Genomic DNA, 56,438 nt, shown 5'->3' on the forward strand with positions numbered 1-56,438 from the left:
GCGAGCTGATCGGCACCCAGCCCTGGCCGAGCAGGTCTGCCGCACGCACCGCGATCTTCGAGTGATCGAGAGACCCCGTTGCCCGGTTGGGTGAATGCGTCTGGTCTCCGCCTCGGTGGGTGGCTGAGGGGTGGAGCCTGAGGTCGGGGGCTCGGGTCGCGAGCCCGCCTCGATCTCGGGACGGAGGGGTTGGGTGTCGATGCGGGCGGACTCGGGTCGGGAGGTGCCTGAGGGAACGCGAGTGGTGGCCTGGGCAGCGTTTCCCAAGGGGTGTCTGGCGATGCGGGTGCGGGACGCGCTCGGTCCGCTGTTCGACGACGTGGGAGACGATCCAGATACCGGAGGCTGTACGGGCGGCCGTCCTCGTACGTATGCCAGGCGGGGTGATCGGTCGCCAGGCCATTGCTCATCAAGATCTCTGCGCGGTGTGCGGTCGTGCTCGCCGTAGCCTCTCGCGCCTCAGCGGACGACGTGCCGAGACCACGGAACGAAGGGTGTCAGCGCAGGCCGGCCAGTTGTCCGGTGGGGGCATCAGCTCGTCGGCCGCGTGCGAGAGCTTCCTGCGGCGCCGGCCGCGTACGAACAGGGTGACCGTGTGCGGCACCATCACGGCCTGGTGCACCATCGACTCACCGAGCGTGCAGGCACTGCCGGGCCCCTCGACGGTGACGACGGCCGGCTCCAGGTCAGCACCGGTGAACGCCCCCGCCCCGCTGTCGGCGCGGCACCGCACGACGTGGGCGTAGCCACCAGAAAGAATGCGGGTGGCGAAGGCGTAACGGTGATCGTGTGGGGCGAGCTGGTTGCCGCGCCGCTGGTGAAGGCGAGGTCCGGCCGACTGACCATGGACTGATCGCGTTCGGACACCGACTCGGTGGTAGCGAGCAACCGCACTGTGGCCGCGGAACCCCCGCGTTGCGCACAGGACGCCCGGGTGCGGTGTATCGCGGAGATCGTCGAGCGAGGGGTCGGCAGAAGCAGAATTCGCGATTCGGCACGATCTTGCTTAGGTTCCCTTTAAGCTCCCTGGAAGGCGGATATCCACCAACTTGACGTGTTTCCTTCGAGGTTGGGCAGCAGACCCTTCTGAACGATGAGAGCAGGGGATGACACAGACAAGTGAACAACGCAACGGCACCGCGCGCGGGCCGGGGCGGCGGCGGTCAGGGGTGCTCGGTCATCGTGCCCTTGGCGGCGTTGCGGCGCTCGTCTTAGGTATCGGCAGTTGCTCGCTGGTGGCGGCCCCGGCGGCGTACCCGCAGGCGGGGGACGGATCGGTGACGGTCCGGGTGATCCGGGCCGTGGACACCAGCGGCACGTGGACGCCCGCGCTGGAACCGGGCATCGCGGGCGTCACGGTGACCCTCACCGACGACGCCGGAACCAGCATCGACGGGGTCACCGCGGCGGACGGCACGGTGACGCTGGCGCCGGCCGCGAGCAAGGCGACGGGCGGCAAGTACCGGGTGCAGGTGGTGAACCCGAAGCCGGGCGTGCTGTTCCCGGCCTTCGCCTCGCGGCAGGGGTTGGACGGCGCACCGACCCAGCTGAGCAGCAACGAGGAGTTCGTCGACCTCTCCGGCGGGAAGAACGTCTCCTACACCACCGGGCTGTGGAACCCGGGTGACTACTGCCAGAAGAACGCGCCGTTGGTGGCGACATGCCAGCCGACCAGTAACGAGGGCGGGGGCAAGCGCACGCTGGTCTCCTTCCCGTACAGCGCGCGCGGCCAGGAGGGCTCCAGCGGCGGCAACACCGCGACGACCCTCGCCACCAACGCCGACACCGGCACGCTGTACGGCATCGCCTGGAACAGGGCCGACAAGCGGGTCTTCTCCTCCGCACTGGCCAAGCGCGGCACCGACTACGGCTCGGGCGGACCGGGGGCGGTCTACGTCACCGACCCCGCGCAGAACAAGACGACGCTCTTCACCACCGTGCCGAACGCGGGCAGCACCGCGCACGGGCCGGGGACGGACGACGCCTTCCTCGACGTGCCCGGCAAGGAGAGCCTGGGCGGTATCGCGATCACCGACGACGGCAAGGACCTCTTCGTCGTCAACCTGAACGACCGCAAGCTCTACCGCTACGACGCCTCCGCGGCGACGGCCTCGGCGCCGAAGGCGTCCTACTCCATCCCGGACCCGGGCTGCCCGGCTGCGGGGGACTGGCGCCCGTTCGGCCTGGGCGTGCAGGACGCCACCGGCTACGTCGGCGGGGTGTGCTCCGGCCAGTCCACCGGCAAGCTCGCGGACATGCGCGCCGTGGTCCTGCCGTTCGACCTCACCACCGGGGCGTTCCGCAAGTCGGTGCTGGACCAGCCGCTGGACTACCCGCGCCAGTCGACGGTCGGCGCGGGGCCGTGCCCCGGCGCGGGCTGGTTCCCGTGGACCAGCACGTACCCGACCACGCAGAACGGCAATGCCTGCGGCACGAGCACCATCGCCAACCCCGAACCGGAGTTGGGGAAGATCCTCTTCGAGACCGACGGCTCGATGCTGCTCGCCTTCCGCGACCGCTTCGCCGACCGCGGTCCTGGCGCCCCCGCACCGGGCTCCGTCGCCAACGTCATGTCCGGCGGTGACCTCGACAAGGCCTGCCTGTCGAACGGCATGTACGTGATGGACACCAACGACGGCTGCGGGCTCTCCCCTCGGGGCACCCGTTTCTTCGACACCACCTGGGGTGGCCACCGCAACACGGCGTTCGCCGGGATGGCGCTCTCCAAGGTCGAGAGCACCATCGCGGTCTCCTCCTTCGACTCCAACCACCAGGCACTCGGCTACGGCACGTCGTTCCTCGAACGCAAGGACGGCACGCAGGACCCGCAGTTCGGTCTGCGCCTCACCCCGGCGAACACCAACGCACCGTTCGGCAAGGGCGCCTCGATGGGCGACCTGGAGGTGCTCTGCGACCAGGCGCCGCTGCAGATCGGCAACCGGGTCTGGTACGACCCGCAGCGCACCGGCATCCAGGATCCGGGCCAGGTGCCGGTGGCGGGGGTGACGATCCACCTGTACGACAAATCAGGCAACCTGGTCGGCACGACGAAGACGACGGCGCGGGGTGAGTACTACTTCGACGACTCCGACGTCACCGGCGGGCTCAAGCCGAAGACCGACTACATCATCAAGCTCGACAACCCGGCCGACTACGCCAAGGGCGGTCCGCTCTACGAGTGGGTGCCGACCGACGCGAACGTCGGGACCAACCACTTCATCGACTCCAAGGGGACCGTGCCGCCCGGTACGGCGTACCCGGTGAAGGCGCTGACCACCGGCGGTCCCGGCGAGAACAACCACACCTACGACTTCGGCTTCCGGCAGCAGGAGGGCGTGCTGCGCGTGCTCAAGCACGGCCGGCACGACAACCCGCTGGCCGGGGCCAGGTTCCAGCTGTGGAAGGAGACGAACGGCACCGACGGCCTGCAGACCGACGGGTCGAAGCGGGACACCAAGGTCGGCGCTCCCTGCACGACCGGCGCCGACGGCATCTGCCAGGGCAGCGGCACGGTGGGAACGTACTACTGGCAGGAGGTCAGCCCGCCGGCCGGCTACGCCGTACCGGCCGTGCCGGTGTTCGGGCCGCTGGTGCTGACCTCCGACAACCTCGGCACCGGAGTCTCGGTGACGGCGGTCAACCAACCGCTGGCCGCCCCGACCCCCAGCCCCACGCCGGCGCCAAGTGCGTCGTCGGCACCGCCGCCGCCGAAGCCGCCGGCAGCGGGCGCACCGGGTGCACAGCCTCCGGCGGGCTCTCCGCCGGGCTCGCAACTGGCCTCCACCGGTGTGGGTCAGGAGCTTCCGCTGGTCCTGGTCGGCTGCGCGGTGCTCATCGCGGGTGGCACGGGGCTGGTCGTGATGGTCCGCAGGCGCAGGGACCAGCACCAGTAGTCCTCCTTCCGCGACGGCCGGCGCCCGGCGTGCCGGCCGTCGCAGAGGGCCGGATCGGGCGGGTTCGCGGACCGGTGGTCCGCGAACCCGTCCGACTGCGTGACCGATCGACGAGAGAGACCGATGAGAGAAGGCGACCGCATGGCTCGGACGACGAAGACCGACGGCCGTACGCCGCGTCGGACTCGCTGGCTCAGAACACTGGTCGCGATCGCGGTGTGCGGCACCGCGGTGGGCGGCGTGGCCGCCTACCGGAGCCTGACCGGCAGCAGCGCCGAGCGGCCGGTCACGATGGACGAGGCGTCAAGGCTGGCGCTGTCGCGGCTGAACCTGTACCAGGCCAGCCCGGTGTCAGTGACCCTGACGGCCGACGAGGGTGGCGGCGTGGTGCTGCGGGTCAGCGGCGTGGTGGACTACCGGACCCACCACGGCGTGGGGAGCTACCAGACCACCGGGTCCACCGGATCGTCCGCGTCCTCCGCCGCACCGCTCGACCACGGCCTGATCGTCTGGGACAGCGACGGCCTGGGCCTGGCCCCCGCGTTGGACGGCAGCCCGTCGTGGCAGCAGGCCGAGCACATCCCGCGCTCGGGCTGGTCCCCACGCTCCTACACGGCCGATCCCCTGGACGCCGGGCTCCAGTTGCTGATCGGGCTGGGCGCCGACCGGCCGGACAACCAGATGCTGCTCGCCCAGTCCGGTGCCCGCTGGCTGGGCCGCGACCGGATCGCCGGCCGCGACTACGACCGGATCGCCGGGCCGCGCGCCAAGGGCACCGCGCCCGGCACCGGTCCCGACGGCGGGCGGTCGCCGCTGACCTACTGGGTGGACGACAGCGGCGGTCTGCGGCGGGTGACGATGCGGATGCCGGGCCTGGGAACACCGACCACCCTGGAGTTCGCCGGGCGCGACGGCAGCGCCAAGCTCCCCGAGGCGCCGTGGGCCACCGGCTGACCGCCGCCCGCCGGTTAGATGTCGTTTCGACTCGCCGCCTACCCGCGGCGTTTCCACGGCCGCTTCATTCGGATCGGCCGCGAGGCGTTGCGGTGCCTGCTCACCCGTCGCGGCGTCACCTTCCGATCGGACAAAGAGGGGGAAGCGGTCCGGCTCCTTCTCGGCGAACCGTCGGACCGCCGGAAGGTGGCCCCTCACCCGGGCCGCACGGCGCGGGGCGGCAGGCCCTAGTCTGATCTCCGTGAGGGAAACAGGCGCTCGGAAGGACGATCGGCGATGACGCCCCTGAGCACCGGGGACCCGGAGTCCATCGGCGGGTACACCCTTCTCGGTCGGCTCGGGGCGGGCGGCATGGGAGTCGTCTATCTGGGAGTCTCCGCCTCGGGACGGCAGGTCGCGGTCAAGCTCGCGCACGGGCCCCATGCCCAGGAAGAGGAGTTCCGGACGCGCTTCCGGCAGGAGGTCGCGGCAGCGCGCCGGGTGAGCGGTGCCTTCACCGCGCCTGTCGTGGACGCCGACCCGGACGCCGACCGGCCGTGGATGGCAACGCTCTACGTGCCGGGGCTCAATCTGGCCGAAGTCGTGGAGCGGGACGGCCCGCTGAACCTGCGGGAACTGCGCGCGCTAGGGCTCGGGCTCACCGAGGCGCTGCGCGACATCCACCGGGCGGGTCTGGTGCACCGGGACCTCAAACCGCGCAACGTCCTGATGACCGAGGACGGGCCGCGCGTCATCGACTTCGGCATCTCGCGCGCCGCCGACAACCAGAACCTCACCACGACCGGGCGGATGATCGGCACTCCACCCTTCATGTCGCCGGAACAACTGGCTTCTCCCCGAGACGTCACCCCGGCCTCGGACGTGTTCTCACTGGGGTCACTGCTGGTGTTCGCGGCCGTCGGCACGGGACCGTTCGACGCCGACAGCCCGTACATCACCGGGTACCAGGTGGTGTACGGGACGCCGGACCTCGACGGGGTCCCCGAAGCGCTCCTGGGCATTGTCGAGCGCTGCCTGGACAAGGACCCTGCCGCACGGCCGGACCTGACGGACCTGCACCGCATGCTCAAGGCGCTGCCGGAGTCCGAGGGCACCGAGTCCGCGACGACCGAGCGGTCCGCTGCGGTACCCCGCCGCCCCGCTTCCCGGAGCGCGGCCACCGCCCGCGCGGGCGCCGCGACCGGCACCGGAACCCGCAGGCGCCGCCGGGCGCGGATGCTGCTCACCGGCCTCGGCGCGGCGCTGGCCGTCACGGGGCTGGTCGCCGGGGTGGAGGTCTTCGCGTCGGGTCCGGACACCACCGCCGTCTCCAGGACCGCCCGGGTCGCGTCACTGCCCGACGGCTGGCGGCCGTGGCGCACGGAGCTGCGGGACGACGTGAAGGGTGTCCCGCTCGACTACGACAGGCCCGGATGCGCGCAGGAGGAGAACGCCCTGTTCTGTGGCGGTACGGGTTTCACGGTCGCCAGGATCGACGCGGCCTCCGGCCGCACCGTGTGGCGGACCGGCACCCGCCCTCAGGGGGTACAGCCGATCGGCGTTCGCGACGGTCTGGTCTATGTGTACGAGGATCCGGATGACACGACCAGGCGCGTGGTGGCCCTGGACGCCGCTACCGGGCACCGGCGGTGGCAGCGTGACATCAACAAGTCCGAGGACGCGGTCCTTTACGACGGCGGGCTGCTGACCCTGTCTCCCGATTACTCGTCGTTCGTGGCCTACGGGCCTTCCGGCCGGGAACTGTGGCGGGCGCCCTCGCTGGACGAGTACTGCACTCCGTCGGCGCTGGGAGGCGCCCCCTACGCGCTGTGCTCGAAGGGCACCGAGCCCGGCCAGGCTCCGGTCGAGCTGATGAAGCCGGAACCCGGCAACCTGACCGCAACCGCCACACTGCCCGAGAAGGCGGAAGCGCTCGGCGCTGTCGGCGGGCAGCCGTTGTTCCTCGCCCCCCAGACCTCGAAGGACGTGTACGAAGCCGGGTACGAACGGCCGTACAACGCGCTGCTTCGGGTGGTCCCGGAAACCAGGCAGGTCAGGCGGATACCACTGGCACATCCGCTGACCGGCGCGGCCACCCTTGTGGACGGCGTCGTCTACTTCGTCCGGTCCGACGGATCGGTCACCGCGGTGTCGGCGGACAGCGGCAGACAACTGTGGCAGAAGGTCACGGACATGGAGAGTCTGTCCGCGCCCGCCGTCTCGGCGACATACAGGCGGGTCTATTTCTCCAACCGCTTCGGCCGTCTGCTGGCACTGGACAGCCGCACCGGAGCGGTGGTCTGGCGCACCTCCGCGCTGGACGACCCCGGGGACAAGACGCAGGCCTATCCGCCGCGAGTACTGCTCGTCAAGGACGCGATCGTGGCGACGGCCGGCAACACGGCCTTCTCCCGGCGCCCGGACGGGCCCAGTTGACCGCTGGAGGCCATGTGTCCTGTGGCCCCCGCGGGAACCCGGGAGCCAATGGGCTCCGACCGGCTGTGCGGGTGCGGGAGACCGCCGGCGGCGTGGTGAAAGACCGGCACGACGCGGCATGGAGAGACGCCCCCCTGAGTCCGGCACCCGGGAACCGGGTGCCGGCGTCTCCGTCTCTCCTTGCCGTCCCCCGTCGGCACAGTCATGTTCACGCACGCGGCCGCCGCGGCGCGTTGCCTGCTTCCGGCTCCGCTTCTGATCTCGACGTCGACGGCGTCGACGAACAGGACCGGGCAGACGCGGTCGATGGGACGGTTCTGCCGTTCTGCCATGCCGTCCATGACCTTGTCGGTGATGGTGGAGATGGTCCGCTTGGACACCTCAGCCCCACGGACCTCGGCGAGATGAGCGGAGATCTCCCCGTGGGTGAGGCCCTCACCTCTACCGGGCCGACGTCGGTCAGCAGCCGCGACAGCCCGCCCTCGCCCGTCGGTTGCAGACCCTCGCTCCGGGGCCGGTCAACCAGCATCGCCACGAGCTGCTCGTCCGACACCGCACTCGGCGGTGCCTGAGCCACCTGCTCAGCCCGCTCGTTCTCCACGGCGGTCTCCGTCATCAGACGCGTCTCCTTGAGCATCAGATCCGCCGTTGATCAGGCACTCCCCTGCCCCGCCGGCCGAGGACGAGGCGACCGACCGGAGTGGGCACCACCTGCACGTCGGTGAAGCCGCCAGTCCGCAGTTCCGCGGCCAGGTCCTCCGCACTCACGACGGGCGGGACCCCGCGGCAGTCGGCGACGAGCGCGTCGAGGAATGAACACAGGTCGTCCGCCGGTGGGGCGAGTTCCTGCACGAGGAGCAGACCGCCTGGGGCGAGTGCGCGGCGGATGGCGGCCAGGGTGGTCTCACGGGTGTGCTGCGGAAAGAACGCCTGTGCCCAGTAGCAGACACTGTAGACGGCTTCGTCGTCGAGCTCTTGGGCGTCGGTGTGCCGGATCTCCAGACGGGAGTCGACGCCGGCGTCCTCTGCTCGTTCCCGCAGTTCCTTGACGACGTCGCCGGCCCGCTCGACGCCGACCGCGCGCAGCGCCGGGTATGCCGTCAGAGTGCTGAGCAGGGCCCCGCCGACCCCGCTGCCGACATCCAGGAGAGGGCCGCCCGCGGCTAGTCGGTCGCGGTAGTCCGGCACCTCCGCGTAAGCCATCCCGAACAGGGCTCGCGACGCGTCGGAGGGCAGCATGCCCCAGTCCCGGGCGACGACAAGGGCGTCCTCCCGCCAGTCGTACCGGATGCTCGATGACAACGCTGAGCGGACTCGGTCCCCTGCCGCGCCGACGGCGTCCAGCGCGATGTCCGTCCGTATCCCGGAGGGCCCGGCCTGGAGTGCGGCGAACCCTTCGGCCAACACGAAGGCGGCGGGTGCCGCCGCCTCAGCCTCACGGACCACTCCGGCGGCAAGGAACACCTCGACGACGCGGCGGGCGCGCTCGGTGGAAATGCCGTCGATACCGGCGAGGTGCTCGACGGTGACGGGTCGGGTCAGCGCCTCCAGCCATCCTGTCGCAGCCGCCGCACGCAGTAGGTCGAGCACCTGGGCGCCCTCCGCCCACTGCCGAAGGCGGGCGCGGGCGTCGAGGGCCGCATGCAGGGCCTCGAACTCTGACTTGGTGTGACCCACGATGATCCTTTCGTTCGTTCTGGTCGACGGCCTGTTTCCGGGCACGACGTCTTCGTTGTTCTTCCTCGCGGTGCGGAAGATGGTGATCAAGCCGCCGGGGCCCTTACCCGGGGCCGGCGGCGCCGGAGAATCCGGCGCCGCCACACGGGTGCTGCGGGGCTCGGGGCCGTCATCTGCGTCAGCCTGCCGCACATGTCACCACGGGAGCACGCCGGTGCGGTCGGTCACGGTGCCGGTGGGGGTGTCAGGCCCCAGGACGGCGACGCGCACCGCTGCCTCGGCACCCTCCTCGACACTCTGCCCGAGGCGGCCGGTGAACTCGGTCGCGGTCTGGCCAGGGTCCACCGCGTTGAAGCGGACATGGGGATCGTCTTGGCGTACTGCATGGTCAGCATGGTGACCGCGCTCTCCGAGGAGCCGGATACCGCGACTCGATACGCTCCGGGTCCTGGTCAGCGTGAACGCCCCGAGGCCGCTGGTGATGCTGATGACGGACGGGGCGGTCGCCGTGCGCAGGAGACGAGCCGGCGCGCCACCTCGTGTCCGAGTCCCTGGTTGGCGCCGGTGATCAATGTGGTGGGGCGGCCGGTCCCACCTAGTGGGCGGGGCGGAACGGACGCAGCAGACGGATGCCGTCCTCGATGGATCCGTCGATCAGTTCGAGCATCTGGGGGACGAGTTCCTGCATCCGGGGCGCGGCGAGGTGGGAGTCGAGGTGGGCGCGCGTTTCCCAGCGCTCGTAGATGACGAACGAGCCGGGCTGCCCCTCGACTTCGTGGGCCTCGTAGTCGATGTTGCCCGGGTCGTCGCGGGAGGGGGTGACGGCTGCGGTGATGAACGCCTTGAGGTCGGCCTCTCTGCCGGCCTTCGCCTTCGCGTCCCAGATGACGGTCACGTAGCCGTTCGATGTCGCGGTCATGTTGATCCCTGTTTCTCTTGTGTGCTGAAGAGCTGACTGCCGGTACGAGGCCGGTGTCAGCGGTTGACGAAGTCGAGGAGGTCGGCGTTCACGGTGCCCATGCCGTGCGACAGGTCTGGGTAGACCTTCGGCACCGCGTCCCCGACCAGCGTGGCGGTCAGCTCGGCGGATTGGGCGACCGGGACGATCTGACCGTCGTCGCCACGCATATGAGCGTGGGCACGCCATCGCTTGGAGGCCGTCGGTGAAGCACCGGGCTCGGACAGTTCACCGCCAGCCGCTGCTCGTATCCGTCTGCTGACTCGCTTCGGGTGGTGCCGTTCCACGTGATGCCCACGCCCGCGTCGTCGACCAGCGCATCGAGGCGGTCGTGCCGTGCCGCCACCTCGGCCGCGGGTCGTCGGGTCTCGGCCGGAGCGGACACGTCGGCGATATACTGCTCGGCCCCGGGACGCTGCTCGATCAGCGCCAGTCGCTGCGGGTCACGACCACGCGGAAGCAACTGGTGCCCGGAGTCCGTAAGCTCCTCGGCCAGAGCGAGGCCGATCAGTGAGCGGACTGGGTGTGATCCTGCTCCACATACACCTTGAGGGCCTGGAACTCCTCAATCGCGCGCGGGCCGCACAGGTAGCCGTAACCGCTGCCCTTGACGCCGCCCTCCTCGAAGTCCTCGCTGATGGCTCCCCAGGTGTTGATCCACACGGTGCCGGTGCGGATGCGCCGGGCGACCCGGCGGGCCTTCATCGAGTCCGAGCTGAACACCGAGGCGGCCAGACCGTAGATGGTGGCGTTCGCCTTGGTCACGGCGTCGTCCTCGTCGTCGAAGATCTCGAACGTCTGGACGGGACCGAAGACTTCCTCCTGCACGATCCGGACGTCGGTGCGGTCCACCTCGATCAGGCTCGGCCGGTAGAACGCACCGGCGGCCAATGGACCGTCGGTGACCACACCGCCTCGCAGCAGTACCGTGCCATACGAGGTGGCCTCCTCGACGATCGCGTCCACCCGCTGGGCTGAGGCCCGGTCGATCACCGGGCCGAGCTGGGCCTTCTCGTCGTCGCCCGAGCCGAGCCGCACCTGCGCGAGCGCGCTGGTGAGCCGAGTGCGCACCTGGTCGGCGATGTCCCGGTGGACCAGTACGCGGGAACCGGTGCAGCAGAACTGCCCGTTCATCAGCACCAGCGACTGCACCACGGTCGGGATCACCATGTCCAGATCGGCGTCGGGGAAGATCACCATCGGAGCCTTGCCGCCCAGTTCCAGACCGAGCCGCTTGAGCGTGGTGGCGGCCGCGGTCGCGATCCGGCGCCCGACCGGCGTACTGCCGGTGTAGTTGATCACGGCGACCTTGTCCGAGGTGACCAGGAACGGGGCCCCGGTGTTGCCGGACTCGGTGAACACGTTGACCACGCCCGCCGGGATTTCCGGAACCGAGGCCAGAACCTGTGCGAAAAGCTCATTGGTCAGCGCCGTCTGGGCCGGAAGTTTGACCACGGCGGTGCAGCCGGCGGCCAGCGCCGGGCCCAGTGCCCGCACGGTCAGCATGACGGGGGAGTTCCAGGGAGAAATGATCCCGGCGACACCGAGTGGCTCGGGCACCGAGTGGGTGTACTGGCCGGGCGCCGTCTCGGCGGCGCGCCCGGCGTTCTGGGTGCGCGCAGTCGCCGCCGCGTACCGCAGCCACCCGACCGCACCGCTGACCTCCCACGTGGTCTCGCCCAGCAGCTTGCCGTTCTCCCGGGACAACATGGCCGCGACCTCGGGTACCCGGGCCTCAAGGGCGTCGGCCAGCCGGCTGAGTGCGGTCGCCCGAAGCGAGGGAGTGCGCGCCCATTCGGTGGTCGCGAAGGCGGCGTCGGCGGCGTCCACGGCGGCCGAGGCCTCTGCCTCGCCGCCGTCGTAGAAGGAGCCGACGACGGTGCCGTCGGCCGGGTTGATCGATTCCAGAACCGAGCCGGAGCCGGTCCACTGTCCGTTGATCCAGTGCTGCGCAATGGTGTTCATGACGTCGATCCTGCAATCGCACCGAGCGTGCAGGAAGGCACAGATCTTCGTCGTACCACCAGTACTACCCTGAGACGCGTTTGAGCGTCGCGCACGTCGGCACACACGGCACCGGCGTCCCAGGAGGCCCGGCACAGCAGGTGCCGCGGCAGGCCGGGCGACCGACGGTTCGTGCAGGTAGCCGTGGTGGGCGATCTCGTGTCCGGCCGCGACGACGGCCCGCACGGTGCCGGGGTGGCGGCGCGCGGTCCAGCCGGGCACGAAGAACGTGGCGCGAGCGTCCGCGATCGGCAGGAACAGGACCGACGGCGCCCCGTGGCACGACGGCGCGATCGCCCGTGACATGGTTGCTGTCATGACAGTTGGCGCGCCGGGCAGCGAGGTCGTACTCGAGACGAGTCGCCTGCTGCTCAGACCTTGGCGGGTAGCCGAGGCTGTCGCCCAGCGTGAACTGTGGACGGAACGTGATCCACGAGTGCCGCCGCACCGGCGAATCGACGCGGACGGACACCCCACGGTCGCGGAGATCGAGGATTCGATCCGCACCGACAAGGTGGGGTCGACCGGGTTGCTGGCCGTCGAACGGAAGGGCTTTCGTGACGTCATCGGCTACTGCGGCCTGGTCGACAGCGGGCGAGGGGCGGTAGGGGAACCGGAACTGGCATTCGAGCTGCTGCGCCGAAGTCAGCGTCAGGGATACGCGACCGAGGCGTCGTTGGCGGTTCTGGACTGGGCGAGATCGTCTGGGTACGAACGTCTCTGGGCCACGGTCTGGGACTGGAACACCGCTTCTCGCCGAGTGCTGGCCAAGGTCGGGTTCGCCGAGACCGGTCGGAAGGAAGTGGACGCGGTGCACGGGACCACTCTGTTGACCACGAGACGGCTCTGACACACCCGACGTCTGGCCTTGCGGACGGCTCCGTGTGGTGCCGTCAGGCGGCAGGTGTCCCCGTTCCGTCGGCTGAAGCGGATGCGGCACATGCTCCACGCCGGCGCGCTGGGGACGGGGAATCACGGTGGAAGGCGGGGCCGGTCTCGCTGTGTCCGGTGGTCGAAGCGGACTGTCGTAGGGATGGCGCCCTCCGCCTTGGGGGCTGACCGGGGAGCCCCGGGATGCCGGAGTGGGTGCTTGATCAGGACGTGGAGGCCTTGACCACCGGGCATTGGAAGCAGCGCGCTCTGTCGGTGCTCGACATCGCCGTCGGCCATCTCGCCGGCGGGCGGGTGGAGTCCGCGCTCGCGCTCGCCTCCCGCACGCTTGAGATCGGCCTTCAGTACCGGTCCGGCCGGATCGTGGAACGCGCCCGCGGTGCGCGCCGTAGCCTCACCTTCGGGTCACCGCCCAAGGTGGTGCGGGACTTCGACGAGCGCCTCCACGGCGTCGATCTGCAGAAGGGATGACCACGGCATGAGGGTAGGCATCACCGGCCACCGCGGACTGAGCACGCAGGTCGAGAAGCAGGTACGGGCGCTCCTGGCCGACCAGATTCGGCAGTACGACCCGGCCGAACTCGTCGGCGTCTCCTGCGTCGCCGACGGCCCCGACTCCTGGTTCGCCGAAACCGTCCTCCAGCACGGCGGCCGTCTCAAGGTGATCATCCCGGCCGCCGAGTACCGCCAGGGTCTGCCCGACTGGCACCACCCCGTCTATGACCGGCTCATCGCCCGCGCCGCCGAGATCCGCCACACCGGCCTGGTCGAATCGACCTCCGAGGCCCATCAGGCCGGATCCGAGATCCTCGTCGGCCTGGTGGATGAGCTGATCGCCGTGTGGGACGGGAATCCCGCGCGCGGGTACGGGGGCACTGCGGATGTGGTGGCGTACGCCGAACGGACCGGCGTCCCGGTGCGGGTGCTGTGGCCCGAGGGCGCCGGCCGATGACAGCAGCGGGCTTGCGCCCTCCAGGCACCGCGGCGCGCGAGCGGGCCGACCAGCTGATCGCCTGGGTGCCCGAGGAGTAGCCAGTCGATACCGCCAGCGGACGGCCTTGACGACGTCGGCGCCGGTGAACATCGCCAGCCACATTCCCGTGATCACTGCTCCACCGGGAGGCGCCATGGTCATGATTGCTCTGCCTCCTGCCGGGAGTGCTCATGCTCATGCTGTTCGGGCTGGACGCCTTGGAGAACTCCTTGTTCCCCGGGCACACGGAACGATCCCAAGCCGACGCAGAAGAACTCCCGAAGTCCCTTTGACGGCTCATCGCAGTAGAGGGGGTAGTCGGGGTCTGCCGGTCTTCGAGGTCGCCGGCACGGGTTTCAGGCTCGGCTGCACTCCATCCGGGCGCGACGAGAACGTGCCCCGCGGTACGAGCTATGCGCCCTCGTTGTCCCCGCGCAGGGAATGGATCATGCTCTGCAGGATCCGGAACGCGGCTGACTGCTCGGTCTCGGTCAGGCCGGCCAGCATTCTGGCCTCGACGGACCTGACGGCTGCGCTCGCCTTCTCGAGGCTTCGTCGGCCGCGAGGCGTGAGCCGCGCGGGAAGCGCCTTCCCGACGGGTGCCTCGGCGGGCCTGGTCACGTAGCCGTCTCGTTCCAGGGCCTGGAGCAGCACGTTCATCGTCTGCCGTGTCACGAACGCGCCCCGCGCGAGCTCGGAGTTCGACAAGCCCGGTCGCTGCGCCAGCAGTTCGAGGCAGGAGTAGTGCGTCACGCTCATCCCGAGCGGCCGCAGCACTTCCTCCATGGCCGCGCGGAGGGCGCTCGACGCTTCTTTGAGCAGGTAGCCCAGTGACGTCTCCAGGTCGACGCCGACACGTTCTTGACTCATGTCAGCATTCTGACATAGGTTGCCGCATGTCAGAAAACTGACATGGAAAGAAGGAGCGTCATCATGCCCGCCACCGGCCCCGACTTCATCTCGCTCCAAGTGCGCGACCTCGACGCTTCGCAGGCGTTCTACGAGCAGTACCTGGGCTTCGTCCGCTCGCCGGCCGGACCTGCGCACGCCGTCGTCTTCGAGACGAAGCCGATCGCGTTCGCACTCCGCGACGTCATCCCCGGCACCGACCTCGCATCCGTCGCTCACCCCGGCATCGGTACCGCGCTCTGGTTCCACGCCACCGACGTCCAGGCCATCCACGACGCGCTCGTCACCGACGGTCACACCATCGTCTCCGCACCGATCGACGGCCCCTTCGGCCGGACCTTCACCTTCGCCGACCCCGACGGCTACCAGGTCACGCTCCACGACCGCGCTTGATCGACCCAACGCCACCGGACGATCATCGGCGGTTGCGCCCTGGTCAGTCCGGGCACCATCCGGCTGCCCGCCACCGGCGGGCGGGGCTGGGACCACAGCGCCGAGCCCCCACCGCCCTTGTGGGGGGACCGGCTCACCCCACGCCGGACCCGTGCCCAACGGCCGGGCCCGCGGGGTGCCCTGGATGCCGATCGTCGGGCACAGCGCCGCGTTACCACCCTGCGCCGCCTGGGTGATGTCCGCGCAGCTGCCGGGCTTGGTCGGGCCGCAGAAGAGCACGCGGCCGTCCCCGTCCGTGACGACCATGGTCTTGACCGCGTTCCGCTTGTTCCTGCCGGAGAGGAACCTTTCCCGGTCCTTGCGTCCGACCGCCGGCCGGCGGACCCGGATCTCGGGGCCGTCGATGATCCCGGTCTTCCCGTCGGCTCCGAGGTGTTCGACGACCTCGGCCAGGGTCCGCAGCCGCACGCCCTGTACTGAGGGTGCACCCTCGCCCGGCGAGCAGGGGCCGCACCTCTGTGACGGCCCGAGTGATGGTGGAGCGGTCGACACCGAACCAGCAGGCAAGCACGTCGTGCGTGGCGGCGTGCCGGAGGTGTACGAGCGTGGCCAGGAGCCGGCCGACGAACACCGACCGGTGCTTCGCACCCCCGCCCACAGCACGCTTCCGCGGCCGGGACGCGAGGCAGTCGGCGCCCGGCTGCTCGCCGGTGTGGCCGTCGGGGCAGACCGGGGCGGTCACGACGCGACACCCGGGGCCGCGGGCGACGAGCGCCACGCGTTCCTCGCGTAGGGGCGCGGTGACGACGCCCGGCCTGCCGATGTGATGGCCGACGGCCGGCGGGAATGGACCACCGCTCGGTGGCGTTGACACGCCTGTGTGACATGACCGCATCAACAGATGCGGAGGTGTCGGACGGAAGGAGTCCCCTCATGGCAAGCGGCACCGTACGCCCCGTCGTCAGACTCAAGTCGACGGCCGGTACCGGCTTCACCTACGTGACCCGCAAGAACCGGTCCAGCAATCCCGGCCGGCTGGTCCTGCGCAAGTACGACCCGGTGGCCGGCGCACACGTCCTGTTCCGCGAAGAACGCTGACCCCCCACCTCCGCCGGTCCCGGCGAGAACCCGCAAGGAGACACCACCCATGAGATCCGACATCCACCCCGTCACCCGTCCCGTCGTCTTCCGCGACCGCGCGGCCGGACTCAGCCTGCTCACCCGTTCCACCCTCGACGCCCGCGAGACGGTCGAGTGGGAGGACGGGAACACCTACCCGGTCGTCGACGTGGACGTCTCGTCGGCGAGCCACCCGTTCTACACCGGTACCCCGCGGGTCATGGACACCGCGGGCCGCGTAGAACGCTTCCAACGGCGCTACGGCACTGACACCGTTCGGCGCTGACGCCCGAAGGGACTGTCATGAAGGTACGCACGTCGGTGCGTTCGATGAAGACCAAGCCCGGCGCTCAGGTGGTGCGTCGCAGAGGGGTGACCTACGTGATCAACAAGAAGCACCCCCGGTTCAAGGCCAGGCAGAACTGACGACCGGCCGCTCGGCAGAGCATGGGCCCGGCACCGCGCCCGCGGTGCCGGGCCGCCGTCTTCCCATGCCCGGAACCCTCTCGTGCTCATTCGTGCGCGCGGGCTTCCCTCCGCGGCCCAAGCCGCTGCCGGGATGAACCCTCCGGCGCTCGATGACATCGATGAGACCTGCGATCACCGGCGAGTCGGACCGACCGACCACACGCCCGACGGAACGCCGCCGGCCCGGGACCCCGGTACCGGAGTCCGAGCAGGGGGCACATGTGCAGACGGCATCGAGGCGGCCCACGCGCCTCCGCACGCCAACGGACATGGCGGAGGCAGTGGGGGTGGGTTCGTCATGGCCCCAGCGGCGGGATCTGCGGGCCACAGCGATTCATGCCGAACCGACGACGGCGGCGTCCAGGGGGACGTCGGGGGCGATGTGGGCGCCGAGGACCTCGCGATACAGGGCGACCTCGGCCAGCAGGGAGCGGCGGACGCTGTCGGCCCGGCGGAAGCCGTGCCCCTCGCCCTCGAAGAGCAGGAAGCGGTGCCACACGCCGCGTTCCGCGAGATTCTCGACGATGCGCGTGGCCTGGTCCGGGCGGCAGATGAAATCGTCCGCGCCCTGGAGCATCACCAGCGGCACGGTGATGCGGTGTGCGTTCGCGGCGGGTGAGACCTTGTCGAACCGGGCCTGGTCCCGCGGGAGCACGCCGATCAGGGTGTCCACGTAGCGGGACTCGAAATCGTGGGTCTGCTCGGCCCGCCACCGTGCCGGTTCGCTGATCGGGTAGAGGACCGTGCCCGCGCAGAAGACGTCGGTATGGACCAGACAGGCCAGGCTGGTCCAGCCGCCGGCCGAGCCGCCGCGCACAGCCGTACGGGCCGGGTCGGCCAGACCCTCGGCGGCCAGCGCGCGGGCGACGGTGACGCAGTCGTCGACGTCCACCACGCCCCATTGCCCGCGCAGCCGGTCGCGGTAGGCCCTGCCGTAGCCGGTGGAACCGCCGTAGTCGACGTCCGCGACGGTGAAGCCGCGACTGGTGAAGAAGGAGTACTCCAGGTCGGCGGTGACGCCGGTGGAACTCGTCGGGCCGCCGTGCACCTGCACCAGCAGGGGTGGCCGTTCGCCCTCCGGTGCGGTGGCCGTGGGATGGGTGGGCCGGTGCAGCACGAAGTGGACGGGGCGGCCCTGCGCGTCGTACACGGTGCGGCGCTCGGGCAGAGGCTGCCAAGCAGCCAGCGGATCCCGGGGCTCGGGCCTGACACGTCGTGCCGGACCGGACCCGGGCGCCAGCGGTACCGACAGCAGGGCCGAACCGAGGGCAGGATCGGCGGCCCGGACCAGGACGCGTTCGCCGTCCGACCAGAGGTCGCCCTGGAAGCTGCTCCAGTTGTCGGCGAGTTCCCTCGGTTCGCCGTCCCTCGGCGACCAACACGACATCCGTTGGGGGCCGTTGCCGTGGGTGAGTACCACGCCGTGCGGCGTGACGGCGAACCAGCTCGCGCCGACCCGCCAGATGGGCCCGGCGCAATCCTCCTGGAGCGGAAGGACGTTGACGACCGCGGTGGCCGCCGGCCGGCCGGCGGCAAGGTCGACGCGGTGCAGGTTCCACCAGCCGTCCGGGTCTGCCATCGCGTAGAGAGTGTCGGGGCCCGCCCATGCGGCCTGGGAGACGGAGACCTCGGTGCCGTCGTGGCTGCCGCCGAGCAGACGCACGGGCTCGCCCGCGACGCCGTCGTGCAGGTTGGCGACCATCAGCTCGGAGCTGTCCCAGGGCATATGCGGATGATCCCAGCCAATCCAGGCGAGACGCCGGCCGTCCGGTGAGGGACGGTGCCCGCAGAGGAAGTGGTGCGAGCGGGCCACCACGCGCAGCGCGCCGGGGTCGTGGGCGGCGGCACCGGACAGCGGTACGGCGACGATCTCGCGTACGGTGCGGACGGCCGGGTCGGCGTCGTGCGGTCCGGTGGCGACGCGGGTGGTCTCCCGCACGCACCACACCTCGGTCCCGTCCGGGCCGGTCACCGGGTCGGCCCAGCAGGTCTCCCGGTCGGGCGGGTCGGCCGGGGTGAGCGGGGTGGGCACGGGGAACACGTCGTCCTCGGCGATCCCGAGACGGGGCACCTCGGCGCGGTACAGCCGCTGGTCGCGGTGGTCGGTGAAGACCACCAGGTGGCTGTCGGCAGCGGAGGCCGCGGGGCGTACCCAGTACGGCTTGCCGCCGTAGCCCAGGGAGCGGTTGCGCACGGAGACACCGGGAGCGAGCACGGGGACGGGCTTCTCGTGGCCGGGGGCGTTGCGCAGCAGCCGTACGGTGGCGGTGGCCGGGTCGGAGGCGCACCACCAGTTCTCGTCGCCGGCTCCGCAGGGCCAGGAGGTGGATCCGGAGGCGTCGGCGACCGCTTCGGCGGTGATCGGTGACGGCCAGGTTCCGTAGGGCAGGTGAGGCGCGGTGGGCATGGTGACTCCGGGTTGAGGGGGAGTTGGGCGGGAGTGCGGGCGGTGGCCGGCGCGGGCTCGGGTGCGGGCTGTCGCCGCCCGGGTGGACGGTCCCGGGGTCTGCGCGTCGGCGATGAGGGCCTTCGCGGGAATCGCGCAGGCATGCCGTGAACGGCAGGTGTTCCCGCATCCGGCTTGAGGCGGCCGGCCGGCCTCGGCGGGCTGGTCCCGCCGGCGTCACCCTGCCGTCAGCTGCACCGGTTCGCCGTGGGCGTCGCGGCGGCGCAGGTCGGCCGGGGTCTCCCGGCGGACCATGAGGCGGGCGCGGCCGTCCCGCACGGCGACGACGGCGGGCCGCGGCTGGGCGTTGTAGTTACTGGCCATCGCGTGGTGGTAAGCGCCGGTGGCCGGGACGGCCAGCAGGTCTCCTGCGGTCACGCCGGCCGGCAGGGCGATGTCGGGCACGACCACGTCCCCGCTCTCGCAGTGGCGGCCGACGACCACGGCGTGCACCGGCTCGCCCTCGGGCGGACGGTTGGCGGTCCACGCGGTGTAGCGGGCGAGGTAGAGGGAGGGGCGCAGGGCGTCGCTCATGCCGCCGTCGACGGAGACGAACCGGCGGCGCAGGCCGTCCTTGACGGCGCCGACACGGTAGAGCGTCACCCCGGCGGTGCCGATCATCGACCGGCCGGGCTCGACGGCGAGCCGTATCGGTGAGCCGGGCAGCGCCCGCTCCACGCCCGCTCGCAGGGCAGCCGTGAACACGGCTGGTTCCAGGCGGGGTTGGCCCGGCAGGTAGGGGATACCGGCGCCGCCGCCGAGGTCGATCTCCGCCACCGTGATGCCGTGCCGCTCGGCAAGCAGGGCAACGAAAGCGGCGACCCGTTCGGCGGCGAGGGTCAGCCCGTCGGTGGCGGTGATCTGCGAGCCGATGTGGGAATGCACTCCTGCGAGGCGCAGCGAGGGGCGTGCCGCGACGGCGAGCACGGCCTGCTCGGCGTGGCCGCCGCGCACGGGGAAGCCGAACTTGACGTCGTCGCCACCGGTGGCCATGTAGTCGTGGGTCTCGGCGGCGACGCCGGGGGCGATCCGGACATAGACGTCCTGGACCCGGTCGGCGGCGGCCGCCGCGTCCGCCAGCCGGTCGATCTCCTCCAGGCAGTCGACGACCACCAGGCCGACGCCGTGGGTCACGGCCGCCTCCAGTTCGGCGACCGACTTGTTGTTGCCGTGGAAGACGATCCGGGCGGCGTCGAAGCCGGTGTCCAGGGCGAGTTGGAGTTCGCCGCCGCTGCACACGTCCAGGTGGAGCCCCGCGGAGTCGACCCAGCGGACCATCTCAGCGCACAGGAACGCCTTGGAGGCGTAGTGCACGCGGTCCGCACCGGATTCGCGCCAGAGCCGGGCCCGGTGACGGAAGTCGGCCTCGTCCACCACGTACAGCGCCGTGCCGCATGCCTCGGCCAGGTCCTCCAGGGCGACACCCCCGACGTGCAGACGGCCCTCCACGGTGCGGGCGGTGAGCGGCCACACCTCCGGGGCTCTTTCGGGTGAGGCGGCCACGGCCAGTGCGTCGGGCAGCGGGGTCCCCGCGCGCGGAGCGGGCAGGGAGGGAGCGGTGGACACGGGGCTACTCCTCGGTGAGGACGACGAGCATCAGCAGGTCGTCGCTGGCGTCGGTGAAGTGGTGTTCGTCGGTGGCGGTGAAGTGGCAGCTGTCCGTGGGGCGCAGCAGCCGTACGACGCCCCCCACCGCCACCCGGCAGGAGCCGGCGAGGACGAGCACGAACTCCTCGCCGGGGTGGGCGGTCGGGTGGTCGTGATCGCCGAGGTCGGCGTGGAGCAACCGGGCGCCGACGCGACTCGCGCCCGGGGCCGTCAGGTCCCAGATGCCGTGGTGGCCGTCGGCTCGGGCGAGCAGCGGGGCCGGGGCGAACCGTGGTGGGAAGTGCGGAACCGCGGCGGCGGAACCCGGCCGGGTGCCGCCGAGGAGTTCGGCGGGTGTGGCACCGAGGGCGTCGGCGATCTGGCAGAGGGTGCGGACGGTGGGGTTGGCCGCGCCCGACTCCATCTGCGAGACGTAGGCCGGTGAGACGCCGGCCCGTGCGGCCACCGCGCTGAGGGTGAGGCCGGCGGCCCGGCGCACACGGGCGACGGAGGCCGCGAGCACGTCCCCGGTGTCGACGCTGTCGGGTGGCGTGGCGCGGCCGGATCCGGTGGAGTCGGCCTTTCCTCCGCCTCGGCCCTGTTCGGCGTCCTGCTGTCCGGAATCATCCGGGGAGCGACGCGGGATCCGTTCCGGGCTGGGGAAGTCGGCCGAAGAGTTTTCCGACCCTGTGACTCTTGACGAGGTCATGCGGTGACAGTAAGACTCACCCATCGCTTAGATCAAGCAATCTGACACCGCCGTTTAACTGTCAGCAGAGACGCGGCTCAACACCGGGACTCCCGGATGTGGGCTGCCCTGGATGGGAGGGGTGAGCAGTGACCGGTCCTCTGGCGCCGACGCCGACTCTCGAGCTGCTGCGTGCGGCGGCCGAGCTGTGCGGGCCCGTCGCACAGCGCTTGTTCGCGGTGCTGGCGGAGGACTACCCGGCCTCGTTGGAACGCCGTCCGGGTCAGTTGTTGCGCGCGGCCGACGCGACCGCCGCGGACCTGGACGGACTTCTGGCGGCGGCCGGGGTCGCCTCCACCGACGACCTGCGTCTGCTGGCGGCCCGGGAAGTCGGTCTGCGGCTGGCCGAGCCGGATCTGCGGTTCACCAGCCGCGAGCCTCAGTCCGAGCCGCGCGAGCGGTCGGCGCTCCGCCGGATGATCACCGCGGAGGAGGACAACCTGCACCGCACGCTGACGGATCTCCAGGCCAACGGGGCTCTGGAGGTGGCGGCAGCGGCCCTGTTGCGGGCGCGGCGGCGGTGGGTGCTGGGCGACCTGAAGTCGGCCGGGTACGCCTCGCTGCTGACCAGCGACCTCACCAGCAGCATGCGGGACGTGTTCCTGGTACAGCCGGCGACGGGCGCGGCGGTCAACGCCATCAGCGACGCGCACGCGGACGACGCCCTGGTCGTGTTCAGCTTCCGCAACTACAGCCGCCTGACGGTGGACGTGGCCCGGGAGTTCCACGCGCTGGGCGCCTCGGTGATCGCGCTGACCGACAGCTACACCAGCCCGGTTTGCTCCTTCGCCTCGCACGTCCTGGCGGTGGACACGCGCAGCGAGTCGCCGCACCACTCGCCGACGGCGGTGACGGCGGCGGCCCATGTGCTGGCGGCCCTGGCCGCCGCCGGTGCCAAGGGTGCCGCCCGGCGCAGCCGGCGCCGGGCGGAGGTCTTCCGCTCCCTGGGCAGCTACGGCCTCGGCCGACCGGCGGCCGACCCGGGTGCGGGGACCTCAGGGGCCGTCGGTGGTACCCCCGACACGGGCCCCCCGGACACCCCTGACTCCCTCGCCTCCCCCGCTTCCCCCGCTTCCCCCCGCGACGGGCACCCACCCGCGCGGTGACCGTCCCCTGCCCGTCCCCGTCCCACTCGTTCCCCCGCCTCCGCGCCTTCGTCTCGCGGAGCCATCGGCGGCAGAAGGTTCACCCTCGGCCTCTGCCACCTGGAAGGCACCTGGTCCCCTCCTCATGAACGATTCCTCTCACCGTCAGGACGGCGCCGCTCTCTCCACCGCCGAGGACGCCGCCCTGACCTCCGAAGTCACCGAGCTGTGCGCCCGGTTGATCCGTTTCGACACCAGCAACTACGGCGCAGGCAGCTCCCGCGGTGAGCGGGAGGCGGCCGAGTGGGCCGCCGAACTGCTCTCCGACTCCGGTTACGAGCCGGTCGTGCTGGAGTCGGCCCCGCGCCGGGCCAGCACGGTGGTCCGTATCCCCGGCGAAAACCGCGACGCCCCCGCGCTGCTCGTCCACGGCCATCTGGACGTGGTCCCGGCCGAACCCGCCGACTGGAGCTTCGACCCGTTCTGCGGGGACATACGCGACGGAGTGGTCCTGGGCCGGGGCGCGTTGGACATGAAGGACATGGACGCGATGATGCTGGCGGTCGCCCGCTCGTGGGCGCGCCGGGGCGTGCGTCCGCCGCGCGATGTCGTGATGGCCTTCGTTGCCGACGAGGAGGACACCGGCGAGCTGGGCGCGGGCTTCCTCGTCGACCGGCATCCGGACCTCTTCGAGGGGGTGGCCACCGCGATCGGCGAGTCCGGCGGCTACTCGCTTCACCTGCCGGACACCTCCCGGCTCTACCCGATCGCCGTCGGCGAGCGCGGCAGCGCCTGGATGGACCTGACCGCGCGCGGCGCGGCCGGCCACGGTTCCCGTCCCGGTCCGGACAACGCTGTCGCGACCCTGGCGGGGGCGCTGGCCGCGCTCGCCGCACACCGCTGGCCGATCAGGATCGTGCCGGCGGTGGCCGCCCTGCTGGAGGGGCTCTGCGCCCACTTGGGCATCACGGTCGACCCGGCCGACCCCGTGTCGCTGGCACAGTTGGGCGAGGCGGCGAAGCTGGTCGAGGCCACCGTCGCCAACACGCTCAACCCGACCATGCTCAAGGCGGGGTACAAGCACAACGTCATCCCGAGCGAGGCGACGGCGGGCGTGGACGGCCGTATCCTGCCCGGCGCGGAGGAGGACTTCTTCGCCACTGTGGACGCGCTGCTCGGCGAGAACGTCTCCCGTTCCTTCCACAGCTTCGCCGCCCCGGTCTTCGCCGACCACGAGTCGCGCGAGTTCGCGGCGATGGCGGCGGCGCTGCGCCGGGCCGACCCCGAGGCACTGGTCCTGCCCTTCATCATGTCCGGCGGCACCGACGCCAAGGCGTTCGCCCGGCTCGGCATCCAGTGCTACGGCTTCGGCCCCGGCCTCACCCCGCCCGGCTTCGACGCGTGGCAGTACGTGCACGGCGTCGACGAGCAGGTCCTGGTGAGCAGCCTGGAGTTCGGGGTGCGGGTGCTGGAGGACTTCCTGCGCAGTGACCCGCTCGCCGCCTCCCCGGGCCGGTGACCGGGCCCCGTACCACCTGAACCGCCCGGCCGCTCTTCCCACCACCTCCCCACCGACCAGCATCCCGCACCCCCCGCACACCACCCGCACACCCCAATAGATGCACTATGCATTGATTGGCATGCCCGCACGGTTCGTACCGGGTCCCGCAGCGCGGCGGCACTCGTATCTCGCTCCATTCCCCTAGCGGCCCCGGCCGCCGGCACATCCTGGAGAAGTTCACGATGACCACGTCCACCCCCTTGCGCAGAACCGGCCGCAAGGCTGCCGCACTGACCGCCTCCCTGCTGCTCGGCACCGCCGCGGGCCTCGTCGCAGCGCCGGCCGCCTCGGCCGACGACGGCGGCGGGACGCTGCGGATGCCGATCACGGGCATCGGCATCGACTCCCTCAACCCGTTCCTCGCCTACTTCGCGGGCAGCCTGGACGTGTTCTCGGGCATCTACCCCGCCCTGGACAGGGTGGAGCAGGACGGCACCGTCAAGCCGTATCTCGCCGACTCCTGGACGACCTCCAGCGACAAACTCACCTGGACCTTCAAGATCCACAAGGGTCTGAAGTGGAGCGACGGAAAGCCGATCACGGCCGAGGACGCCGCCTGGACGTTCAACCTGATCATGAAGAACTCCACCGCGGCCACCGCCAACGGCTCGCTGGTCGGCAACTTCGCCTCGGTCAGCGCACCGGACGCCACCACTCTGGTCGTCAAGACCAAGAAGCCGCAGGCCACGATGCTTTCGGTCAGCATCCCGGTGTCGGGCATCCCGATCGTGCCGAAGCACATATGGGAATCGCACGTCAAGGATCTGAAGAACTACAAGAACGACAGCTTCCCGATCGTCGGGTACGGCCCGTGGACGCTGACGGACTACAAGCCCGAGCAGTACGTCAAGTTCGACGCGAACAAGGACTTCCTGCTGGGCGCACCCAAGTACGCCCACATGATCCAGCAGGCGTTCAAGAACACGGACGCCGCCGTGGCCGCGCTCCGATCGGGTCAGCTCGACTACGTCAGCGGGCTCAACCCCACCCAGTACCAGGCGCTCAGGAGCCAGTCCGGGGTGAAGGCGTTCGAGCAGGTCGGCAACCGCTGGAACGGTATCGAGGTGAACGGGGGCGCTCGCACCCGCGACGGCAAGAAGATCGGTACCGGCCACCCGGCGCTCGGCGATGTCAAGGTCCGTGAGGCGCTGGCGCTCGCCATCGACCGGGCCACGATCGTGAAGAGGGTCCGCGACGGCCTGGCGCAGGTCGGCGCCAGCTACCTGCCACCGTCCCTCCCGCAGTACGCCTGGCAGCCCTCCGGCTCCGAGAAGTTCGGCTACGACCCGGCCAAGGCCGACTCCGTGCTCGACGCGGCGGGTTACAAGAAGGGCTCCGACGGGATCCGGGTCGACCCGAAGTCCAAGCGCAAGCTGGAGTTCCGCCTCGGCATCCACTCCGACGACGACGCGGACGCCAAGGTCTCCACGTACCTCGCGGGCTGGTTCAAGGAGATCGGGGTCAAGGTCGACATCCAGTCGATGAGCTCCTCCAAGCTCAACGCCGATCTGGCCAAGGGCGACTGGGACATCCTGATGGACTCCTGGTCGACCGGACCGGACCCGACGTACCTGCTGGGCATCCAGACCTGCGCGGCGCTGCCCGACAGCAAGGGCGAAGGCGGCAGCACGGACTCGTTCTTCTGCGACAAGGACTACGACGACCTGTTCCTGCGTCAGCAGAGTGCCTTCGACGACAAGCAGCGCGCCGATCTGCTCCGGCGGATGCAGGCGATCCTGTACAAGGCCAACGAGAACATCATGATCTACAACGCCAACGGCCTCGCCGCGTACCGCACCGACCGGGTGAACGGCATCGTGGCGGGCAAGGCGGACTCCACCGGCGCCTTCCCCGCGCAGAACTCCTTCGACCAGTACCTGGACGCGACCCCGGCGAAGGCCTCGTCCTCCTCCTCCGGCAGCGGCTCCGGCACCGTGATCGGCGTGTCCGTGACCGTGGTCGTCGTCCTGGCCGCCGGCGGTGTGTTCCTGGCGCGTCGCCGCTCCTCCTCCGACGACCGCGAGTAGACCGTGGCAGACACCATCGACGTCATCGGCGCCGTCGCGGCCAAGCCCGCCGGCGCCCCGGAGGGCGGCCGCCCAAAGGGCTCCGGGTTCGCGCGTTACCTGGTCACGAAGCTGGTGGCCGCGGCGATCAGCTTCCTGGTCACGCTCGTCATCGGCTTCGTCCTGTTCAGCCTGATGCCGGCCGACCCCGTCCAGTCCATCACCCGAGGCCGTCCCACCAGCGACGCGCAGATGGCCCGGCTGCGCCATCAGCTCGGCCTCGACCAGTCGGTGCCGGAGCGCTTCTTCCATTTCGTGACCGACACCCTGACCGGGCACCTCGGCACCTCCTGGGAGTTCCAGCAGCCGGTCAGCTCGCTCATCGGCGACCGGCTGTGGCCGACCCTGCTGCTGATGGGCACCGCCACCGTGATCTCGGTGCTGCTGGGCCTCTGGCTGGGCGTCAGGTCCGGCTGGCGGCACGGCAGTTGGCTGGACCGTATCGTCACCGGCGCATCGCTGACACTGTGGTCGGTGCCCACCTTCTGGCTCGGCATGATCCTGCTGATCACGTTCAGCGTGGGCATCGGCCCCTTCCCCGGCTTCCTGCCGGCGGGCGGCATGAGCGACCCGGCGATCACCGGTGGCCTGGACCACGTCGTCGACGTGGCCAAGCACCTGGTCCTGCCCTGCCTGACCATGGTCCTGGTCGTCTTCGCCCAGTACGTGTCCGTCATGCGCTCGTCGATCATCGACGAGTTGGGCAGTCCCTACCTGCTCACCGCACGGGCCAAGGGACTGCGCGACGACGACGTACGGCGCAGGCACGCCGTGCCCAACGCCCTGTTGCCCTCGGTCACCATGATCTTCATGCATCTGGGCACGGTGCTCGGCGGTGCCATCACCGTGGAGACCGTCTACTCCTGGCCGGGCCTGGGCCAGCTCAGCTATCAGGCTCTCAAGGTGCCCGATCTGCCCCTGCTCCAGGGCACGTTCATCGTCTTCAGCGCGTCGGTGATCCTCATGAACCTCCTCGCCGACGTGGTATACCGCTTCCTCGACCCCCGGGTGCGTGCCCAGTGACCCACCACGAACCCCTCACCAAGGCGGACCCGCCGGTCGCCGCGCCACCGGTCGCACCGGTCACGTCGAAGCCGCGCCACAACGGATTCACCGGCTTCATCAGGTCCTTCCTGCGCATCCGCTCCGGCGTGGCAGGACTCGGCATCCTGGTCGTGTTCGCCCTGCTCGCCCTGTGCGCGCCGTTGTTCATCTCCCACAACGACCTCGACGTCATCAAGGTGGACGGGCCCTCGCTGCACTCCCCCACCGACGGCTACCCGCTCGGCACCGACCAGGAGGGGCGCTCCATCCTGCTGCTGGTCATCTGGGGAGCCCGCTCCTCGCTGTCCATCGGTCTGATGGCGACCGTGCTGACGGTGGTGCTCGGCAGCGCGGTCGGCCTGATCGCCGGGCACTACGGCGGCTGGATCGGCAAGGCGCTGATGCACCTCACCGACTGGTTCATCGCGCTGCCCGGCCTGCCCCTCGCCATCTCGCTGTCGGCAGTGATCGGGCAGGGCACCGCCTCCATCACCATCGCCATCGCGATCACCAGTTGGTCGTCCACGGCCCGGCTGGTGCGGGCGCAGACCCTCGCCGTGGAGGCGAAGCCGTTCATCGAGCGGGCCAGGGCACTGGGCGCGGGTGGGCCGCAGGTGATGCTCCGGCACGTCCTGCCGAACGTCACCCCGCTGATCCTGGTCTCCTCCACGCTGACCGTGGCCTCGGCGATCCTGTCGGAGGCGACCCTGACCTTCCTCGGCCTGGGCGATCCGACCGGCATCTCCTGGGGCGCGATGCTGAACTCGGCGCTGAGCGGCGGCGCCGTCACCTCCGGCGCCTGGTGGTACCTGTACCCGCCGGGCATCGCCATCCTGATCGTCGTCCTCGGCTTCACCCTGACCGGCCGCGCCGTGGAGACGATTCTCAATCCGAGGTCGGTGAAGACACGTTGAAGGCGATGCTGGAGGTCAGGAACCTCAAGGTCACCTACCGCGGCGGCGGGCGCGCGGTGCCCGCCGTGCGCGGGGTGGACCTCACGCTGGACGCCGGGCAGACGCTCGGCCTGGCCGGCGAGTCCGGCTCGGGCAAGTCCACCCTGGCGATGAGCCTGCTGCGGCTGCTGCCGTCCGCCGCCGAGGTCACCGGCCAGGTGCTGTACCAGGGCGAGGATCTGCTCACCGCCCGGTGGAGCCGGCTGCGGGCGGTCCGCTGGGCGGAGGCATCCGTCGTCTTCCAGGGCGCGATGACCGCCCTCAACCCCGTGCACACCATCGGCGACCAGCTCGCCGAGCCGATCCTGCTGCACGGCCGCAGGGCCGGCGAAGAGGGCGGCCGGATCTCCGGCAGGCAGGCCCACGCCCGTGCGGCCGAGCTGCTGGAGTCGGTGGGCGTACCGGCGCGCCGGATGCGCAGCTATCCGCACGAGTTCTCCGGCGGGCAGCGCCAGCGCATCATGATCGCGATGGCGCTGGCGTGCCGTCCGAACCTGATCATCGCGGACGAGCCGACCACGGCACTGGACGTGATGGTGCAGGCCCAGATCCTGGACCTGCTGTCGGACCTGGTGCGGGACGAGGGCATCGGCGTCATCATGATCAGCCACGACCTGTCCGTCCTCGGCCAGATGTGCGACCGGCTCGCGGTGATGTACGCCGGTGAGCTGGTGGAGTCCGGACCCTCCCGGCAAGTCCTGGACGATCCGAGGCACCCTTACACCCGGGCGCTGTCCCGCGCCTTCCCCACCATCGGTGACCCTGCCTCCCGCAGGGCGCCGGCCGGGCTGCCCGGCGACCCGCCCGACCTGGCCGCGCTCGGCTCGGGTTGCCCGTTCGCGGCCCGCTGCCCCGACGCGCACGAGGTCTGCGACAGCACCCCGGTCGAGCTGCGACCGGCCGGTCCCGGCCGGCAGTCGGCGTGCCTGCGGGTGCTGCCCGGTTTCCCGAACGTCTCCACGGCCTCGGACATGCCCGGACCGTCCGCGGAAGGAGCCCGCTCATGACCGTCACCACCACCGGCGCGGTCACCGCACCCACCCCGGCCACGGCGCCCGCGCTGGAGGTCCGCGACCTGCACATCACCTACCCGCCCCGAGCCGGCCGCAGCCCCGCCAGGGCGGTGGACGGCGTCGACCTCCATCTGCGCCGCGGCGAGATCCTCGCCCTGATCGGCGAGTCCGGCTGCGGCAAGTCCACCCTGGCACGCGCCCTGACCGGGCTGGTCAAGCCCACGTCCGGCGAGGTCCTGTGCGACGGCGTGCCGCTGCGCTACACGAGCGGCGCGCTGAAGGCGCACCGCCGCAAGGTCCAGTTCGTCCTCCAGGACCCCGGTGGCGCTCTGAACCCGCGCCAGAACGTGTTCGACGCGATCGCCGAGGGTCCCCGGCTGCACCGGCTGAAGGACGGCCTCGAACAGCGCGTGCACTCTGCCCTGTCCAAGGCCGGGCTGCGCCCTCCGGAGCAGTTCCTGTCGCGCTTTCCGCACGAGTTGTCCGGCGGTCAGCAGCAGCGCGTGGTGATCGCGGGCGCGCTGGCGCTGGAGCCCTCGGTGATCGTCGCCGACGAACCGGTGGCCTCGCTGGACGCCTCCGTACGCGGCGAGATCCTCAAGCTCGTCCTCGACCTGCGCCGCGACCTCGGCCTGTCCTCCCTGGTGGTCAGTCACGACCTGGGTCTGGCCTGGAACATCGCCGACCGGGTGGCCGTGATGTACCTGGGCCGCATCGTCGAGGTGGGCACCGTCGAGGAGGTCCTGCTCGCGCCGACGCATCCGTACACCAAGGCGCTGCTGTCGGTGGTGTCCGCGGAGGGCGGGCGCGGTGGGCGGCCCCAGCTGCTCCAGGGCGAGCCGCCGGACCCGACGGCCGTGCCCGGAGGCTGCCGGTTCCACCCGCGCTGCCCGGTGTGGGCCGGTCTCGACACAGCGGGCCGCGCGGAGGCGGGCTGCGACCGGCGGACGCTGCCGGTCCTCCCCGCACAGGCGCCGGCGGGCGGTCAGGCCGCCTGTCACCTCGCGAGCGCGTCGTGAACCCGACGGCTGCACCGACGTCCGGGGCCGGTACCCGGCAGGACGCGCCGCTGGTCGTACGTGACGTGGACGGCCCGCTGGAGATGGCCGACTGCGTCGCGCTGTACGAGCGGGTCATGGGGCTGCGTCCCGACGACGGCAGCCTCAACCCGCGCCTGCTGACCGCCCTTCAGGAAAACAGCGGCCTGGTCGTCGGCGCCTATCTCGGCGCGGAGCTGGTGGGGTTCACCTACAGCTTCCTCGCCCGCGAGCGGGGCACCGACGGGCAGGGCCCACGCCTGTACCAGTACTCGCAGCTCGCGGTGGTGGCGCACGAGCGACAAGGCCTCGGCATCGGACGGCTGCTGAAGCTCGGCCAGCGCGAACGCTGCCTGGCCGCGGGAACGACGCTGATCCGCTGGGCGTACGACCCGATGCAGACCCGCAACGCCCACTTCAACCTGGACGTGCTCGGTGCGGTGGTGGACGCGTTGAAGCCCGCGATGTACGGCACCTCGGGCTTCGGCGCCGCCACCGGCGAGTCCACCGACCGCTTCATCGCCTCCTGGCACCTGGACGCCCCGGCACGGCCCGCCGCGCCCGCTCCCTGTCGGCCGCCGGGCGGTTGGACCGTCGGCCAGGTGTACGACGACGGCGACGACCGGATCGTGGTCCTGCCCGACGACTGGTACCGGCTGCGCGCCGAGAGCGGCCCGGAGCGCGCCGCCCGGCTGCGTGGCCGCCTCACCCGCACGTTCGCCCGGCTGCTCGCCGACCGCACGGCCGTCTCCTGCGTACGGCTGCCGGACGGTCTCGCCGCATACCGCTTCATCCCCCGTGCCGCCGCACCCGGCACGGCCCCCCGCCCCTGACCCGGGCCCCGCACGGTAGGACGACCCCACACATGACCGTCACCCTTGCCGAGATCGAGCTGGCGCTGGTCCGGCTCGATCTCGTCCATCCCTTCGAGACCAGTTCGCACCGCAAGTCGTACCTGGAGCACATCGTCGTCCGCGCGACCGCCGAGGACGGCAGCGTCGGCTGGGGCGAGTGCGCCTCGCCGACCGACCCGTACTACTGCGGCGAGTCCACCTGGAGCTGCTGGCAGGTGCTGGGCGAGTACCTCGCCCCGATGCTGCTCGGACGGCCCTGGAACCACCCCGAGGACGCTGCCCGGCTGACCGCCAAGGTGAGCGGCAACCACTTCGCCCGCGCCGGACTCGACATGGCCTGCTGGGACCTGTACGGGCAGCGGCGGGCCGAGCCCCTCGCGGAGCTGCTCGGCGCCCACGCCGACGCGGTCCCGGCCGGTGTCAGCCTCGGCATCGAGCCGACGATCGACGCGCTCCTCGCGCAGGTCTCCCGGCAAGTCGCCGACGGCTACCGCCGGATCAAGCTGAAGATCCGCCCCGGCTGGGACCTCGAACCGGTCCGCGCCGTCCAGGACGCCTTCCCCGGCGTCACCCTCCAGGTCGACGCCAACACCGCCTACCAGCCCGAACAGGAGGCGGTGCTCGCGGAGTTGGACGGGCGCGGCCTGCTGATGATCGAGCAGCCGTACGCCGCCTCCGACCTGCTCTCCCACGCCCGGCTCGCCGCCCGTCTGGACACCCCGGTCTGCCTCGACGAGTCGATCACCACCCCGGACGTGCTGCGCACCGCGCTGCACCTGGCCGCGGCCGACATCGTCAACATCAAGGTGTCCCGGCTCGGCGGACTCGGCCCGGCGAAGACGGTGCACGACCTGTGCTTGAACGCCGGGGTGCCGGTGTGGTGCGGGGGGATGCACGAGTTCGGGATCGGCAGGGCCGCCAACCTGGCGCTCGCCGGATTGCCCGGCTTCACCCTGCCCTCGGACGTCTCCGGCTCCGACAAGTACTACCAGCAGGACATCGTCACGCCGCCCATCCGCGCCGTGGACGGCATGGTCGCCGTGCCCCGCTCCCGGCCGGGCATCGGCCTCGACGTGGACCTCGACCAGCTGAGGCAGTACACCACGCGCACCTGGACCATCCGCCCCCGCGCCCGTCTCGCCACCCCTGAGGAGAAAGCAGCATGAAGATCCTGATCTCGGCCGACATGGAGGGCGTCACCGGCGTCACCTTCCCCGACGACTGCGAGCCCGGTCACGCCCGTTGGGAGTACAACCGGCAGTTCCTCACCGCCGACGTCAACGCCGCGATCGCCGGCTTCGCCGCCGCCGGCGCCACCGAGATCCTCGTCAACGAGGCGCACGCCGACCAGCGCAACCTGCTCCTCGACCGGCTCGACAAGCGGGCCACGCTGCTGATCGGCACGCACAAGCCTCTCGGCATGATGGAGGGCATCGACCGCTCCCCGGACGCGGTGGCCTTCGTCGGCTACCACACCGGGGCCGGCCAGCCGGGCGTCCTCGCGCACACCTATCTGCCCAACACCATCACCGCGGTGCGGATCAACGGCGAGCCGGCCTCCGAGGGTCGGATGAACGCGTTGCTCGCCGACGAGTACGGCGTCCCGGTGGTCCTGGTCACCGGCGACGACCTGTGCTGCGAGGACGCCCGCGGTTGGGCGCCGCACGCCGCCCACGCCGTGGTGAAAACCTGCGTGGACCGCTACTCCGCGATCTGCCTGCCGCCCGAGGTGAGCGCCGCCCGCATCGCCGAGGCCGCCCGCGCGGGCCTCACGGCGCTGCCCGCCTCCACCCGGCCGGCGGCCCCGCCCACCGAGGGCTACACCTACGAGGTGTCCTTCGACGCCGCCCACCTGGCGCCCGCCGCGAGCTACATCCCCGGCGTCGTCCAGACCGACCCGCTGACCGTGCGGTTCACGCTGCCGACGATGTACGAGGCGATCCGCTGCTTCCGCGCCCTGACCCGGGTGGTCACCTCGGCCGTGGAGAACTGCTATGGCTGAGCCGGGCGAACTCCTCGCCCTGGCCCGCACCCTCGGCGGCCCGGTACTGGAACGCTGGGAACGCCTGGTCGCGCTGGAGACCCCGTCCGGCGACGCGGACCGCGCAGCCGTGTTCGGCAGGGAACTGGCCGCAGGCCTCGCCGCCACCGCGCACCGCGTCGAGCAGCCGCCGGGACCGAGCGGCGCCCACCTGGTGGCGTACTGGAACGGCCGCGAGGCGGAGGACGACGACGCGGGAGGCGGCCCGTCCGCGGGTCACACGTTGCTCGTGGCCCACAGCGACACCGTCTTCCCGGCCGGGACCGTCACCCGGCGCCCGTTCACGCTGGCCGAGGACGGCGACACGGTCACCGGCCCCGGGGTCTTCGACATGAAGGGCTCCCTGGTCGCGGTCGAACTGGCCATGGACCTGCTGTCCCGTACGGGCGCCACGCCCAGGCGTCCGGTACGCCTCGTGGTGGTCAACGACGAGGAGATCGGCAGCCCCGACGGCAGCCGACTTGTGGCCCGGCACGCCGAGGGCGCCCACGCGGTCCTCGGCCTCGAACCACCGCTGCCGGGAGGGGCGTTGAAGATCGGCCGCCGCGGAGTGGCCCGGGTGCGGCTGAGCGTGCGCGGGATCAGCGCCCACGCCGGCCTCGACGCCGCTCTCGGCGTCTCGGCCATCGACGAACTCGTGGACCAGCTCGCCCGACTGAGGGCGACGGCTGCCGCCCTCCCCGACGCCGCGCTGAACGTCGGCACGATCACCGGCGGTACCCGCGCCAACGTGGTCGCCGACCACGCCGAAGCGGAGATCGGCCTGCGCTATGCCACGCCCGAGACCGAACAGGCGCTGCTTTCCGCACTGCTGGAACCGACCCCGGTACGGGAGCGGGCCGCCCTGTCCACCGAGACGCTGTCCCACCGACCGGCCTGGGCGATGGAGCCCGCCAACCCCCTGGCGGCCGAACTGACCGCGCTCGCCTCCACCGTGGGCATGACTCTGCCCCTCGGTTCCTCCGGCGGCGCGGGCGACACCAACCTCACCGGCGCGCTCGGCATCCCGACGGTCGACGGTCTTGGCCCCGCGGGCGCCGGTGCCCACGGCGAGGACGAACATGCCTCGCTGTCATCACTGCTGGACAGGGCGGCCCTCATCGCCGCGTTCCTGAACACCCACTGACCACCGCCCCGACGGCCGGTGCCGCCCCTCCAGGCCCAGCACCGGCCGCCGGGGCAAATCCTGCACACCGTCCCTCCATCTCAAGGAGCCACATGCCCACCCTGCCCCCCGAGGGGCTCATCCGCCCCGTCGCGCCCAAGCCCGGTGACCACGTCGCCGTCATCGCCGCCAGCGGACCGCCCAACCAGGAGAACCTGGAGGTCGGCCTGGAGTCGCTGCGCGGGCTCGGCTTCCAGCCCGAGGTGTTCGCCTCCGCGCGGGCGGGCGGCGAGTACCTCGCCGGTGACGACGCGCTGCGCGCCCGCGACCTGACCGCCGCGCTCACCGACCCGGCGTTCACCGCCGTCTTCTGCGCGTCCGGCGGCTACGGCGCCCAGCGCACCCTGGAGCTGATCGACTGGGACGCCGTCGGCACACCCACGCCACGTACCGTCATCGGCTTCTCCGACGTGACGGCTCTGCTGGAGGCGGTCGCGGTAAAGCTGGGCTGGACGGGGCTGTTCGGGCCGATGCCCGCCATCCGGGGTTTCCGGCCGGGACGGGCCGACTTCGACGGGCTCGCCGCGCTGCTCACCGACCCGGCCTCCGTGAAAGACCTGCGTTTCCCCGACGCCCGCCCCCTGCGCGGCGGCACCGCGGAGGGCGTCACGCTGGGCGGCACGGTCACCCTGCTCGCCTGCTCCCTGGGCACCGACACCTCGCAGCCCGCGCGCGGCGGCATCGTCCTGCTGGAAGACGTGGACGAGGAGACGTTCCGGCTCGACCGGTTCCTCACCCAGCTGCGTCGCAGCGGTTACTTCGACGGCGCCGCCGGCATCGTCTGCGGCACCTTCACGGGCTGCGGCACGCGAGAGCGCGTCGAGGACCTGCTGCAGGACAGGCTCGGCGACCTCGGCATCCCGGTCCTGGTCGGCGCGGACATCGGGCACGGCGTGCCGCAGCAGACGTTCCCCATCGGTACCCGGGCCAGGCTCGACGCGGACGCGGGCACACTCACGTTCCTGGATCCCGTACTCGCCTGAGCCCCCGCGAAAGGCCCGGCTCCCCCGGCTTGCGCCGCTGTTCGGGATCTCGCCGACCACCGTCTGCCGGGGGGAATCCAGCGTCTTGGCCCGCTGGCCGCGCTCGGGCCCGTCCGGGCACCGCAGGACGGATTCGATCGGTCATGGATCGTCGATGGCACCCTCATCCCGGTCCGCGAACGCACGGTGGGCACGTCCTCACCCAACTACCGATTCTCGGCGGACGTGCGGGTCATCGCGGATGCGGACACGCGCCTGGTGGCAGCCGCCGCCCGCCCGGCGCCAGGCACGACGGCAAGATGCCACAGCCTGGCGCGACTCGGGCCTGGCCAGAACGTCACCGTGCCGGCGACGGTGGCTGCGTCGACACCGGCCTGGTCGTCCCGCACCGCGGACGCCCCGGCCGTCCCCTGCTCATGGGCGGGGAAGAAGACAACGTCGCCCATCGCAAGGTTCGCCGACGTACGGGATCCGCTCGACCAGTGCCGCATGCTGGATGCCGCACTTTGTGGAGATGCTCCGCTCAAGGCAGTGGCTGGGGCGCGGACTCTCCTGGCAGCAGAGATCGTCTTCGTCGGCGATCTCGCCTGAGTCCGCGGCTCCGCCCGCTGCGGGAGCGGCCGGTCGCCGTGGTCACGGCATCCGGATGATGCTCTTGCCGTGTGTGGCGCCTGTCGCCAGGTTCTCGATCGCGGTCCCCACGTCTGCGAGCTCGTATTCGGCGGTGATGTCGATGCGGATCAGGCCGGCGGCCACCTGGGCCAGTGCACTGGTGGTGCTGGCCGCCAGCCGGGCCGGGGCGGTCCGGCTCAGGAGGTTGCTGTTGTAGGTCATCACGGACTGCCCGTTCGTCAGCAGGTCGTTCGTCGAGACGGCGACCGGTTCGAACGTGGCGATGTTGCCGTAGACGGCGAGCCGGCCGTGCGGGGCCAAGTGCGACAGGTTCGCAGCCCGGGTGGCCCCTCCGACCGGGTCGAGGATCGCATCGAAGGACTCCCCGTCGAGGGCCCCGGGGAACTCTTCCCGGGTCAGCAGCTGGTGGTAGCCGAACTGGCGGGCGTAGTCGGCCCGGTCGGCGTTGCCGACCACGCCCACGATGCGTCGGGCTCCTGCCGCGGCGGCGAACTGTGTCGCCAGGGTGCCGACCCCACCCGATGCCGCGTGGATGAGCACACTGTCCCCGGGCCCGACCCCGGTGATGGTGTTGATCAGGTCGTAGGCGGTCGGGGCGACCCATCCGGCCGCGGCCGCGGTACGTGCGTCGACGCCTTCCGCGCCGATCGCCAGCGCGGCCGGCGCGAGCACGACCTCGGCGAAGCCGCCTCCGCCGACCAGCGCGATGACTGGTTCCCCGATGCGGCTCGGGTCCACGCCGTCGCCGACCGCGGCGATCCGGCCTGCGGCTTCGAAGCCCGGCACGAACGGTCGGGGGATGGGAAAGTGCCCGTCGCGCACGAGCACATCGCCCCATTGGACGCCCGCATGGGAGACCCGGACGGCCACCTCGCCCGGCCCGGGTACCGGCTTGGCGCACTCGACCGTACGGAAGTGGTTGTCGGGACCCAGGACAACAGCCCTCATGAGGTTCAACCTTCTGTGTCGACTCAGTAACCTGATACTCGCGAACCTAGCGAGTGTCAGATAATTGAGTCAAGTAAGGAAGTTGAGACATGGTCGAGGTGCCCGTCGAGGAACACCTGTGCGCCCGCATCCGCCGTGCCGAGCAGGCGCTCATGGCGCATCATGAGGCGGTCCTGCGCACCTACGGGCTGACCATGACCCAGTACACGGTGCTCCTCGCCCTGTCGCGCACGGACGGCCGGTCCGGTGCTCAACTCGCCCGCGCCTGCGGTGTCTCCCAGCAGAGCATGGCGACCGTCTTGAACGGCATGCGGGCCAAGGAGCTCATCGACCGCAAGCCGTCCGCGACTCACGCGAAAGTCATGATCGTCACCCTCACCGACTCCGGGCGAGACCTGCTCGACCGGGCCTACCGGGAAGTCATCGTGCTGGAACGCGCCCTGACCGACCGTTTCAGCGCCGACGAGCATCGCCGGTTCTGCGAGTTCCTCGACCGCGCCACCGCCACCCTCGTCGAGCAGACGCCCGCAACTCCGGCGCGCTGACGACGCACCCACGGGGCACGGAGGGGGAGCCGCCGCCGGCACGATCGATCCCGGAACCCATCACCGAGGCCCCGCTCCGAAGGAAGGCGTCCGGAGCAGTGGGCAGGGGAGGGGGCGAAGCAGGTCGGTACGGACACAGGGTGCCCGCACCCGGACACCTCCGGGTGCGGGCGGTACCCGCCACGGAGCCGGATCCCGGCTCCAACCGCTCGGTGGACCGTACTCACGAGCTCGCGCCCCCGCACTGCCAGTTCTGCGGCTGCCGACGTCATGAGGGCGGATGCCGTGATGCTGGAGCGGATCGCCGCGCGACGTACTGGCCTGGATCTCCTGGGGGAGCAGTTGGTGAAGCAGCTCGCCGAGGTGCGGGTCGAGCGGGACGAGCTGGTGGTGGCCGAACGCGGGGTGCAGCGCATCAGCGAGCAGGGCTTCGGGGAGTATCTTTCCCTCGCGCCGCCGCCCGGGGAGGCACGAGGTGGGGTCCGTGACTTCCTGGACAACCTCGACTCGAATCCCGCTGCGGCCAGGTGCGTGTGCCGGCGCATCGGGAACGCGGTGAACTCGTGGTCTCGATCGTTCTTCTCATCCTGCTCTACCGTCTACGCGGCACGAGTCCGGCCTCGAAGGCGATGATCGCCAGGTGGACGCGGTCCCGGGCTTCGAGCTTGGCGAACAGACGCGCGACATGCGTCTTCGCCGTCGCCACGCTGATCACCAACCGCTCGGCTATCTCGGCGTTCGACAGTCCCTGTCCGACCAGTGCCAGCACCTCGCGCTCCCGGTCGGTGATCCCCGCGATGAGCCTCGAGTCCGCGGCGGGCTCGGCGTCCGGTTCGGGGGCCGCGGGGTGGGACGTTCCGGCGAAGTCCGCGATCAACCGCCGGGTCACGCTCGGCGCGATCAACGCGTCACCGGCCGCCACCACGCGGATCGCGTCCAGGATCGCGTTCAGGGCCATGCTCTTGAGCAGGAATCCGCTGGCCCCGGCGCGCAGTGCGCCGTAGACGTACTCGTCGTCGTCGAAGGTCGTCAGGACCAGCACCTTGGGCGGGTCCGGCTCGGCGGTCGCCTGCCGGGTCGCCGCGATCCCGTCCATGCCCGGCATCCGGATGTCCATCACCACGACGTCCGGCCGCAGCTCACGCACCAGGCGCACCGCCTCGCGGCCGTCGCCGGCCTCCCCGGCCACCTCCAGGTCGTCGGTGTCGCCGATCAGGATTCCGAGCCCGACCAGCATCAGTGGCTGGTCATCGACCAGCAGCACCCGCACGCTCATGCCGGAAGCCTCGCCGCCACCCGGAATCCGCCCTCCGGACGCCGGCCCGCGCTGAACTGGCCGGACAGCAACGTCACCCGCTCGCGCATGCCGACCAGGCCGAAGCCGCTCCCGCCGGTCGCCGCCGAGGACCTCGGACGGCCCGGCCCGCCGAGACCGTCGTCCCCCTCGTCCACCACCTCGATGCTCACTCCTTCCGGCTCGTAATCGACCGCGACCCGGCACGTTCGCGCCCCGGAATGCCGCACCACGTTCGTCACCGACTCCTGGATGATCCGGAACGCCGACAGTTCGATCTCCGGCGGCAGTGGGCGCTGCTCGCCCCGCCAGGTCACGTGGACCCGCACTCCGGCGTCGGCCGTGCGTTCGGCGAGTAGCGGGACGTCGGCCAGGCTGCCGGCCGGCGCCAGCGGAGCGGCCGGCGGCATGGCGTCGTCCATCTCGGCGCGGCGTAGCGCCCCGAGCATGCGCTGCAGCCCGAGGAGCGTCTCCCGGCTGGTGGTCTCGATGCCGGTCAGCGCCCGCCGCGTCTGCTCGGGCTTGGTCTCCACGACCCGCGCCGCCGCTCCCGACAGCACCGTGATGATCCCGATGCTGTGGGCGACGCTGTCGTGCAGTTCACGGGCGATCCGAAGCCGCTCGGCCATGACGACGCAGGCCTCGGTCTGCTCGTGCAGGGATTCGAGGTATTCACGGCGCTTGCGATACACCCCTCCGAAGACCCACGCGACCGCGAACCACAACGCGAGCCACCCGGCCCACTGGACCGCGTCGCCGACACTGACGTAGATGTCGTTGACGAACGCGGCCGCGACGCCCGCGACGGAGCCGACGGCGGCAGCCTTCGGCCGCCGGGCGGCGATGTACCCGCTCAAGGCGACGAGCAGGATGAACACGACCAAGGGCCGCGCGCCGAAAACGTCGCCGAGGGCTGATTCGCCCAGGACCGCTACGAAGACGGCCGCCGGCAGACGGCGCACCAGCAGGATCGGAAGGGCGAGCACGACGCAGAGACCCGTCGTCTGGTAGCGCCCGAGGTCGGGGAACCGGAACAGGCCGTCGGCAGGGCTCGGCGTCGTCAAGGCGAGCATCAGCGCGTAGAAGCCGGCGATGGCCAGCACCACGGACTGTGACATCAGCCAGGTCACGCGCTTCGATGTCGAGAGACGCTGGAGAAGCTCTTCCACACGGAGATCGTATTCAGTGGCGTCGGCTCTGCGCGTCGCCCCGGGGATGTACGCGGGTACGCCCCCGGGCCGATGGCCCGCGGGGGAGGTGACATCCGCCGTCCGACGCGAGGGATCACGATCGGTTCCTAGGTTCATGGCCATGACGAATGCACCCATGATCGATCTCCAGGACGCGACAAAGAAATACGATGACGGCCCGCCCGCGCTGGCCGGTGTGACCTTGTCCGTGGCGGCCGGTGAGTGCGTGGCGATCCTCGGGCCCTCCGGCAGTGGCAAGTCGACGCTGCTGAACCTGGTCGCGGGTCTGGACAAGCCTTCCAGCGGCAGTGTCACCGTCGACGGCACCCGCGTGGACCAGCTCGGTGAGGCCGGTTCGGCGAAGTACCGCCGGGCCTCGATCGGCATGATCTTCCAGTTCTTCAACCTGCTCGACGATCTGACAGTTCTGGACAACGTCATGGTTCCGGCGCAGCTGGCCGGGATGGGCAAGGGTGAAGCGAAGCGGCGGGCCATCGAGCTGCTCGGCTCGCTGGGCATCGACCGGCATGCCAGGGCCTACCCGCAGCGGCTGTCCGGCGGTCAGCGGCAGCGGGTCGCGGTGGCTCGGGCCCTGATGAACAAGCCGGCGCTGCTGCTGGCCGACGAGCCCACCGGCGCGCTGGACTCGAGCTCGGCCGACGACGTGCGCCGGCTGCTGCTGGACCTGAACAGCGAGGGTCAGACCATCTTGTTGGTGACCCACGATGTGCAGCTGGCCGCGAGCACCGCGCGCCGCACGATCGAGTTGGTGGACGGCGCGGTCGAGCGGGACGTCATCAACGACGGCAGCGGTGCCGGCCTGGCCGCCCGCACGCCGCTGACCCGTCGGTCGGGAGCGGTCGGATGACACTGCGCAAGCCGCCGATGCCCCGGCGCCTCTTCGATGTCGGATTCCATGCCATGGCCCGCCTGCTGCTGGCGGTGAGCCGGTGAGCGCCCTGGGCAAGGTCGTACGCTCCGGCGTGGGCCGGCGTCGGGTCCAGTCCCTCGCCATGATCCTGACAACGTTCGCCGCGGTGACGTCCTCAGTACTCTCCCTCGGCCTGCTGACTGTCGTGCAGGCCCCGTTCGAGCACGCTTTCAGTTCTCGGAACGGGGCGCACCTGGCGGTCCAGTTCGACGGTTCGAAGGTCACGGCCGCGCAGGCCACCGCCACCGCGCACGCCGCCGGCGTCACCGAGGCGGCCGGACCGTACCCGATCGCCGCCGCCCTGGACACGACCATCGGCACGGACTGCCCCAAGAAGGATCTCGCCGGTCACGACAACCATCCGATCACCGTAACCACCCGGCCCGACCTGGGTAGCACCTCCGGGATGGACCAGCTGGCGCTGACCCAGGGGCGCTGGCCGACCAGCCCGGACGAGATCGCCCTGCCGTGGCAGCACTATGCCACCGCCTGCTTCGGCAGTTCGGTGGTGTTCTCCTCCCTGCCGGGCAAGCCGTCGTTCAAGGTCGTCGGCTTCGCCGACTCGGTGACCAACAGCGCGACCGCCTTCGCCACCGCCGACGGTTTCGCGCGGCTCACCGCTGCCGGTGCCAAGTCCGACGAGCAGATGCTCTACCGGTTCGCCAAGGCCGGGACCGACGCCGACATCGCCACCGACAAGCAGGCGGTGGCCGCCGCCGCGCCGGCCGGCGCGGTCGAGAGCGGACAGTCGTACCTGACCGCGAAGCAGCAGGCCGGCGGCAACGCCAGGGCCTACGTGCCGTTCCTGATCGGCTTCGGGATCCTCGGGCTGTTCATGTCGGTGCTGATCATCTCGATCGTGGTCGGCGGGGCTGTGGCCTCGGGAATCCGACGTATCGGGATTCTGAAGTCGTTGGGCTTCACCCCCTCGCAGGTGGCTCGCGCCTACACCGCGCAGGCCATGATCCCGGCGACACTCGGCCTGGTGCTCGGCGCGGTCTTCGGCAACCTCCTGGCTGTGCCGATCCTGGGCGGGGCCACCAAGCAACTCGGCGCGGCCAGTGCCACGATTCCGTTGTGGGTCAGCGCCGTGGTGCCGCTGGGAACCCTGCTGATCGTCGCCGTCACGGCTTTGATCCCGGCACTGCGGGCCGGCCGGATGCCGACCGTGCGCGCTCTGGCGGTCGGGCGCGCCCCCAAGGCCGGGGGCAGTCAGACGGCGCAGCGTCTGGCCTCGCGGTTGCCGCTGCCCCGGGCCATGTCGTTGGGGCTGGCCCAGCCGTTCGCCCGGCCGACCCGGGCCGTACTGGTCGGTGCGGCGGTGCTGTTCGGCGTGGTGAGTGCCACGTTCGCGGTGGGGCTGGAGACCGGGTTCAACACGTACCTCGACACCAGCACCGCAGGATTCAACGTCGCGTCGAAGTTCGTGGAACCCACAGCCGACGTAGGCGTGACCTGGGGTTCCCACGGCCCCAACGACCCGCGCAGACCGCACCTGGATGCCGCCAAGGTGGCCGCCGTGCTCGCCGAGACCCCGGGCACGAAGGCGGCGTTCGGCTGGGGCGAGAGCGGCGCGACCATCGTCGGCGCCCCGCCCGGCGGCGAACCGCCGAAGGTGTTCACGGTCACCGGCGACTTCTCCTGGACGCACATGGAGCTGCTGTCCGGCCGCTGGTTCTCAGCGCCCGGCGAGGCCGTGGTCGGCGACAAGCTGGCCACGACGGTGGGGATCCACGTCGGTGACAACGTCACCGTGGTGCAGCAGAACAAGCGACTGCCGCTGAAGGTCGTCGGCATCAACTTCGACACCAACGTGGGCGACTACACGGTCATGACGGATGCGGCCACCTTCACCACCGCCGGTCTGGCCCCGCACATCGAGCAGTTCAACGTCGAGCTGGCCTCGAACGTCAGCGGACAGGACTGGTCCACCTCAGCCGCCGCCGCGCTGACCCCGCTGAACGCCTCGGTCCAGCCGAACTCGGACGGGGGCAAGAACATCGTGATGATCATCATGGGCACCCTGGTGGCCACGCTCACGCTGATGATGGTGGCGGTCGCCGCGCTCGGGGTGCTGAGCATGGTGGTGCAGGACACCCGGGAGCGGGTTCATGATCTGGGGATCTTCAAGGCCCTCGGGATGACACCCAAGCAGACCATCGCGATGGTTCTGACCTCGGTGTCGCTCACCGGCCTGATCGCCGGGCTGATCGGGGTCCCGCTCGGGGTCGCGGTGGAGAAGGCGACGCTGACCCCGATGGGGGACGCGATCGGCCGGCACCTGCCGCCGAGCGTGTCCCACACCTACACCGCCGCTCTGCTCATCCCCCTGCTGGCCGGCGGGATCGTGATCGCCCTGCTCGGGGCACTGCTCCCGGCCAGCTGGGCGGCACGGACCCAGACCGCCACCGCGCTGCGGACCGAGTAGGACCGAACAGAGCCGCCGGTCACACCAGCGGTGTGTAGGCCCGCGCCACGGAGAGACTCCGCAGCCGTCCCGGCCGAGTCTTCCCGGGGAGGAGATCGTGGAGGACTTCCCGGCTCGCCTCCAACGGGGGGAGACCGCCCTGGCGGGCTTCATCGGCGACGACGACCAAGCGCTGGAACTGGTGGAGGTCTTCCACGCGCTCGCCCCGACGATCGCCGCCCCGGACGAGCGCGGCCGGTTCCCGGCATCCTGTGTCTGCGAGGATGAGTCGTATGGACGTGCGCAGCAGGAACCACGTGCGGGTGTCCGGGCGGCCGGGCGGCCCCGTGGTGATGCTGGCGCACGGGTTCGGATGCGACCAGAACTTGTGGCGTCTGGTGGTACCTGCGCTGGAGCGTGAGTTCACAGTGGTGCTCTTCGATCATGTGGGAGCAGGCCGCTCGGACCTGTCGGCGTGGAGCGAGGACCGCTACTCCAGCATGGACGGTTACGTGGACGACGTGCTGGAGATCTGCCGGGAGCTGGACCTCGGCCCGGTGACGTTCGTGGGCCACTCGGTCAGCGCGACGATGGGCGTGCTGGCCGCAGCGCGACACCCCGAGTACTTCGCCGGGCTGGTGCTGCTCGCCCCCTCCCCCTGCTTCATCGACGATCCCGCGGCCGGGTACCACGGCGGGTTCAGTGCCGAGGACATCGAGGAACTGCTGCAGTCCTTGGACGCAAACTATCTGGGCTGGTCGGGGGCGATGGCACCGGTCATCATGGGCAACCCCGAGCGCCCGGAACTGGGGCAGGAGCTGACCAACAGCTTCTGCGCCACCGACCCGGAGATCGCCCGCGTCTTCGCCCGCGTGACGTTCCTGTCCGACAACCGCACCGACCTGGCGCAGGTGGCGGTGCCCACCCTCGTCGCCCAGTGCTCCAGCGACGCCATCGCCCCACCAGAGGTCGGCGCCTTCGTCCACGCCCGGATCAGGGGCAGCCAGCTCATCACGCTGAACGCCACCGGACACTGCCCCCAGCTCAGCGCCCCCGAGGAGACCGCCCAGGCGATCGCCGCGTTCGCAAGGACACTGCGATGATGTGCCGGGCCGACGGCGACCAGGACTCCGACCCGGACCCCGAAGAGCCCCCGGACGACGACCAGACTTTCTCCGCTCTGCTGGAAGACAGCATTGAGGACCTGTACGAGAACGCCCCGTGCGGATACCTCTCCACCCTCCTGGACGGGCAGATCGCCAAGGTCAACACCACCTTGCTGAACTGGCTGGGCTACAAGCGCACGGACCTGGTGGGCCGAAGGAAGTTCTCCGACCTCCTCACCGTCGGCGGGCGGCTCTATCACGAGACGCACTTCGCGCCGCTCCTGCGCATGCAGGGCACGATCAGCGGCATCGCGCTGGAGCTGAGAGCGGCCGACGGCAGCCGCCTGCCGGTCCTCGTGACCTCCACCGTCAAGGCCGGCATGGACGGGCGGCCACTGCTGATCCGCACCACCATCTTCGACGCCCGTGACCGCCGCGCCTACGAGCAGGAACTGCTGCGCACCCGCCAGGAGGCCGAGCGCGAGCGCGAACGGCTCCAGCAGCTGGCCACCACCCTGCAGAAAACGCTGCTGCCACCGGCACTGGAGAACGTGCCCGGCCTGGACGTGGCCGCGTACTACCACATCGCCTCGATCGACGAGGTCGGAGGCGACTTCTACGACCTCTTCCCCCTCGCAGCCGGGACCTGGGGACTCTTCCTCGGAGACGTGTGCGGCAAGGGTGCCGAGGCGGCGGCTGTCACCTCCCTGGCCCGCTACACCCTGCGCGCCGCCGCCGTCTACGACCCCGACCCGGCCGCGGTTCTCAGCAACCTCAACACCGTCCTCTACCACGAGTACGACGGCACCGACCCCCGGTTTTGCACCGTCGTCTTCGGCCTGCTCACCCCCGACGGCGGCCAGGGTGGCTTCCGTATCACCCTCGCAAGCGGCGGCCATCCTCCGGCCCTGCTGCTCTGCGCGGACGGCACCGCCGACTACCTGCCCACCCCCGGCGGCCAGCTCATCGGCGTCCTGCCCGACGCCCACATCGCCACCATCACCCTCCGCCTCGATCCCGGCGACACCCTCCTCCTGCACACCGACGGCCTCACCGAGGCCCACACCGCCATCCGCGGCGAACGCTACGGCGGCGAAGCCCTCCTCGACTTCGCCCGGACCCTGGCCCCCACCACCGCCCAGGGCGCCGTCACAGCCGTCCGCGACCTCCTCGACACGTTCGGCACCGGGGTGGACGACGACACCGCCGTCCTGGCCGTCCACGTGCCCCGCGCCGACCGAGAAGAGCAACAGTGAGCGAGATGATCACCCACACGCGGAGCACCCCTCCGGTCCTTCATCGAGATGACCGGAGACCTCGACCACTACAGCGCACCCGGGATCCGCCGGCTCCTGCCTGGGCTGGACATCGGTCAGGGCCAACAACTCGTCGTCGACCTCAGCGGCCTCACCTTCTGCGACTCCAGCGGCATCACCGTCCTGCTCGTGGCCCGCAACCACGCCCTCGCTTCCCGCGCCACCGCCAGGCAGCCGAAGCGGCCTGGAGGCCCCCGGCAGACTGACCCACCCGACAGCCGACCCTCCCGCACTGCGGGCCGGTCTTCAGCGGTCGGGCCATCCGTAGACGCCAAGCAGTCGACTCGAACGACGGTGGACCCCGGCGAGCGCCGGGGTTCTCGGTGTCGCACTGTGTCAAGGCGCCGATGTCGCGCCCACGCCCCGATCAGGCCGAGGTCTTGGGCTGCGGCTCGCTGTCTCGGGCACGCAGTTGCTCGTTGATGCGCTGGGCTTCTTCGAGTTGGTCTTCGAGGATGACGATGCGGCAGGCGGCCTCGATGGGGGTGCCCTGATCGACGAGTTCGCGGGCGCGGGCGGCGATGCGCAGCTGGTAGCGGGAGTAGCGGCGGTGACCGCCTTCGGAGCGCAAGGGGGTGATCAGGCGATGGTCGCCGAGGGCGCGGAGGAAGGCGGGGGTGGTCGACAACATCTCGGCGGCCCGGCCCATGGTGTAGGCGGGGTAGTCGTCGTCGTCAAGGTTGTCGACGGGACGGTGACCGGCAGGGGGCATAGACCTCTTCTTTCGGAACGCGTCGGGGGGCCCGGGTGCCGACCGGCACCCGGGCCCCGAGCTTTCAACACCATCTACCGGCCGCTGGGCCGGCCTTCTGTGTCCGCAGGATCCGCCGGGGAGGGCGGGGCTGCGGGGATCGCGGATGCGTGACCGGGGACCACCTTCCAATCCGGGGCCTGCGGTACCCGGGCGGACTCCTCTCACCCGGGCGATCCTGATGGCGTTCTGCTCCTCACCTTCGGTTACTCGGTTGCACTGCTTGGGTACCGCGGGTGCTGCTCACGGTCCCCGTGGACCGCGTCCTTCTCGGCCTGCTCGCACGGCAGTTCGTGTCTGCCGTGCCCACTTCGACTTCCTGGGTACAGGAAGACAGTAACTCCGTGGTTTGCCAATGTCTACTGCCGTCACGACAGGTTTTCTCCAAGGGCTGTGAGTGGAGTTCAGCCTCCTGTAGACGCGAAAGAGTGATGCCCGGGTTTGCGTTCCGGCTCGGCGGGCGCACACTGACTGGGCCGGACGGCCCAGCCGGTCCAGGCGGGGCGATGGAGCAGGACCGACATGGGGGCGACGCGCACGGAGGCCCGTGGGGCTCGTGTCGTGACTGAGAACCGTCACGTCGGCATCGCTCAGGCTCTTAATGTCGGCCGCGCCTTCGTGGATTCGGCCGCGCGCCGAGAAGCGGGGAGCCCCTGGCTCGCCGCCGCGGCGGCGGCCGCCACGCCCCAAGCCTTGACGCCACCGCTGCCGCGGTGCACATCGCCGGCCCGGCCGCCCGCGAAATACGCTCCCGCTTCAACGGTGGCGCCGGGGCCGAGTGGATTCGGCTGGGCGAGTGGCCGGGAGGCCGGGAGGCCGTATCACGGGGCATGCGCCCTGGATGTGCCCTGGCGAGCCCGATCACCGGAGGTGACCACCTCGGTTGTCGTCGGGCAGCCCCGCGGCGACAACCGAGTGGTGCGGGCCGACCGGCCCCGTGCGCCCCCGGCTTCTTGCCGAACCGTTGGCGGCAATCGGTACGCGGTTCACGTATGCCCGCGTAAGCCGGGTGCACCCGCTGCGGCGCCCTACACCTGCCAGCCGTGCTTTACCTGCGGTCACCCTCGAAACCGGCCTCGGCGAGTGCCGGCATGTGCGCAGCCGTCAGGGTGTTCGCGGGATCAGCCGCTGTGGCCAGCAGCCAGGTTGCTGCCGCCCTCGCCTCACCAGGCCGGATGACCAGCAGTTCTCGGTGCCCTGCGGGGTCCCAGTCCAGGGCGATGGCATGGACTTCGGCACCCACGGCGGACAGGACGACTTCGATCACGCGGCCGGGCCGTCCGCGCGATGGCCGCCGACCTCGCTCTCGAGCAGCCGTCGGCCCGGCGTTGCCGGAGGGCGCGGCCGACCAGCAGATCATGGGCGTCTTCGACGACGAACGCCGGCCGCCGCGCGCCCGCGACCTGTGCCTCGCGCTGGATCTGCCCTTGATACCCCAAGCACGACGAAGGCACCCGGGCGAAGCTCAAACGCCTGATCAGCTCGGCTTCCTCGACGAGATCGAACCCGGGCTGTTCGCACAGCCCCGCCCACACGCGCCGACCGCCCCCGCCGATCAGCGATCCTGACCCAGCCGAAGAACAAGACGGCGCAAGACTCGCTTATCGCTCCGTGAGCACCGCGCTCAGCAGGCCGGGGAAACGCGCCTCCATGTCGCCGCGGCGCACTGTGACGATCCGCTTGCGTCCTTCTGCGACGGTCCTGATCAGGCCCGCTTCCCGCAGGACGCGGTAGTGATGGGAGATCGTCGGGCTGCTCAGGCCGAGGTCGGCCTTCTCGGCGATGACCGCGCAGTCGATCGGCTCCGGACCGCGATACAGCTCGGTCATCAACGCTCGCCTGCCCGGTTCGGCCAGCGCACTGAGAATCACCGTGAGATCGAAGGAGTCGACCGAGGGTTCGGGTAGTACACGCGGCATCCGTCGCCTCCTCATCGTTTGACGTGCATCGAACTTTAGCCTACTGTCGCACCACGTGATGATTCGACAAGCATCAAACGATCTGCCGTCGGCGCGGCTGCCCGTCCTCGCCGTCGGCACGTTCGTGTCGGCCCTGATCGAAGGAGACACCGTGCCCAGTACGTTCGAGGAGCCGACCCGATGACCGGCGTACTCGTGACCGGCGGCACCGGGAAAACCGGTCGCGAACTGGTACGACTGCTGCGTGGCAGAGGCGTGCCGGTTCGAGTGGCCAGCCGCAACCCGGCCGCCGAGGACCCGGACGCGATCCGGTTCGACTGGGACGATCCGGCCACCCATCCGGACGCCCTGGACGGACAGGACCGGGTCTTCCTGGTGCCTCCGGTGCAGAGCGGGGACCCGATGCCGTCGGTCGGGCCGTTCCTGGCCGAGGCACGGCGCCTCGGCGTGCGCAAGGTGGTGCTTCTCGGCTCCGCCATCCCCCTTGCCCCCAGCGCACAGGAACTGGCCGCCCAGGTCCGGGCCCAGCCCGGCTGGGTCGTGCTGCGCCCGTCCGGGTTCATGCAGAATTTCCTCAGCCCACACCCGCTGGGCGAGCGGATCCGGCGAGACGGTGAGATCCGCACCGCCGCCGGTGACGGCCGGGTGGGCTGGATCGACACGCGGGACATCGCGGCGACCGCCGCGGCCCTGCTGTCCGACCTTGACGCCATTCCCGGCGATCAGCATGACTACCTGCTCACCGGCCCGCAGGCGCTGAGTTACCCGGAGGCGGCAGCGATCATCGCCGCCGGCACCGGGCGCCCGGTCCGGGTGATCCACGCCAGTGAGGACCAGCAGGCGGCCAATCTGCGGGCCGCGGGCATACCCGCACAGTTCGCCGCGATCCTCGCCGCCGCCGACGCCGGCGCCCGCACCGGCCGGGACGACGAGGTCAGCACCGCGGTGCTCGATCTGACGGGCCATCCGCCGCGCACCTTCACCCAGTTCGTCCAGGAGCACGCGGCCCGGTGGGCAGCGCCAACCGCTTAATGCGGCAAGGTCGAGGGCAGCGAGGTGTGATGTCCGGGTGGGGGCGCGTTGTTGCCCGGTCCACCAGGCGTCGATACGGACGAGGTTGATGGCAGTGGCTGTGAAGATGTGCGCGAGGGGGGTCTTCCGCAGTCCTGCCTGGTGTGATGCGCCAGTGCCCTTCGCATTCGGGGCCTTCTGCTGTGGCGATCACCTTGTCCGAGGTCGAGCGCGCCGAGTTGGTGCGCCGGACGAAAATGCCGAACCGGCGCTCGGCTGAGAAGGCCCGCATCATCCTGGCGTGAGCTGACGGCATGTCGAACGGGGTGTCGCACGGCTCGTCCGCGCCCAGGCCAAGAGGGTCGGAAAGTGGCGTCGGGCATTCGCCGCAGAGCGGATGGCTGGGGCTTGAGGACGCCGGCTGGATCGGTCGGCCGAAGGTCGACCTGATCCTCGACGATGCTGAGCGCAAGCAGCGGCAGCAGTGGGCGCGGCAGGCCAAGACCGCGCAGTTCCTCGCGTTGGGAGCCGAGATCGCGCTGCGCTGCGCGGAGGGCGGGACGAACCAGCAGGCCGCAGCCGACCTCGGCATCGACAGGTCGACCGTTGACCGCTGGCGGGCCCGTTTCATCGCAGAACGCCTCGACGGTCTGCATGACGAGCCGCGCTCGGGCCGGCCACCCTCGATCCTCCTCGACCAGGCCGAGGAGGTCGTCGTGGCCACCCAGGAGTCGCTCCCGGGCCAGGACACGCACTGGCGTCGCCAAGGTCGTCGACGTTGTCGGCCTGTACCACCACCCGCCCGAGAAGGCGGTGCGGTGGTTCGGCCTGCTGACCGACAAGCTCATCCGCCGCGGCGTCCACACCTCCGTGAAGGCACTGGAGGACGACATCACTGCGTGGATCAACACCTGGAACGAGAACCCGCGGCCCTTCACCTGGGCCGAGACAGCCGACGAGATCCTCAACCTCCTCGCCGACTACCTCACCAAGGTCGGAACCACCCGCTAGAGAACAGAGCAGAACCAACCCTCAGGACTCCTGGCGCATCACACTAGAAGATGCCCTTGTAGCCCTGCCAGCCGGTGGCGATCTTCACGCGCGCCCCGAACGATCCCTTGCCGTCGCCGCTGTTGCGGTACAGATTGCCCGTCGTGTCCCGCTCGACGAGGTCGCTCTTCCCGTCGCCGTTGATGTCTCCGACGCCGACGATGGCGTTGTACGACCCGCCCCAGTTCGAGAAGACCTTCACGCGGTCCTTCAACAGGCCCGTCCCCGTGCCGTTGTAGCGGTAGAGGGTGCCGGCCTTGTCCCGCGCCAGCACATCGCCGTAGCCGTCGCCGTCGAGGTCTCCCGCGCCCACGATGTTCGTGTAGCCGGTCCAGGCCGTACGGATCTTCTTGCCCGCCGCGAGCGATCCGTCGTTCCGCGCGGCGAACAGGTAGATGTCACCGGTGGACTTCTTGCGGGCGAGCAGGTCGGGGCGGCTGTCGCCGGTCAGGTCGCCCGGGGCGGTGAGGCTGTCATAGGCGTTCCAGCCGGTGCCGAGCGAGGTGTACGGCGTGCTCGGTTTGAGGGCGCCGCACCCCGGGCGGTAGCCGCGCAGTTCCCCGCTGCTGAGCCGGACCAGCACGTTGTTGCATTGGCCGTCGCCGGTCCCGAACGGCACCGCGACGGCGGAGGTCGGCCAACCACTGGCGGAGGTCTTGCCGGAGAAGGTGCCCGTGCCCGTGCTCTGCTGGAACGTGAAGGCGCCGGCGGAGTTGAGGGTGAGCAGATCGCCGCCGCGGTCGCGGGCCACGAAGTCGTGGTACGCCGCCTGGGCGCCGGTGATCTTCACCGAACCGGACTTCGTCACCTCCGGTCCCTGCCCGTCCGTGGGCCAGGCGGTGAGGGTCCAGGCATAGGTGGCGTCCGGGGCGCCGACGCCCGCCACGCCGGTCCAGCCGTCCCAGCTCGGCGTGATCTGGCCGCGCGTCTCGCCATCCGTGAGCGTACGAACCGTCTTCCCGGTCGTCCGGTTCGTGATCGTGAGCTGCCAGTGACTGACGGGCTTGGAGATCCACCAGCGGGGCTTCCACGCGGGTCCGTCCAACGCGACGTCCGCGCTCGCCGGCACCGACGAGTCCGTCACGCCGAGCGCCCCGGCGGCGATGCCCGTGGGGACGACGTGCACGTTCTCGTCCGCGTCGACGTACGCGACCTGACCGCCGTACGCGTCGACCGTCCAGTCCGTGCCGGCAGTCGCACCGCGCGCGGTGCCCAGTACGCGGGTCGTCGGCGTCGTGGAAGTGACGTCCGTGAGGGTGACCTGCCGGTCGGCGCCGACGCGTACGACGAAGCCATCACCGAGCAGCCCGGGTGCCGAGCCGGTGGGCAGAACGCGCACCTTCCCGTCGGCGAGGCTCGCCAGGACGGCAGTGTCCCCGCCGGCGCCGCACTCCACGTACACGTACCGGCCGGTGGCCTGCACGGACGACGGGGTGCACGAGGTGCCCACGAACAGCGTCCGGCTCACCGTGCCGGTACGCACGTCGGTGGCCGTGATCTTGCCCGCCCCCGCCGCCTGCCACAGGGTGGCGCCCCACAGCGTCCCGGGCGCGGCCGAGACGGTGCGCACCACGGCGCCCGAGTCGAGGTCGCGCACCGTGGTCGCGGTGGCGGTGCGATAGGCGACGTACCGTCCGGAGACACTCTCGACGGTCAGGTCGGTCAGGCCCGTGGCGATCGTCGTGCCCGGTGCCGGGTGCGCCTCGCTGACGAGACGCAGGACGGCCTTCCCCTCGTACACGGTCGGGTAGAGGACGCGACCGTCGCCGGTCGGATACAGAGGACAGCCGCTCACCCCGCACAAGTCGGCGACGCCGAGGTCCTCCCTCCTCACGACCATGGGCGTGCCGGACACGGCCAACTTCCGCTCGTGATAGGCCGTCAGGTTGTCGTTGTAGGTGTCCGCGGTGTCGAGGCGTCCCTGGAAGAGGGCGAGCGAGCCGGTCCGCGAGGGCACCCAGGGGATGTCCAGCGCGACGCTGCGCCGCAGGTCGCCGTCGGGGGATTCGGAAAAGCGGTGCACCCCGTACTCGCCGTTCAGTTCACCGCTCACGAGGAGATCGCCGTCCGGGCCGGGAACGAAGTTGGCGAAGACCGCCCCACCGTGGTCCAGGGGCTTGGTCACGACCCCGTCGGACGACACGACGGAGACGGTCAGGTCCGAATCCATGGTCATCCGCAGAATCCGGGAGCCGACAAGGCGAAACACGCTGCTGTTCGGTGCGGACGGGTTCGGCACGCTCCACGGCGTGGCCTGCGGGTCGTCGCGCGACACGATCTGCTCGGCGCCGACCGAGGAGTCGTACCAGGCGACGGCCTGAGGGGTGATCTGCAGGCTCCTCATGTAGCTCTGAGGCACGGGCAGCACGCTCATCCGGGCTGTCGACAGGTCCACCAGGCCGACGCCGTCACCGGCGGCCGACCGGTAGCGCACGACGACACCGTTTCCGTCACCGGCGTCCGGGAGATAAGTCGCTCCGCATGTCGCGCCACTGGGCACGTCCGTCACCGGGCGGTCGTCCAGCGAGCCGTCAGATGTGAGACGGAAGAGATGGCACTCGCCGTTCGCGACGCCGAGGGCGGTGTCACCCTGCACGGAACGGAGGGTGAAGCCCTCCGGCAGCTGGAGGGTGCGCCTGGTGCCGTCGGCCGGGTCGATCAGCACGACACCGTTCGTGCCGGTCTGATAGGCGATCGTGTCGGCGTGGGTGTCGAAGATCCGTCCTACGCTGCCGTCCGCCGGGATATCCGGTGCCGTCGACTCGCCGGTCGCGTAGTCGGTCCACCGCCAACCCCGACCGTACGCGCGGTGCAGGAACCCGGTCCGTCCCGCGGAATAGAGGTACTCGGGCAGGACCGACTTGCCGTACGGCGCCATCACCACCTCGTCGGCCGCCGGCACCGGCTCGGCCGACGCCGCAGGGCTCATCACCCCCGCGACAGCCGCGGTCGCCACGACGGCGAAGCCCACACGGCGCGATGCAAGACGGGAACATGACAAATCTCGACCGACCAAAACGGTCCCTCCCCGAGAGCGTGGAAGGGAGGCGCACCCGCCCGACTCCCCAGCCCCGGTGCCGCGATCCCCTGAGTCGGCTGATCTTACAGTCTCATCTCATGGCGCGCAGCAAAGCTGCCGAGGCCCACGAGGCTGCTGCCGGCCGAGGGGAAGGCCGGCGATCCCCTCCGGCCGGCGTTCGCCCGCCGTCCCGCCTCCTCCTTGTCCGCGTCCGACGGCGGCAGCCGGCCCCGCTCCCCCGTACCCGCGCGGCTTGTGCACCGGCTCGGGCTCGTCCGCGGTCGGGCCGGGCTCACCGAACCGGGCCGCCGCCGTACGGCGGTGTCAGGTCGCCAGGCCGTGGCGGTAGGCGTAGATGACGGCCTGGACGCGATCGCGGAGCTGGAGTTTGCTGAGGATGCGGGAGACGAAGGTCTTGACAGTCTCTTGGCTGATGACGAGGGCCGCGGCGATTTCGCTGTTGGAGAGGCCATCCGCGATGAGGCGGAGGACTTCCAGTTCGCGGGGGGTGAGCCCGATGTCGCGTGGGGTGTTCTCGGCGGGGCGGATGCGGGCGGCGTAGCGGCCGACGAGCCGGCGTGTCACGTCGGGGTCCAGGAGGGCCGCGCCGGTGGCAACGGTCCGGATGCCGTGGAGCAGCCGGTCCGGGGGTGCGTCCTTGAGGAGGAAGCCGCTGGCGCCGGCGCGCAGTGCCTCGTAGACGTATTCGTCCAGGTTGAACGTGGTCACCACGAGGACTGTGACGGGGTGGGGCACTCCGGCGCCGGCCAGCAGACGGGTGGCTTCCAGGCCGTCGAGGACCGGCATGCGGATGTCCATCAGGACGACGTCGGGCCGCACCTTGCGGGCGAGTTCGACTGCGGTTCGCCCGTCTCCGCATTCGCCCGCCACCTCCATGTCGGGCTGGGCGTCGATGATGGTGACCAGGCCGGTGCGGATCAGCATCTGGTCGTCGCAGACCAGGACCCGGATCGGTGCGCTCACGAGGTGCCGCCGGCGGGGATGCGTGCCCGTACGGTGAAGCCGCCGTCCGTGCTGCTGCCGGCGCTGAAGTCGCCGCCCAGGACGTCGACGCGTTCGCGCAGGCCGACCAGGCCCCGCCCGCTGCCGACGGCCGCCGCGCTGGATGAACCGGCTCCGTCCGTGCTGACCTCGACGGTGATCTCCCTGTCACTGTGCCGCACCTGGACGGAAGTCCGGCTGCCATGAGCGTACTTGAGTGCGTTGGTCAGTGCTTCCTGCACCACCCGGTAGGCGACGAGGTCGGCGCTGCCGGTCGATGCCGGGGGTGTGCCCTGCTCGGTGAAGTCCACCGGCTGTCCGGCCCGGCGGGTCTGCTCGACGAGGGTGAGGACCCTGCCGACGGCCGGTGTCCTGGGCTCCTTGCGCTCCGCCGTACCGATGCCGTGATCGGGGTTGAGCAGGTCGAGCAGGTGGCGCAGGTCGGTGATGGCGCGACGGCCGGTGTCGCTGACAGCGGTCAGGGACTGTTCGAGCCGCTCGGGTGCGGCAGTCAGGTAGCGGGCGGCCTCGGCCTGGACGACCATTGCGGTCACGTGGTGGGTCACCACGTCGTGCAGTTCGCGGGCGATCCGGGTGCGTTCGGCGGTACGGGTCTCCGCCGCTACGCGCTCACGGCGTTCGGCCTCCGCGAGCCGAGTGGACCGCAGCCATGCCCCGGCACCCCAGGCCAGGGCCAGCACCAGGTAGAACGTCACGAACTCCTCCGGCGTCTCCCCGCCCGAACCGAGCCGGGAAAGCGCTGTCGCCAGCGGCACGTACGCCACGGAGAGAAGGAGGACGGTGGTGCGCCGACGGCGTTCCAGATGGGATCCCGCGCTGATCAGCACGATGGGCAGGGTGGTGCCGGCGGTCGAGTGATAGCCGCGTAGCTGATCGAGAGCGAAGCCGCACGTCACCAGGGCGAGACAGACGGCCGGCCACCGCCGGCGCACCGCCAGAGGAAGGCATTCGAGCCCCAGGGCGACGACGGCGAGCACGTCGAACGGGCGGGTCGGCAGGTCCCCGACCTCCGTCCCGTGGCCGCGCAGTCCCGGCAGGAACGAAGCGACCAGGAACAGTAAGCCGAGCGGAAGGTCGCGGACGGTGACGTCGAGCCGGCGCCACGTCCGACCAGCCCCCTGAAACCTCATCACCGGGCGAGTGTAGCGAGGGCGTTGACACGCTCGGCGCGCTGCCGGGGAACGATGTGGCCGCGCCGGTGGGCCAGCCACAGGAAGGCGACCGTCAGCAACGCACCGAACAGCACCGAGTAGACACTGGCCTCCGGGCCGAACTCGCCGCCCGTGATCAGCTTTGTGCCGGACGTCGAGGCGTCCAGGAGCCCGTGCGTGTCACCGTTGCCCGAGACCTCGGTGCCGAAGATGCCGGACTCCGCGAAGTTCCAGCCGAAGTGCAGGCCGATCGGGAGCCACAGGGAGCGGGTGGCGGCATACGCGGCGGCGAGCATGCCGCCGGCCTCGATCGCGATGGCGACGCCACCCAGCAGGCTGGCGTCCTTGTTGAGCAGATGGACCGCGCCGAACACCGCACCGGACAGAACCAGCGCGATGTACGTGCCCAGACCTCGCTCCACGAGCCGGAAGAGCAGGCCGCGGAACATCAGTTCCTCCGTGACGGCGGCGCCGGCCATGAAGCCGAACAGCGCGACCGCTCCGGTCAGCGAGCCGAAGCCGTGGACCTTGTAGTCCCCGAGGAGGTAGATGTTCGCGATGACGCACCCGAACATCGCGACACCGATGGCCAGGCCCCGCAAGAGCGCCCCCTGCGCTCCCTCCCGGGCAAGCTCCGTGACCGGTCGCCGCTCGGTACGCCCCACGACCCACCGGTAGACGAGCACGGAGAGCACGACCGTCAGGCCGGCCAGGAGGAACGAGAGCCACGGGTTGCCCTGCACCGCAGTGACGCTCTGACCGCCGACCGCACCGACCGCGACCACGGCCAGGATCTGCCACACCAGTTTCACGACGACTCCTTCTTCGGTTCCGTTCCCGGTTCCCTGTCCGGTCCGCGGCCGGAGCGCCGCGGCTGAACTGAACGCTAGGGAAACGGTGGTCGGGA

54 protein-coding genes and 3 pseudogenes are annotated in these 56,438 nt (G+C 70.8%); 33 read left to right on the forward strand and 24 right to left on the reverse strand.

The annotated features are described in order from the left end of the window. Positions 1–409 precede the first annotated feature (409 nt). A complete protein-coding gene (locus QSK45_RS08890) occupies positions 410–733 on the reverse strand; it encodes a hypothetical protein (protein WP_285555552.1) in 324 nt (107 codons plus the stop codon). A 544-nt stretch (positions 734–1,277) separates the two neighbouring features. Here QSK45_RS08890 and QSK45_RS08895 point away from each other — a divergent pair. The 3 genes from QSK45_RS08895 (at position 1,278) to QSK45_RS08910 (ending at position 7,262) form a co-directional block, all read left to right on the forward strand. Next, on the forward strand, positions 1,278–3,893 hold the full coding sequence (locus QSK45_RS08895) for an SdrD B-like domain-containing protein (RefSeq protein WP_285554914.1): 2,616 nt from the start codon (positions 1,278–1,280) through the stop codon (positions 3,891–3,893). Between the two features lie 141 nt (positions 3,894–4,034). Beyond that, on the forward strand, positions 4,035–4,847 hold the full coding sequence (locus tag QSK45_RS08900) for a hypothetical protein (protein WP_285554916.1): 813 nt from the start codon (positions 4,035–4,037) through the stop codon (positions 4,845–4,847). Positions 4,848–5,123: 276 nt separating this feature from the next. Beyond that, positions 5,124–7,262 carry a protein kinase domain-containing protein gene (locus tag QSK45_RS08910; protein ID WP_285554918.1) on the forward strand — a complete coding sequence of 713 codons (2,139 nt, stop codon included), beginning with the start codon at positions 5,124–5,126 and terminating at the stop codon, positions 7,260–7,262. A 248-nt stretch (positions 7,263–7,510) separates the two neighbouring features. On the opposite strand, the pseudogene QSK45_RS08915 reads toward QSK45_RS08910, so the two are convergent. From QSK45_RS08915 to QSK45_RS38385, 8 genes and pseudogenes are all read right to left on the reverse strand, one after another. Then, positions 7,511–7,878: pseudogene (locus tag QSK45_RS08915) on the reverse strand (transposase); the annotation flags it as partial. A gap of 20 nt (positions 7,879–7,898) precedes the next feature. Next, the gene (locus tag QSK45_RS08920; RefSeq protein ID WP_285554920.1) at positions 7,899–9,131 is read right to left on the reverse strand and encodes an SAM-dependent methyltransferase; all 1,233 of its coding nucleotides are present in this window, start codon (positions 9,129–9,131) and stop codon (positions 7,899–7,901) included. A gap of 3 nt (positions 9,132–9,134) precedes the next feature. Continuing rightward, positions 9,135–9,284 (reverse strand): Rossmann-fold NAD(P)-binding domain-containing protein, encoded by a 150-nt coding sequence (locus QSK45_RS08925; RefSeq protein WP_285554922.1) that lies wholly within the window; start codon positions 9,282–9,284, stop codon positions 9,135–9,137. A 250-nt stretch (positions 9,285–9,534) separates the two neighbouring features. Continuing rightward, on the reverse strand, positions 9,535–9,858 hold the full coding sequence (locus QSK45_RS08930) for a putative quinol monooxygenase (RefSeq protein WP_285554924.1): 324 nt from the start codon (positions 9,856–9,858) through the stop codon (positions 9,535–9,537). Between the two features lie 56 nt (positions 9,859–9,914). Further along, complete coding sequence (locus QSK45_RS08935; protein WP_285554926.1) at positions 9,915–10,067, reverse strand: hypothetical protein; 153 nt, start codon at positions 10,065–10,067, stop codon at positions 9,915–9,917. After that, complete coding sequence (locus tag QSK45_RS38380; protein WP_490993538.1) at positions 10,016–10,408, reverse strand: SDR family NAD(P)-dependent oxidoreductase; 393 nt, start codon at positions 10,406–10,408, stop codon at positions 10,016–10,018. The genes QSK45_RS08935 and QSK45_RS38380 overlap by 52 nt, the downstream gene beginning before the upstream one ends. Further along, positions 10,405–11,862 (reverse strand): aldehyde dehydrogenase family protein, encoded by a 1,458-nt coding sequence (locus tag QSK45_RS08940; RefSeq protein WP_285554929.1) that lies wholly within the window; start codon positions 11,860–11,862, stop codon positions 10,405–10,407. The genes QSK45_RS38380 and QSK45_RS08940 overlap by 4 nt, the downstream gene beginning before the upstream one ends. A 177-nt stretch (positions 11,863–12,039) precedes the next feature. Next, a pseudogene (locus QSK45_RS38385) lies at positions 12,040–12,219 on the reverse strand (polysaccharide deacetylase family protein); the annotation flags it as partial. Between QSK45_RS38385 and QSK45_RS08945 the strand changes: the two are divergent. The 3 genes from QSK45_RS08945 to QSK45_RS08955 all read left to right on the forward strand — a co-directional run bounded on the left by QSK45_RS08945 (position 12,218) and on the right by QSK45_RS08955 (position 13,744). Beyond that, the gene (locus QSK45_RS08945; protein ID WP_285554930.1) at positions 12,218–12,751 is read left to right on the forward strand and encodes a GNAT family N-acetyltransferase; all 534 of its coding nucleotides are present in this window, start codon (positions 12,218–12,220) and stop codon (positions 12,749–12,751) included. The pseudogene QSK45_RS38385 and the gene QSK45_RS08945 overlap by 2 nt on opposite strands. Positions 12,752–12,975: 224 nt before the next feature. Next, complete coding sequence (locus QSK45_RS08950) at positions 12,976–13,263, forward strand: hypothetical protein (protein ID WP_285554931.1); 288 nt, start codon at positions 12,976–12,978, stop codon at positions 13,261–13,263. Positions 13,264–13,270: 7 nt separating this feature from the next. After that, the gene (locus QSK45_RS08955; RefSeq protein ID WP_285554933.1) at positions 13,271–13,744 is read left to right on the forward strand and encodes a hypothetical protein; all 474 of its coding nucleotides are present in this window, start codon (positions 13,271–13,273) and stop codon (positions 13,742–13,744) included. A gap of 432 nt (positions 13,745–14,176) precedes the next feature. Here the strand turns inward: QSK45_RS08955 and QSK45_RS08960 are convergent, their stop codons facing one another. Next, on the reverse strand, positions 14,177–14,635 hold the full coding sequence (locus tag QSK45_RS08960; protein WP_285554936.1) for a MarR family winged helix-turn-helix transcriptional regulator: 459 nt from the start codon (positions 14,633–14,635) through the stop codon (positions 14,177–14,179). A gap of 63 nt (positions 14,636–14,698) precedes the next feature. On the opposite strand from QSK45_RS08960, the gene QSK45_RS08965 reads away from it, so the two are divergent. Continuing rightward, positions 14,699–15,067, forward strand: coding sequence for a VOC family protein (locus QSK45_RS08965; RefSeq protein ID WP_285554937.1), 369 nt, complete (start codon positions 14,699–14,701; stop codon positions 15,065–15,067). Between the two features lie 211 nt (positions 15,068–15,278). Here QSK45_RS08965 and QSK45_RS08970 read toward each other — a convergent pair whose 3' ends face one another. Further along, on the reverse strand, positions 15,279–15,962 hold the full coding sequence (locus QSK45_RS08970) for a helix-turn-helix domain-containing protein (protein WP_285554939.1): 684 nt from the start codon (positions 15,960–15,962) through the stop codon (positions 15,279–15,281). Between the two features lie 38 nt (positions 15,963–16,000). Between QSK45_RS08970 and rpmG the strand changes: the two genes are divergently transcribed. From rpmG to rpmJ, 3 genes are read left to right on the forward strand one after another with little or no spacing between them, the layout of a single operon-like run. Next, positions 16,001–16,165 (forward strand): 50S ribosomal protein L33, encoded by a 165-nt coding sequence (rpmG, locus tag QSK45_RS08975; protein ID WP_285554941.1) that lies wholly within the window; start codon positions 16,001–16,003, stop codon positions 16,163–16,165. 49 nt (positions 16,166–16,214) lie between these two features. Beyond that, complete coding sequence (locus QSK45_RS08980; RefSeq protein WP_285554943.1) at positions 16,215–16,472, forward strand: type B 50S ribosomal protein L31; 258 nt, start codon at positions 16,215–16,217, stop codon at positions 16,470–16,472. 17 nt (positions 16,473–16,489) lie between these two features. After that, a complete protein-coding gene (rpmJ, locus tag QSK45_RS08985; RefSeq protein WP_285554945.1) occupies positions 16,490–16,612 on the forward strand; it encodes a 50S ribosomal protein L36 in 123 nt (40 codons plus the stop codon). 376 nt (positions 16,613–16,988) lie between these two features. Here the strand turns inward: rpmJ and QSK45_RS08990 are convergent, their stop codons facing one another. The 3 genes from QSK45_RS08990 to QSK45_RS09000 form a co-directional block, all read right to left on the reverse strand. Continuing rightward, the gene (locus tag QSK45_RS08990; protein ID WP_285554947.1) at positions 16,989–19,061 is read right to left on the reverse strand and encodes a prolyl oligopeptidase family serine peptidase; all 2,073 of its coding nucleotides are present in this window, start codon (positions 19,059–19,061) and stop codon (positions 16,989–16,991) included. A 216-nt stretch (positions 19,062–19,277) separates the two neighbouring features. Next, positions 19,278–20,666, reverse strand: a complete 1,389-nt coding sequence (gene lysA / locus QSK45_RS08995) for a diaminopimelate decarboxylase (protein WP_285554949.1) — start codon at positions 20,664–20,666, stop codon at positions 19,278–19,280. Positions 20,667–20,670: 4 nt separating this feature from the next. After that, positions 20,671–21,210 (reverse strand): helix-turn-helix domain-containing protein, encoded by a 540-nt coding sequence (locus QSK45_RS09000; RefSeq protein WP_285554951.1) that lies wholly within the window; start codon positions 21,208–21,210, stop codon positions 20,671–20,673. Between the two features lie 314 nt (positions 21,211–21,524). Here QSK45_RS09000 and QSK45_RS09005 point away from each other — a divergent pair, with 314 nt between their 5' ends. The 12 genes from QSK45_RS09005 to QSK45_RS09060 all read left to right on the forward strand — a co-directional run bounded on the left by QSK45_RS09005 (position 21,525) and on the right by QSK45_RS09060 (position 35,237). After that, complete coding sequence (locus QSK45_RS09005; protein ID WP_285554953.1) at positions 21,525–22,541, forward strand: MurR/RpiR family transcriptional regulator; 1,017 nt, start codon at positions 21,525–21,527, stop codon at positions 22,539–22,541. A gap of 124 nt (positions 22,542–22,665) precedes the next feature. After that, complete coding sequence (locus tag QSK45_RS09010; RefSeq protein WP_285554954.1) at positions 22,666–24,039, forward strand: M20/M25/M40 family metallo-hydrolase; 1,374 nt, start codon at positions 22,666–22,668, stop codon at positions 24,037–24,039. A gap of 224 nt (positions 24,040–24,263) precedes the next feature. Then, complete coding sequence (locus tag QSK45_RS09015) at positions 24,264–26,108, forward strand: ABC transporter substrate-binding protein (protein ID WP_285554955.1); 1,845 nt, start codon at positions 24,264–24,266, stop codon at positions 26,106–26,108. A gap of 3 nt (positions 26,109–26,111) precedes the next feature. Further along, complete coding sequence (locus QSK45_RS09020) at positions 26,112–27,170, forward strand: ABC transporter permease (protein WP_285554957.1); 1,059 nt, start codon at positions 26,112–26,114, stop codon at positions 27,168–27,170. Next, a complete protein-coding gene (locus QSK45_RS09025) occupies positions 27,167–28,105 on the forward strand; it encodes an ABC transporter permease (RefSeq protein ID WP_285554958.1) in 939 nt (312 codons plus the stop codon). The genes QSK45_RS09020 and QSK45_RS09025 overlap by 4 nt, the downstream gene beginning before the upstream one ends. A 5-nt stretch (positions 28,106–28,110) precedes the next feature. Then, positions 28,111–29,151, forward strand: a complete 1,041-nt coding sequence (locus QSK45_RS09030) for an ABC transporter ATP-binding protein (protein WP_285554959.1) — start codon at positions 28,111–28,113, stop codon at positions 29,149–29,151. Beyond that, positions 29,148–30,176, forward strand: a complete 1,029-nt coding sequence (locus QSK45_RS09035; protein ID WP_285554960.1) for an ABC transporter ATP-binding protein — start codon at positions 29,148–29,150, stop codon at positions 30,174–30,176. Before QSK45_RS09030 ends, QSK45_RS09035 begins: the two co-directional genes overlap by 4 nt. Continuing rightward, positions 30,173–31,027, forward strand: a complete 855-nt coding sequence (locus QSK45_RS09040; protein ID WP_285554962.1) for a hypothetical protein — start codon at positions 30,173–30,175, stop codon at positions 31,025–31,027. Before QSK45_RS09035 ends, QSK45_RS09040 begins: the two co-directional genes overlap by 4 nt. Positions 31,028–31,059: 32 nt before the next feature. Further along, positions 31,060–32,214 (forward strand): o-succinylbenzoate synthase, encoded by a 1,155-nt coding sequence (menC, locus tag QSK45_RS09045; RefSeq protein ID WP_285554964.1) that lies wholly within the window; start codon positions 31,060–31,062, stop codon positions 32,212–32,214. Beyond that, positions 32,211–33,050 carry a M55 family metallopeptidase gene (locus tag QSK45_RS09050; RefSeq protein WP_285554966.1) on the forward strand — a complete coding sequence of 280 codons (840 nt, stop codon included), beginning with the start codon at positions 32,211–32,213 and terminating at the stop codon, positions 33,048–33,050. The genes menC and QSK45_RS09050 overlap by 4 nt, the downstream gene beginning before the upstream one ends. Continuing rightward, positions 33,043–34,215 (forward strand): M20/M25/M40 family metallo-hydrolase, encoded by a 1,173-nt coding sequence (locus QSK45_RS09055; protein ID WP_285554967.1) that lies wholly within the window; start codon positions 33,043–33,045, stop codon positions 34,213–34,215. Before QSK45_RS09050 ends, QSK45_RS09055 begins: the two co-directional genes overlap by 8 nt. A gap of 92 nt (positions 34,216–34,307) precedes the next feature. After that, positions 34,308–35,237, forward strand: a complete 930-nt coding sequence (locus QSK45_RS09060; protein ID WP_285554968.1) for a S66 peptidase family protein — start codon at positions 34,308–34,310, stop codon at positions 35,235–35,237. A gap of 633 nt (positions 35,238–35,870) precedes the next feature. Here the strand turns inward: QSK45_RS09060 and QSK45_RS09065 are convergent. After that, a complete protein-coding gene (locus tag QSK45_RS09065) occupies positions 35,871–36,818 on the reverse strand; it encodes a quinone oxidoreductase family protein (RefSeq protein WP_285554971.1) in 948 nt (315 codons plus the stop codon). 89 nt (positions 36,819–36,907) lie between these two features. Between QSK45_RS09065 and QSK45_RS09070 the strand changes: the two genes are divergently transcribed. Both QSK45_RS09070 and QSK45_RS09075 read left to right on the forward strand, forming a co-directional pair. Continuing rightward, entirely contained in the window at positions 36,908–37,363 is a 456-nt protein-coding gene (locus QSK45_RS09070) for a MarR family winged helix-turn-helix transcriptional regulator (RefSeq protein ID WP_285554973.1), read from the forward strand. A gap of 288 nt (positions 37,364–37,651) precedes the next feature. Next, a complete protein-coding gene (locus QSK45_RS09075; RefSeq protein WP_285554975.1) occupies positions 37,652–37,996 on the forward strand; it encodes a hypothetical protein in 345 nt (114 codons plus the stop codon). Here the strand turns inward: QSK45_RS09075 and QSK45_RS09080 are convergent. Both QSK45_RS09080 and QSK45_RS09085 read right to left on the reverse strand, forming a co-directional pair. Beyond that, positions 37,956–38,639: a response regulator gene (locus QSK45_RS09080; protein WP_285554976.1), complete on the reverse strand. Its 684-nt coding sequence runs from the start codon at positions 38,637–38,639 to the stop codon at positions 37,956–37,958. The genes QSK45_RS09075 and QSK45_RS09080 overlap by 41 nt on opposite strands. Continuing rightward, a complete protein-coding gene (locus QSK45_RS09085; protein ID WP_285554978.1) occupies positions 38,636–39,985 on the reverse strand; it encodes a sensor histidine kinase in 1,350 nt (449 codons plus the stop codon). The genes QSK45_RS09080 and QSK45_RS09085 overlap by 4 nt, the downstream gene beginning before the upstream one ends. Here QSK45_RS09085 and QSK45_RS09090 point away from each other — a divergent pair. The 5 genes from QSK45_RS09090 (at position 39,963) to QSK45_RS09115 (ending at position 46,030) form a co-directional block, all read left to right on the forward strand. Then, positions 39,963–40,715 (forward strand): ABC transporter ATP-binding protein, encoded by a 753-nt coding sequence (locus QSK45_RS09090; RefSeq protein ID WP_395485226.1) that lies wholly within the window; start codon positions 39,963–39,965, stop codon positions 40,713–40,715. The genes QSK45_RS09085 and QSK45_RS09090 overlap by 23 nt on opposite strands. A 145-nt stretch (positions 40,716–40,860) precedes the next feature. Then, a complete protein-coding gene (locus tag QSK45_RS09095) occupies positions 40,861–43,206 on the forward strand; it encodes an FtsX-like permease family protein (RefSeq protein ID WP_285554982.1) in 2,346 nt (781 codons plus the stop codon). A gap of 272 nt (positions 43,207–43,478) precedes the next feature. After that, positions 43,479–44,288 carry an alpha/beta fold hydrolase gene (locus QSK45_RS09105; RefSeq protein ID WP_285554984.1) on the forward strand — a complete coding sequence of 270 codons (810 nt, stop codon included), beginning with the start codon at positions 43,479–43,481 and terminating at the stop codon, positions 44,286–44,288. Next, on the forward strand, positions 44,288–45,547 hold the full coding sequence (locus tag QSK45_RS09110; protein WP_395485489.1) for a SpoIIE family protein phosphatase: 1,260 nt from the start codon (positions 44,288–44,290) through the stop codon (positions 45,545–45,547). The genes QSK45_RS09105 and QSK45_RS09110 overlap by 1 nt, the downstream gene beginning before the upstream one ends. Before the next feature lie 48 nt (positions 45,548–45,595). Further along, positions 45,596–46,030 (forward strand): STAS domain-containing protein, encoded by a 435-nt coding sequence (locus QSK45_RS09115; RefSeq protein WP_285554988.1) that lies wholly within the window; start codon positions 45,596–45,598, stop codon positions 46,028–46,030. On the opposite strand, the gene QSK45_RS09120 is transcribed toward QSK45_RS09115, so the two are convergent. Beyond that, entirely contained in the window at positions 45,975–46,319 is a 345-nt protein-coding gene (locus tag QSK45_RS09120) for a MerR family transcriptional regulator (protein ID WP_285554989.1), read from the reverse strand. The two genes, QSK45_RS09115 and QSK45_RS09120, sit on opposite strands and share 56 nt — an antisense overlap. 1,087 nt (positions 46,320–47,406) lie before the next feature. After that, on the reverse strand, positions 47,407–47,625 hold the full coding sequence (locus tag QSK45_RS09125; protein ID WP_285554991.1) for a hypothetical protein: 219 nt from the start codon (positions 47,623–47,625) through the stop codon (positions 47,407–47,409). 91 nt (positions 47,626–47,716) lie between these two features. Between QSK45_RS09125 and QSK45_RS09130 the strand changes: the two genes are divergently transcribed. After that, positions 47,717–47,926: a hypothetical protein gene (locus QSK45_RS09130; RefSeq protein ID WP_285554992.1), complete on the forward strand. Its 210-nt coding sequence runs from the start codon at positions 47,717–47,719 to the stop codon at positions 47,924–47,926. A 33-nt stretch (positions 47,927–47,959) separates the two neighbouring features. Here QSK45_RS09130 and QSK45_RS09135 read toward each other — a convergent pair whose 3' ends face one another. Continuing rightward, positions 47,960–48,277, reverse strand: a complete 318-nt coding sequence (locus QSK45_RS09135) for an ArsR/SmtB family transcription factor (protein WP_285554994.1) — start codon at positions 48,275–48,277, stop codon at positions 47,960–47,962. Between the two features lie 55 nt (positions 48,278–48,332). Here QSK45_RS09135 and QSK45_RS09140 point away from each other — a divergent pair, with 55 nt between their 5' ends. The 3 genes and pseudogenes from QSK45_RS09140 (at position 48,333) to QSK45_RS09150 (ending at position 50,299) form a co-directional block, all read left to right on the forward strand. Further along, positions 48,333–48,461 (forward strand): hypothetical protein, encoded by a 129-nt coding sequence (locus tag QSK45_RS09140; RefSeq protein ID WP_285554996.1) that lies wholly within the window; start codon positions 48,333–48,335, stop codon positions 48,459–48,461. Continuing rightward, positions 48,458–49,309, forward strand: coding sequence for an NAD(P)H-binding protein (locus QSK45_RS09145; protein ID WP_285554998.1), 852 nt, complete (start codon positions 48,458–48,460; stop codon positions 49,307–49,309). Before QSK45_RS09140 ends, QSK45_RS09145 begins: the two co-directional genes overlap by 4 nt. 404 nt (positions 49,310–49,713) lie before the next feature. Then, positions 49,714–50,299 (forward strand): annotated as a pseudogene (locus QSK45_RS09150) (helix-turn-helix domain-containing protein). A gap of 43 nt (positions 50,300–50,342) precedes the next feature. On the opposite strand, the gene QSK45_RS09155 reads toward QSK45_RS09150, so the two are convergent. The 4 genes from QSK45_RS09155 to QSK45_RS09170 all read right to left on the reverse strand — a co-directional run bounded on the left by QSK45_RS09155 (position 50,343) and on the right by QSK45_RS09170 (position 56,343). Then, positions 50,343–53,267 carry an FG-GAP repeat domain-containing protein gene (locus QSK45_RS09155; protein ID WP_285555000.1) on the reverse strand — a complete coding sequence of 975 codons (2,925 nt, stop codon included), beginning with the start codon at positions 53,265–53,267 and terminating at the stop codon, positions 50,343–50,345. 414 nt (positions 53,268–53,681) lie between these two features. Further along, on the reverse strand, positions 53,682–54,341 hold the full coding sequence (locus tag QSK45_RS09160; RefSeq protein ID WP_285555002.1) for a response regulator: 660 nt from the start codon (positions 54,339–54,341) through the stop codon (positions 53,682–53,684). Then, positions 54,338–55,510, reverse strand: a complete 1,173-nt coding sequence (locus QSK45_RS09165; protein ID WP_285555525.1) for a sensor histidine kinase — start codon at positions 55,508–55,510, stop codon at positions 54,338–54,340. The genes QSK45_RS09160 and QSK45_RS09165 overlap by 4 nt, the downstream gene beginning before the upstream one ends. After that, a complete protein-coding gene (locus QSK45_RS09170) occupies positions 55,510–56,343 on the reverse strand; it encodes a CPBP family intramembrane glutamic endopeptidase (RefSeq protein WP_285555004.1) in 834 nt (277 codons plus the stop codon). The genes QSK45_RS09165 and QSK45_RS09170 overlap by 1 nt, the downstream gene beginning before the upstream one ends. Positions 56,344–56,438: the final 95 nt, after the last annotated feature.

This window comes from Streptomyces hygroscopicus subsp. hygroscopicus, from assembly GCF_030269125.1.
GTDB lineage: Bacteria > Actinomycetota > Actinomycetes > Streptomycetales > Streptomycetaceae > Streptomyces > Streptomyces hygroscopicus_C.

Coding starts and splice junctions, on each gene's coding strand:
- QSK45_RS09165 (WP_285555525.1), bottom strand. CDS start 55,510: ATGAGGTTTCAGGGGGCTGGTCGGACGTGGCGCCGGCTCGACGTCACC.
- QSK45_RS09095 (WP_285554982.1), top strand. CDS start 40,861: ATGATCCTGACAACGTTCGCCGCGGTGACGTCCTCAGTACTCTCCCTC.
- QSK45_RS09070 (WP_285554973.1), top strand. CDS start 36,908: ATGGTCGAGGTGCCCGTCGAGGAACACCTGTGCGCCCGCATCCGCCGT.
- QSK45_RS09085 (WP_285554978.1), bottom strand. CDS start 39,985: ATGGGTGCATTCGTCATGGCCATGAACCTAGGAACCGATCGTGATCCC.
- QSK45_RS09055 (WP_285554967.1), top strand. CDS start 33,043: ATGGCTGAGCCGGGCGAACTCCTCGCCCTGGCCCGCACCCTCGGCGGC.
- QSK45_RS08955 (WP_285554933.1), top strand. CDS start 13,271: ATGAGGGTAGGCATCACCGGCCACCGCGGACTGAGCACGCAGGTCGAG.
- QSK45_RS09015 (WP_285554955.1), top strand. CDS start 24,264: ATGACCACGTCCACCCCCTTGCGCAGAACCGGCCGCAAGGCTGCCGCA.
- menC (WP_285554964.1), top strand. CDS start 31,060: ATGACCGTCACCCTTGCCGAGATCGAGCTGGCGCTGGTCCGGCTCGAT.
- QSK45_RS09130 (WP_285554992.1), top strand. CDS start 47,717: ATGGGCGTCTTCGACGACGAACGCCGGCCGCCGCGCGCCCGCGACCTG.
- QSK45_RS09090 (WP_395485226.1), top strand. CDS start 39,963: ATGGCCATGACGAATGCACCCATGATCGATCTCCAGGACGCGACAAAG.
- QSK45_RS09105 (WP_285554984.1), top strand. CDS start 43,479: ATGGACGTGCGCAGCAGGAACCACGTGCGGGTGTCCGGGCGGCCGGGC.
- QSK45_RS09155 (WP_285555000.1), bottom strand. CDS start 53,267: ATGAGCCCTGCGGCGTCGGCCGAGCCGGTGCCGGCGGCCGACGAGGTG.
- QSK45_RS09035 (WP_285554960.1), top strand. CDS start 29,148: ATGACCGTCACCACCACCGGCGCGGTCACCGCACCCACCCCGGCCACG.
- QSK45_RS08965 (WP_285554937.1), top strand. CDS start 14,699: ATGCCCGCCACCGGCCCCGACTTCATCTCGCTCCAAGTGCGCGACCTC.
- QSK45_RS08900 (WP_285554916.1), top strand. CDS start 4,035: ATGGCTCGGACGACGAAGACCGACGGCCGTACGCCGCGTCGGACTCGC.
- QSK45_RS09010 (WP_285554954.1), top strand. CDS start 22,666: ATGAACGATTCCTCTCACCGTCAGGACGGCGCCGCTCTCTCCACCGCC.
- QSK45_RS08970 (WP_285554939.1), bottom strand. CDS start 15,962: ATGCGGTCATGTCACACAGGCGTGTCAACGCCACCGAGCGGTGGTCCA.
- QSK45_RS08960 (WP_285554936.1), bottom strand. CDS start 14,635: ATGAGTCAAGAACGTGTCGGCGTCGACCTGGAGACGTCACTGGGCTAC.
- QSK45_RS08945 (WP_285554930.1), top strand. CDS start 12,218: ATGACAGTTGGCGCGCCGGGCAGCGAGGTCGTACTCGAGACGAGTCGC.
- rpmG (WP_285554941.1), top strand. CDS start 16,001: ATGGCAAGCGGCACCGTACGCCCCGTCGTCAGACTCAAGTCGACGGCC.
- QSK45_RS09060 (WP_285554968.1), top strand. CDS start 34,308: ATGCCCACCCTGCCCCCCGAGGGGCTCATCCGCCCCGTCGCGCCCAAG.
- QSK45_RS08940 (WP_285554929.1), bottom strand. CDS start 11,862: ATGAACACCATTGCGCAGCACTGGATCAACGGACAGTGGACCGGCTCC.
- QSK45_RS09075 (WP_285554975.1), top strand. CDS start 37,652: ATGCTGGAGCGGATCGCCGCGCGACGTACTGGCCTGGATCTCCTGGGG.
- QSK45_RS08910 (WP_285554918.1), top strand. CDS start 5,124: ATGACGCCCCTGAGCACCGGGGACCCGGAGTCCATCGGCGGGTACACC.
- QSK45_RS09115 (WP_285554988.1), top strand. CDS start 45,596: ATGACCGGAGACCTCGACCACTACAGCGCACCCGGGATCCGCCGGCTC.
- QSK45_RS09135 (WP_285554994.1), bottom strand. CDS start 48,277: ATGCCGCGTGTACTACCCGAACCCTCGGTCGACTCCTTCGATCTCACG.
- QSK45_RS09110 (WP_395485489.1), top strand. CDS start 44,288: ATGTGCCGGGCCGACGGCGACCAGGACTCCGACCCGGACCCCGAAGAG.
- QSK45_RS09120 (WP_285554989.1), bottom strand. CDS start 46,319: ATGCCCCCTGCCGGTCACCGTCCCGTCGACAACCTTGACGACGACGAC.
- QSK45_RS09065 (WP_285554971.1), bottom strand. CDS start 36,818: ATGAGGGCTGTTGTCCTGGGTCCCGACAACCACTTCCGTACGGTCGAG.
- QSK45_RS09080 (WP_285554976.1), bottom strand. CDS start 38,639: ATGAGCGTGCGGGTGCTGCTGGTCGATGACCAGCCACTGATGCTGGTC.
- QSK45_RS09050 (WP_285554966.1), top strand. CDS start 32,211: ATGAAGATCCTGATCTCGGCCGACATGGAGGGCGTCACCGGCGTCACC.
- QSK45_RS08930 (WP_285554924.1), bottom strand. CDS start 9,858: ATGACCGCGACATCGAACGGCTACGTGACCGTCATCTGGGACGCGAAG.
- rpmJ (WP_285554945.1), top strand. CDS start 16,490: ATGAAGGTACGCACGTCGGTGCGTTCGATGAAGACCAAGCCCGGCGCT.
- QSK45_RS09030 (WP_285554959.1), top strand. CDS start 28,111: ATGCTGGAGGTCAGGAACCTCAAGGTCACCTACCGCGGCGGCGGGCGC.
- QSK45_RS08950 (WP_285554931.1), top strand. CDS start 12,976: ATGCCGGAGTGGGTGCTTGATCAGGACGTGGAGGCCTTGACCACCGGG.
- QSK45_RS08990 (WP_285554947.1), bottom strand. CDS start 19,061: ATGCCCACCGCGCCTCACCTGCCCTACGGAACCTGGCCGTCACCGATC.
- QSK45_RS09145 (WP_285554998.1), top strand. CDS start 48,458: ATGACCGGCGTACTCGTGACCGGCGGCACCGGGAAAACCGGTCGCGAA.
- QSK45_RS08980 (WP_285554943.1), top strand. CDS start 16,215: ATGAGATCCGACATCCACCCCGTCACCCGTCCCGTCGTCTTCCGCGAC.
- QSK45_RS08935 (WP_285554926.1), bottom strand. CDS start 10,067: ATGCGTGGCGACGACGGTCAGATCGTCCCGGTCGCCCAATCCGCCGAG.